Annotated in this window: 55 protein-coding genes (1 of these 55 running past the window's edge); 46 read left to right on the forward strand and 9 right to left on the reverse strand. The window is 43.3% G+C overall.

The window, feature by feature from the left end; genetic code table 11:
• The first annotated feature begins 156 nt into the window (after nt 1-156).
• Together B3N34_RS00605 and B3N34_RS00610 are read left to right on the forward strand one after the other, a co-directional pair.
• Nucleotides 157-1,530 (forward strand): uracil-xanthine permease family protein, encoded by a 1,374-nt coding sequence (locus tag B3N34_RS00605; protein ID WP_286973894.1) that lies wholly within the window; start codon nt 157-159, stop codon nt 1,528-1,530.
• A gap of 58 nt (nt 1,531-1,588) precedes the next feature.
• Nucleotides 1,589-2,209 (forward strand): nucleotidyltransferase family protein, encoded by a 621-nt coding sequence (locus tag B3N34_RS00610; RefSeq protein ID WP_286973896.1) that lies wholly within the window; start codon nt 1,589-1,591, stop codon nt 2,207-2,209.
• On the opposite strand, the gene B3N34_RS00615 is transcribed toward B3N34_RS00610, so the two are convergent.
• Complete coding sequence (locus B3N34_RS00615; RefSeq protein WP_286973898.1) at nt 2,178-2,990, reverse strand: XdhC family protein; 813 nt, start codon at nt 2,988-2,990, stop codon at nt 2,178-2,180. The genes B3N34_RS00610 and B3N34_RS00615 overlap by 32 nt on opposite strands.
• A 113-nt stretch (nt 2,991-3,103) precedes the next feature.
• On the opposite strand from B3N34_RS00615, the gene B3N34_RS00620 reads away from it, so the two are divergent.
• On the forward strand, nt 3,104-4,126 hold the full coding sequence (locus B3N34_RS00620) for a molybdopterin-binding protein (protein ID WP_273002152.1): 1,023 nt from the start codon (nt 3,104-3,106) through the stop codon (nt 4,124-4,126).
• A gap of 1 nt (nt 4,127) precedes the next feature.
• Entirely contained in the window at nt 4,128-4,568 is a 441-nt protein-coding gene (locus B3N34_RS00625) for a Fur family transcriptional regulator (protein WP_286973901.1), read from the forward strand.
• Between the two features lie 234 nt (nt 4,569-4,802).
• On the opposite strand, the gene B3N34_RS00630 is transcribed toward B3N34_RS00625, so the two are convergent.
• Nucleotides 4,803-5,558, reverse strand: coding sequence for an SIR2 family NAD-dependent protein deacylase (locus tag B3N34_RS00630; RefSeq protein ID WP_286973902.1), 756 nt, complete (start codon nt 5,556-5,558; stop codon nt 4,803-4,805).
• A gap of 136 nt (nt 5,559-5,694) precedes the next feature.
• Here B3N34_RS00630 and B3N34_RS00635 point away from each other — a divergent pair, with 136 nt between their 5' ends.
• From B3N34_RS00635 to B3N34_RS00735, 21 genes are all read left to right on the forward strand, one after another.
• The gene (locus B3N34_RS00635) at nt 5,695-7,110 is read left to right on the forward strand and encodes an NAD(P)/FAD-dependent oxidoreductase (protein ID WP_286973904.1); all 1,416 of its coding nucleotides are present in this window, start codon (nt 5,695-5,697) and stop codon (nt 7,108-7,110) included.
• A gap of 52 nt (nt 7,111-7,162) precedes the next feature.
• Nucleotides 7,163-7,654 carry a ferritin gene (locus B3N34_RS00640; protein ID WP_286973905.1) on the forward strand — a complete coding sequence of 164 codons (492 nt, stop codon included), beginning with the start codon at nt 7,163-7,165 and terminating at the stop codon, nt 7,652-7,654.
• A 26-nt stretch (nt 7,655-7,680) separates the two neighbouring features.
• Entirely contained in the window at nt 7,681-8,208 is a 528-nt protein-coding gene (locus B3N34_RS00645; RefSeq protein ID WP_286973907.1) for a flavin reductase family protein, read from the forward strand.
• A 56-nt stretch (nt 8,209-8,264) separates the two neighbouring features.
• On the forward strand, nt 8,265-9,083 hold the full coding sequence (locus B3N34_RS00650; RefSeq protein WP_286973908.1) for a TIGR02757 family protein: 819 nt from the start codon (nt 8,265-8,267) through the stop codon (nt 9,081-9,083).
• 25 nt (nt 9,084-9,108) lie between these two features.
• Nucleotides 9,109-10,941 (forward strand): ASKHA domain-containing protein, encoded by a 1,833-nt coding sequence (locus B3N34_RS00655; RefSeq protein WP_286973910.1) that lies wholly within the window; start codon nt 9,109-9,111, stop codon nt 10,939-10,941.
• Nucleotides 10,942-11,035: 94 nt separating this feature from the next.
• Nucleotides 11,036-11,488 (forward strand): RrF2 family transcriptional regulator, encoded by a 453-nt coding sequence (locus tag B3N34_RS00660; protein WP_286973912.1) that lies wholly within the window; start codon nt 11,036-11,038, stop codon nt 11,486-11,488.
• The gene (locus B3N34_RS00665; protein ID WP_286973914.1) at nt 11,451-12,209 is read left to right on the forward strand and encodes an ATP-binding protein; all 759 of its coding nucleotides are present in this window, start codon (nt 11,451-11,453) and stop codon (nt 12,207-12,209) included. Before B3N34_RS00660 ends, B3N34_RS00665 begins: the two co-directional genes overlap by 38 nt.
• Nucleotides 12,210-12,224: 15 nt before the next feature.
• The gene (gene hcp / locus B3N34_RS00670; protein ID WP_286973917.1) at nt 12,225-13,871 is read left to right on the forward strand and encodes a hydroxylamine reductase; all 1,647 of its coding nucleotides are present in this window, start codon (nt 12,225-12,227) and stop codon (nt 13,869-13,871) included.
• Nucleotides 13,872-14,154: 283 nt separating this feature from the next.
• The gene (locus B3N34_RS00675) at nt 14,155-14,859 is read left to right on the forward strand and encodes a GntR family transcriptional regulator (RefSeq protein ID WP_286973919.1); all 705 of its coding nucleotides are present in this window, start codon (nt 14,155-14,157) and stop codon (nt 14,857-14,859) included.
• Nucleotides 14,860-14,876: 17 nt separating this feature from the next.
• Nucleotides 14,877-15,761, forward strand: coding sequence for an isocitrate lyase/PEP mutase family protein (locus tag B3N34_RS00680; protein ID WP_286973921.1), 885 nt, complete (start codon nt 14,877-14,879; stop codon nt 15,759-15,761).
• 312 nt (nt 15,762-16,073) lie between these two features.
• Entirely contained in the window at nt 16,074-16,640 is a 567-nt protein-coding gene (locus tag B3N34_RS00685; RefSeq protein WP_286973922.1) for an HD domain-containing protein, read from the forward strand.
• Nucleotides 16,641-16,663: 23 nt separating this feature from the next.
• Nucleotides 16,664-17,710, forward strand: a complete 1,047-nt coding sequence (locus B3N34_RS00690) for a DctP family TRAP transporter solute-binding subunit (RefSeq protein ID WP_286973923.1) — start codon at nt 16,664-16,666, stop codon at nt 17,708-17,710.
• A 39-nt stretch (nt 17,711-17,749) separates the two neighbouring features.
• Entirely contained in the window at nt 17,750-18,229 is a 480-nt protein-coding gene (locus B3N34_RS00695) for a TRAP transporter small permease (protein ID WP_286973925.1), read from the forward strand.
• A 31-nt stretch (nt 18,230-18,260) separates the two neighbouring features.
• Nucleotides 18,261-19,535, forward strand: coding sequence for a TRAP transporter large permease (locus tag B3N34_RS00700; RefSeq protein ID WP_286973927.1), 1,275 nt, complete (start codon nt 18,261-18,263; stop codon nt 19,533-19,535).
• A gap of 189 nt (nt 19,536-19,724) precedes the next feature.
• Nucleotides 19,725-20,147, forward strand: coding sequence for a methylaspartate mutase subunit S (gene glmS, locus B3N34_RS00705; RefSeq protein ID WP_286973929.1), 423 nt, complete (start codon nt 19,725-19,727; stop codon nt 20,145-20,147).
• 21 nt (nt 20,148-20,168) lie between these two features.
• Nucleotides 20,169-21,599: a methylaspartate mutase accessory protein GlmL gene (gene glmL, locus B3N34_RS00710; RefSeq protein ID WP_286973931.1), complete on the forward strand. Its 1,431-nt coding sequence runs from the start codon at nt 20,169-20,171 to the stop codon at nt 21,597-21,599.
• Between the two features lie 5 nt (nt 21,600-21,604).
• Complete coding sequence (locus B3N34_RS00715) at nt 21,605-23,056, forward strand: methylaspartate mutase subunit E (RefSeq protein ID WP_286973935.1); 1,452 nt, start codon at nt 21,605-21,607, stop codon at nt 23,054-23,056.
• 44 nt (nt 23,057-23,100) lie between these two features.
• Nucleotides 23,101-24,114 (forward strand): TRAP transporter substrate-binding protein, encoded by a 1,014-nt coding sequence (locus tag B3N34_RS00720; RefSeq protein ID WP_286973938.1) that lies wholly within the window; start codon nt 23,101-23,103, stop codon nt 24,112-24,114.
• A 102-nt stretch (nt 24,115-24,216) separates the two neighbouring features.
• On the forward strand, nt 24,217-24,717 hold the full coding sequence (locus B3N34_RS00725; protein WP_286973940.1) for a TRAP transporter small permease: 501 nt from the start codon (nt 24,217-24,219) through the stop codon (nt 24,715-24,717).
• Nucleotides 24,714-26,015, forward strand: a complete 1,302-nt coding sequence (locus B3N34_RS00730) for a TRAP transporter large permease (protein WP_286973943.1) — start codon at nt 24,714-24,716, stop codon at nt 26,013-26,015. Before B3N34_RS00725 ends, B3N34_RS00730 begins: the two co-directional genes overlap by 4 nt.
• 181 nt (nt 26,016-26,196) lie before the next feature.
• Nucleotides 26,197-27,135 carry a transposase gene (locus tag B3N34_RS00735; protein WP_286973945.1) on the forward strand — a complete coding sequence of 313 codons (939 nt, stop codon included), beginning with the start codon at nt 26,197-26,199 and terminating at the stop codon, nt 27,133-27,135.
• 19 nt (nt 27,136-27,154) lie between these two features.
• On the opposite strand, the gene istB is transcribed toward B3N34_RS00735, so the two are convergent.
• Both istB and istA read right to left on the reverse strand, forming a co-directional pair.
• Nucleotides 27,155-27,922, reverse strand: a complete 768-nt coding sequence (istB, locus tag B3N34_RS00740) for an IS21-like element helper ATPase IstB (RefSeq protein WP_286973947.1) — start codon at nt 27,920-27,922, stop codon at nt 27,155-27,157.
• Nucleotides 27,919-29,391: an IS21 family transposase gene (gene istA, locus B3N34_RS00745; RefSeq protein WP_286973949.1), complete on the reverse strand. Its 1,473-nt coding sequence runs from the start codon at nt 29,389-29,391 to the stop codon at nt 27,919-27,921. The genes istB and istA overlap by 4 nt, the downstream gene beginning before the upstream one ends.
• Before the next feature lie 463 nt (nt 29,392-29,854).
• Here istA and B3N34_RS00750 point away from each other — a divergent pair, with 463 nt between their 5' ends.
• From B3N34_RS00750 to B3N34_RS00760, 3 genes are read left to right on the forward strand one after another with little or no spacing between them, the layout of a single operon-like run.
• A complete protein-coding gene (locus B3N34_RS00750; RefSeq protein WP_286973951.1) occupies nt 29,855-31,114 on the forward strand; it encodes a 3-isopropylmalate dehydratase large subunit in 1,260 nt (419 codons plus the stop codon).
• Complete coding sequence (locus B3N34_RS00755) at nt 31,115-31,612, forward strand: 3-isopropylmalate dehydratase small subunit (RefSeq protein ID WP_286973953.1); 498 nt, start codon at nt 31,115-31,117, stop codon at nt 31,610-31,612.
• 5 nt (nt 31,613-31,617) lie between these two features.
• Nucleotides 31,618-32,499: an isocitrate lyase/PEP mutase family protein gene (locus B3N34_RS00760; RefSeq protein ID WP_286973954.1), complete on the forward strand. Its 882-nt coding sequence runs from the start codon at nt 31,618-31,620 to the stop codon at nt 32,497-32,499.
• Between the two features lie 57 nt (nt 32,500-32,556).
• Here B3N34_RS00760 and B3N34_RS00765 read toward each other — a convergent pair whose 3' ends face one another.
• The 3 genes from B3N34_RS00765 to nifJ form a co-directional block, all read right to left on the reverse strand.
• A complete protein-coding gene (locus B3N34_RS00765; protein ID WP_286973955.1) occupies nt 32,557-32,907 on the reverse strand; it encodes a cupin domain-containing protein in 351 nt (116 codons plus the stop codon).
• 12 nt (nt 32,908-32,919) lie between these two features.
• Nucleotides 32,920-35,304 carry a phosphoenolpyruvate synthase gene (ppsA, locus tag B3N34_RS00770; protein ID WP_040348955.1) on the reverse strand — a complete coding sequence of 795 codons (2,385 nt, stop codon included), beginning with the start codon at nt 35,302-35,304 and terminating at the stop codon, nt 32,920-32,922.
• A gap of 152 nt (nt 35,305-35,456) precedes the next feature.
• Entirely contained in the window at nt 35,457-39,011 is a 3,555-nt protein-coding gene (gene nifJ / locus B3N34_RS00775; protein WP_286973957.1) for a pyruvate:ferredoxin (flavodoxin) oxidoreductase, read from the reverse strand.
• A gap of 179 nt (nt 39,012-39,190) precedes the next feature.
• Here nifJ and malQ point away from each other — a divergent pair, with 179 nt between their 5' ends.
• The 6 genes from malQ to B3N34_RS00805 all read left to right on the forward strand — a co-directional run bounded on the left by malQ (nt 39,191) and on the right by B3N34_RS00805 (nt 46,167).
• Nucleotides 39,191-40,675 (forward strand): 4-alpha-glucanotransferase, encoded by a 1,485-nt coding sequence (gene malQ / locus B3N34_RS00780; protein WP_286973958.1) that lies wholly within the window; start codon nt 39,191-39,193, stop codon nt 40,673-40,675.
• Between the two features lie 20 nt (nt 40,676-40,695).
• Nucleotides 40,696-41,097, forward strand: coding sequence for a response regulator (locus B3N34_RS00785; RefSeq protein WP_286973959.1), 402 nt, complete (start codon nt 40,696-40,698; stop codon nt 41,095-41,097).
• A complete protein-coding gene (locus B3N34_RS00790; RefSeq protein WP_286973960.1) occupies nt 41,094-41,744 on the forward strand; it encodes a hypothetical protein in 651 nt (216 codons plus the stop codon). Before B3N34_RS00785 ends, B3N34_RS00790 begins: the two co-directional genes overlap by 4 nt.
• Nucleotides 41,745-41,808: 64 nt before the next feature.
• Nucleotides 41,809-42,369, forward strand: coding sequence for a hydrolase (locus B3N34_RS00795; protein ID WP_286973961.1), 561 nt, complete (start codon nt 41,809-41,811; stop codon nt 42,367-42,369).
• Nucleotide 42,370: 1 nt separating this feature from the next.
• Nucleotides 42,371-43,486, forward strand: coding sequence for a metallophosphoesterase family protein (locus B3N34_RS00800; protein ID WP_286973962.1), 1,116 nt, complete (start codon nt 42,371-42,373; stop codon nt 43,484-43,486).
• Nucleotides 43,483-46,167 (forward strand): AAA family ATPase, encoded by a 2,685-nt coding sequence (locus B3N34_RS00805; RefSeq protein ID WP_286973963.1) that lies wholly within the window; start codon nt 43,483-43,485, stop codon nt 46,165-46,167. The genes B3N34_RS00800 and B3N34_RS00805 overlap by 4 nt, the downstream gene beginning before the upstream one ends.
• Nucleotides 46,168-46,218: 51 nt before the next feature.
• Here B3N34_RS00805 and B3N34_RS00810 read toward each other — a convergent pair whose 3' ends face one another.
• Entirely contained in the window at nt 46,219-46,626 is a 408-nt protein-coding gene (locus B3N34_RS00810) for a hypothetical protein (protein ID WP_414632094.1), read from the reverse strand.
• 133 nt (nt 46,627-46,759) lie between these two features.
• Between B3N34_RS00810 and B3N34_RS00815 the strand changes: the two genes are divergently transcribed.
• Nucleotides 46,760-47,395: a response regulator transcription factor gene (locus B3N34_RS00815; protein WP_273002702.1), complete on the forward strand. Its 636-nt coding sequence runs from the start codon at nt 46,760-46,762 to the stop codon at nt 47,393-47,395.
• A complete protein-coding gene (locus tag B3N34_RS00820) occupies nt 47,395-48,777 on the forward strand; it encodes a sensor histidine kinase (RefSeq protein WP_286973965.1) in 1,383 nt (460 codons plus the stop codon). Before B3N34_RS00815 ends, B3N34_RS00820 begins: the two co-directional genes overlap by 1 nt.
• Here the strand turns inward: B3N34_RS00820 and B3N34_RS00825 are convergent.
• Complete coding sequence (locus B3N34_RS00825; protein WP_286973966.1) at nt 48,727-49,245, reverse strand: DUF2179 domain-containing protein; 519 nt, start codon at nt 49,243-49,245, stop codon at nt 48,727-48,729. The genes B3N34_RS00820 and B3N34_RS00825 overlap by 51 nt on opposite strands.
• Nucleotides 49,246-49,465: 220 nt before the next feature.
• On the opposite strand from B3N34_RS00825, the gene B3N34_RS00830 reads away from it, so the two are divergent.
• The 10 genes from B3N34_RS00830 to glpK form a co-directional block, all read left to right on the forward strand.
• A complete protein-coding gene (locus B3N34_RS00830) occupies nt 49,466-50,968 on the forward strand; it encodes a hypothetical protein (RefSeq protein ID WP_286973967.1) in 1,503 nt (500 codons plus the stop codon).
• A 57-nt stretch (nt 50,969-51,025) separates the two neighbouring features.
• A complete protein-coding gene (tyrS, locus tag B3N34_RS00835) occupies nt 51,026-52,303 on the forward strand; it encodes a tyrosine--tRNA ligase (protein ID WP_286973970.1) in 1,278 nt (425 codons plus the stop codon).
• A gap of 24 nt (nt 52,304-52,327) precedes the next feature.
• Nucleotides 52,328-52,537: a TOBE domain-containing protein gene (locus B3N34_RS00840; RefSeq protein WP_286973972.1), complete on the forward strand. Its 210-nt coding sequence runs from the start codon at nt 52,328-52,330 to the stop codon at nt 52,535-52,537.
• Between the two features lie 118 nt (nt 52,538-52,655).
• Nucleotides 52,656-53,507 (forward strand): lysophospholipid acyltransferase family protein, encoded by an 852-nt coding sequence (locus B3N34_RS00845; RefSeq protein WP_273002707.1) that lies wholly within the window; start codon nt 52,656-52,658, stop codon nt 53,505-53,507.
• A gap of 101 nt (nt 53,508-53,608) precedes the next feature.
• Nucleotides 53,609-54,556: a hypothetical protein gene (locus tag B3N34_RS00850; protein WP_286973974.1), complete on the forward strand. Its 948-nt coding sequence runs from the start codon at nt 53,609-53,611 to the stop codon at nt 54,554-54,556.
• Between the two features lie 114 nt (nt 54,557-54,670).
• Nucleotides 54,671-55,243 (forward strand): glycerol-3-phosphate responsive antiterminator, encoded by a 573-nt coding sequence (locus B3N34_RS00855; protein ID WP_273002709.1) that lies wholly within the window; start codon nt 54,671-54,673, stop codon nt 55,241-55,243.
• 158 nt (nt 55,244-55,401) lie between these two features.
• On the forward strand, nt 55,402-56,400 hold the full coding sequence (gene dhaK / locus B3N34_RS00860; RefSeq protein ID WP_286973977.1) for a dihydroxyacetone kinase subunit DhaK: 999 nt from the start codon (nt 55,402-55,404) through the stop codon (nt 56,398-56,400).
• Between the two features lie 4 nt (nt 56,401-56,404).
• Entirely contained in the window at nt 56,405-57,046 is a 642-nt protein-coding gene (gene dhaL, locus B3N34_RS00865) for a dihydroxyacetone kinase subunit DhaL (protein WP_286973979.1), read from the forward strand.
• Between the two features lie 3 nt (nt 57,047-57,049).
• Entirely contained in the window at nt 57,050-57,451 is a 402-nt protein-coding gene (dhaM, locus tag B3N34_RS00870) for a dihydroxyacetone kinase phosphoryl donor subunit DhaM (RefSeq protein ID WP_273002712.1), read from the forward strand.
• 32 nt (nt 57,452-57,483) lie between these two features.
• A protein-coding gene (glpK, locus tag B3N34_RS00875; protein WP_286973980.1) for a glycerol kinase GlpK crosses the window boundary here: on the forward strand, nt 57,484-57,671 show its 5' end (the start). It continues 1,324 nt past the right edge of the window; 188 of the gene's 1,512 nt are visible here — the first part of the coding sequence; its start codon is at nt 57,484-57,486; the stop codon falls past the right edge of the window.

The following is a 57,671-nucleotide window of genomic DNA, read 5'->3' on the forward strand; positions in this document are numbered from 1 at the left end:
GTAGGTCGCTGCCATGTGCCTGTTTTATTTTTGCCTCCATGGAGAGGCGAAAGAGGTGAAAAAAGAAGACGAGAAGGACTCGTCTTCTTTTTTTTCGGGGGTGGATGTGATATAAAGTTTTGGATGAAATATATAATATAGGGGTGTTCCGTTATTATGATCAGAAGAAAAGCAATTTATGGCGTCAACGACGTCCCGCCCCCAACTATATTGGTACTGGCGGGTGCTCAGCATGTACTGACTCTTTTTGGAGCAACTACTCTTGTGCCGTTAATATTCGGTCCTGAGATGGGAATGACAAGAGCGGAGATAGGATTTTTTATTTCGTGCGTATATCTGGCCATGGGGATAGCTACGCTGATCCAAACGCATCCAAAGCTTGGTTCCGGCCTTCCGATCGTTCAGGGGTCAAGTTTCAGCTTTATCCCTCCCATAATGACCATAATTGGCATTTATAAGGCAATGGGGCCTAACGTGATCATGCAATATATTGGCGGTGCCCTGATAAGCGGCGGTTTGCTCCTGTCTTTTTTGGGATACAGCAAAATAGTTGGATATATTAGGAAAGTTATAACCCCCGTAGTTATCGGACCCACAATTATGGCTATAGGCTTTTCCCTTGCTCCCACTGCTGTACAGTTCAATGCTGCCAACTATTGGCCGGTGTCGTTATTGGTTGTGTTTTTGATCTTTTTTTTCAGCCTCGTGACGAAAAAACAATACCTCAGTATATTTTCTGTGTTGACTTCAATAGTAATTACTTATCTTATTTGTTTACTCCTGTCAGTGACCGGTTTATTCGCTGCGGGGCATCCGGCATATATAGATCTCACTGAAGTTATCAGGGCTCCGTGGTTTAGGTTTACTGGAATTATGCCCTGGGGTGCGCCAAAGTTTAGCGTTGTAACCTTTGGTACAGCATTGGCCGGTTTCTTCGCGGTTATGATCGAGTCAATCGGAGATTATCACTCCTGTTCCTATGCTGCAGGGCTGGACGATCCCTCCTCTGAGACCATTAGCAGAGGTATCGGTGCCGAAGGGCTAAACTGTGCAATTTCGGGAATGCTTGGCGGTGTTGCGACGACCTCCTATACCGAAAATATCGGACTAATCGGTTTGACGGGCGTTGCCTCTCGCTGGGTTGTAAGGACAGGAGCCGTTATATTGATATTGATGAGCACAATAGGAAAGCTCGGTGCTCTTGTTGCCACCATTCCCAGTCCGATAATTGGTGGAGCTTATATATCGCTTTTTGGCGTAATAGGTGCTCTTGGAATCCAGGTTTTGATGAGGGCTGATATGGGAAGCCAGAGGAATGTTTTAATAGTTGGTTTTGCCTTCTTAATGGCCCTTGGACTTCCTGGATGGATAGAGCAGAACCACGCTATTTTTTCGACATTAGGAGTTCTTGGAGAAGTAATATGGGCTATATTGAAGACACCGATGGCTGTAGCGGGCATTTGTGCAGCCGTATGCGATAGCTTGATTCCCGGTACCGACGAGGAGCGGGGCATAGGCGTAAAAATATGATAAATGACAAAAGAGGCGGGTTATAACCCGCCTCTTTTGTATGTGAGGTGTAATTTATTTGATCAAGGCAATCCTTTTAGCTGCCGGCGAAGGACGGCGTTTGGGTTACGAGAAGATGTCAAGGCCTATTTTGGGCAAACCAATCATATTTTGGACGTTAGATTTAATCCGCGCCTCTGGTTTTGATCCAAAAGATATAGTGGTTGTAATAGGTTATGATGGAGATAAGTTGAAGAAGGAATTATCGAAGTATGGCGTTCGATTGAATATTGTCGAAAATCCCGATTACAGAAAAGAGATGTTCTCTTCGATAAAAACCGGCATATTGTCTTTGTCAAAAGATATAGAAAATGTCCTAATAGCCTTAGGCGATCAACCTTTAGTCAAGCCCGCTACGATAAAGGCCATTTTATCCGAAAGGCACCCCATAAAGGTGGTTCAGCCTGTTTTTAACGGAAAAAGGAGTCATCCGATTCTGATCCCAAAGCCCATAGTTGAAACAATACACTCAGCCTCTTTTGATCACACATTAAAGGATCTCATGCCGCCGCCGGAAGAAAGAATCTTGGTGCCCGTGGATGACGAGGGAGTATGCATTGACATAGACACCTTCGAGGACCTTAAGCTGGCGGAGAGCATCTTAAAGATCAGACATCAAGAGGCTGACGCAGGCCCTTAACGTTTGCTCCGTTATCGACAGCAATGATTTCAGCCATAACAGATATAGCGATTTCTTCAGGCGTTTCTGCCTTGATGGGAAGTCCAATGGGTGCATATAATCTGTCGACCAGCTCTTTGGAAACCCCCATTTTTAGCAGGTTTTCTTTCATCACGGCTATTTTGCGCTTGGAGCCTATCACTCCTATGTAGCAAGCTGTCTTTCCGTCGAGTTTGCGGACGACCTCTGTGTCAAGAGAGTGCCCTCTGGTTACAACGACGACATGTGTTAGTTTGTGAAATGACAGATATCTTTCGAAGGCCTCATCGAGCGGGCAGGCAATTGTTTGTGCCCAAGGGACGTTATCTGGATTTGCGAATTCCTCTCTTTCGTCCCACAAGGTTACTGAATAATTTAGAAAACTAGCGACCCGGGCTATGGCTTTTCCTACATGTCCGGCTCCAAAAATAATGAGTTCTTTTTTTCTCCCGATAAGTTCAAGAAATACTGTCGTTTTACCGCCACAGGCGGCTTTTGGGTCATCTGCCTCTGTGGCCGTAAATTCTTCGCTGTAAAGAGCAGTTGTTTTGTCCTCACGGAACAACTTCAATGCTTCCTGTATAACGTGATATTCCAATACGCCTCCGCCTATTGTCCCAACTATCGACCCGTTTTCCCATACCAGCATCTTTGATCCGACGCTTCTTGGCGTCGAACCTTCTTCGTCTATTATTGTGCATAATACACATTTTTCCCCCGTCTCAAGGGATTTCTTAAGAGATTCGATGATTGTCAGATCCATTTTGATTACCTCCTCCAGTTGTGTTTCGTTTTATTATAAAATATACACATAGTCTGACTATAGGCAAAACGGGATTGCAAAGCGAAAAACGGTCGATAGGGAGGATTTTGAAAGTGCGCAAAAAAATTGTAAATTTGAACCAGGCAATAAATCATATTTTATCTCATGACTTGACGAAAATAGATGTGGATATGGGTTATAAGGGGCCTCGTTTCAAGAAAGGACATGTCATCAAAGAAGAGGACATAGAGATTTTAAGGTCTATGGGCAAAGAACATTTAACTATTCTGGAATTAGAAGAAGATGAAGTGCATGAAGACGATGCTGCTTTAGCTTTAGGGTCGGCAATATGCGGAAAGGGATTGAAATTAACAGCCCCAAGCGAGGGAAGGTGTAATTTAATAGCCGACTTCAGAGGGCTTCTTTACTTCGATCCCGATAAAGTAAATATGATAAATAGCGATCCCGACTGGGTGGTAGTTACTTTATATCCCTACACGATGGTGGAACCGGGAGACATGGTGGCGGGTTTTAGGATTTTGCCACTTGCCGTTAAGAGAGCGCAGCTTGAAAGGGCTCTGCGTGTAGGGGCTACATTTGAGGTTAGGGCCTACAACCCTCTCAAGGTCGGATTGATAACAACTGGAGGGGAAATAAAAAGCGGAATAATAAAGGATGCCTTCAGGCCTAAGCTTGAAAGAAAAGTAGCTTATTTCGGAGGGAGTTTACTGGGACAAAGCATCGCAGGAGATGACCTATACGAGATTGTAGAAGCAATACGCAACTTTTTAAATAGTGGAGCAGATTTGATCATCTGTACAGGGGGCATGAGCGTCGATGCCGATGATAATACTCCGCGAGCCATTGCACAGACCTGCGACGAGGTAAAATTCAAGGGTATACCTGTATTGCCAGGCTCAATGCTTATGGTGGGAATGAAGGGAGAAAAAGTCATCATTGGAGCGCCTGCGTGTGTCGTCCACGATGAATGGACCAGTCTAGACCTGGTTTTGCCTAGGATATTTGCCGGACTGATTCCAACCTTCGAGGAGATCTCGAGGTTTGGCATAGGTGGCCTGTGCAGGCGTTGCTCGACATGTTCTTTTCCTAACTGTTCTTTTGGGGTCAAATGTTGAAATGTTGTATCGAGAATATGTAAAGAAAACGTTAAAAACTTTTGGCATAAGGCCCACAAAAGCGAGAATTCTCATTTGCGAAGCGCTAATGATGGCAGGGCAACCCGTATCGCACGGTGATCTACAGACAAACGTTCTTTTAAGTGAGATTAACAGGGTTACATTGTACAGATCTTTAAACATCTTGGTTGAAGCGGGCATAGTGCATAAGGTGCTTGGCATAGATGGTCGATGGTACTTTTGCATTCACGAACTTGACGAACCGGGGTGCCCCGGAGGCCACCCCCATTTTTATTGCCTAAAGTGCGGGAACATGAAATGTTTGCAAGGAGACAAGCTTCCCTTTGTGGAAGTTCCTCCGGGGTGTCATGTCGAAGGAAAGCAACTTTTAGTTTACGGGATATGTGAGAAATGTTTTAAGGAAACTAAAGAGTTTAATTGATAGAAAGCAGCACAGCGTCTCCCGACAAGATGGGGTCTTTGGGGTTTTCCTCGATCGCTTCGACGAGTGATAAATTTTCATATGCAGTGACGACCTTTAATTTTCCTTTTATTTCGTAATAGTCGTATCCCGAATTTAATCTGCAACGTTTGCTTCGATATGGCTAGGGGAAAGAAAGAGAAGGAGAGCCGTAAACAGTGACATAATTTGCACTTTCGTCATGTTAGGCACTTCCTAATCGTGTTTTAGATGTTCGTCAATAGATTTGAAGAATGCATCAATGTCCTCGTCGGCTACCAGGTCTACCCTGTCCATTGGAAGATAGGCAGTGGAAAAATCACCCTTGTTTACTATTACTATAGTCCCCTTACATTCGGCTGGAATCAGAGCCGCGGGAGTAACCACAAGGGACGAGCCGACAACGAAGAATAGGTCGCTTTCCCTCGCGAGCTCAATGCATTTGTCAAGGTATTTAACGGGCTCGCCGAAAAAGACAATGTCCGGTTTTATTACTCCTCCACAACTATCACAGTGGGGGATTTCTTCTTTCATGGTTTTCTTAAAACTTTCTTCGTAATTAAATTTTTTGCCGCATTTGAGACAATAACTTTCCCATACGCCTCCGTGTATTTCGTAAACTTTTTTTGACCCGGCCCTTTGATGGAGGGAATCGATGTTTTGGGTAATTATGCCTATTAATTTCCCTTTTTCCTCCAGCGTTGCGAAGAAATAATGCGCGAAGGTTGGTTTTATCTGTTGAAGGGCCTTCAAGAATTCCTTGTGAAATTTATAAAAAAGCGAGGGGTCACGATGAAAATAGGATATGTCAAATATCCTCTCCGGGTTATCTATACCGGCCGTGCGATACAACCCCTTTGGCCCACGGAAATCGGGGATTCCGGCATTTGTGGATATGCCTGCTCCGCTAAGCAGGCATATTTTTTGTGCCTTTTTTATCATATCTGCGCACTTTGCTGCCAGGTCATGCATCAGCTTCACCTCCTGCAACTTTTTGTCTCGCATAAATCCCTTATATACTTTATCATTATCAGAGGATATTTTCATCCTCCACTTCTGGTAAGTATTTTAAAATATCAAATGGCCGTCTTAAAGTTATGATGGAGGGATGAGTGTGGGAAATTATTACGATGTTATTGTGGTGGGAGCAGGTCCGGCCGGACTTTTTGCTGCCTTGGAGTTGGCGAACAGAGGAATAAGTGTGGCTTTAATAGACAAAGGAAAGACGCTTGACGAGAGAAAGTGTCCGTTGAAAATGGGCATAGTTCGAACCTGTGCTCATTGCAATTCCTGTAGCCTGATGTGCGGGTGGGGAGGCGCAGGAGCCTTTAGCGATGGTAAATTAACGTTGACCCCTCACTTTGGAGGAAATTTAGAGAAATACATCGGTAAGGAAAGGCTTCTTGCCTTGCTCGACGAAGTAGATTCCATTTGGAGGGAAAATGGAGCAGATTCCGCACCTTTGTTCGAACCGGATCCGGAATTTGCCTCTAAGGTTATCAAAAAAGCCCGTGTGGCTGGTTTACATGTCATTCCTGCGAAGATACGGCACATAGGCACAGATCGCACGAAGGAAGTGTTGCGCAATATATATTGCAAATTGCGCGATAAAGTTCACATATTGATGAACACCGAAGTAAAGAGGGTACTGATTGCTGATGGAGGAGTGGCTGGCGTTGAACTTTCAAGCGGCGAAAAGCTAAACGCAAAATTCGTCTTGCTGGCCCCCGGAAGGGAAGGAGCTCCCTGGATGGAACGGACGAGCAAAGAGCTTGGCCTTCAAGTAGACTCCCTTCCCGTCGACGTAGGCGTGAGGGTAGAAATTCCTGCCGAGTTGGCCGAGGAGTTGACGGAACAGTTCTACGAAGTTAAGGCAATCTACAATTCCCCGACTTTTGACGATCAGGTTAGGACCTTTTGTATGTGTCCCCACGGAGAAGTCGTTACGGAGTTTCAGTCCGATGGTGGCGTCGTTACCGTGAATGGCCACAGCTTCAGAGACAAAAGCACGGACAACACTAACTTTGCCATACTTGTGAGCACTAATTTCACAGAACCCTTCCACGATCCCAACGGCTATGGTGTTCATATTGCAAGACTGGCGAACATGCTTGGCGGTTCGGTGTTAGTGCAGCGATTGGGCGATCTTAAACTGGGCAGACGATCGACTCGTTCGAGAATTGAACGGGGCTTGGTGAAACCGACATTAGCGGAAGCCGAGCCGGGGGATTTATCCTTTGCCCTTCCATACAGACATCTAAAGGACATTTTAGAAATGCTTGAGGCTTTGGAGTCGATCATACCCCATGTGAACGATAAATATACCTTGTTATACGGTATTGAGGTCAAATTCTATAGTTTGAAGCTTTCCTTAAACGAGAAACTGCAAACCTCGATAAAAGGCTTGTATGCTGCTGGAGACGGAGCGGGTGTTACCAGGGGGGTCATACAGGCTGCGGCCAGCGGTTTGGTCTCCGCCAGGAGTATGCTTGAAGAGATTCATGAAACGATTTCAAAAAACTAGCGAAATTGCTGTATAATAATATACGTTAAATATGAATACAGGGGTGATAATTATGTTGGATCGCAAGTTGCTCAAAATGCTTAACGAACAACTAAACAGAGAGATATATTCAGGTTATTTGTACTGGTCAATGGCTTCCTGGTTTGATGCCAACAATTTAAAGGGTTTTGCCCACTGGATGAAAAAACAGGCCGAGGAAGAGATAGACCATGCAAAGAAATTCTATGAATATATAAACGACAGGAGCGAAAAGGTCGAGATGTTGCCTATTGAAGCTCCAAAGTCCTCGTGGAGTTTGCCTTTGGAGGTCTTTGAAGACACCTTCGCCCACGAACAAAAAGTAACTGAAATGATCAACAGTTTGGTAGATGCAGCGAGGGAAGCTAACGACCATGCAACATTCGAATTCCTTCAATGGTTTGTCAAAGAACAGGTCGAAGAAGAGGCCAATGCCGAAGAGATAGTCCAAAAGCTGCGCTTCGCAGGAGATTCTCCAAGCGTTATATTAATGTTGGATCAGGCGCTGGGATCTCGGGAGGATTAGTTGAGTCTTGTAAAGGAGGCAGGCCTATGGGTGTCGATAAGGTAGATTTGAAGGCTCTCTTTACCCTAAGTTACGGGCTATATATAGTGACGGGGACCAGCGAAGGAAGGTTGAACGGTCAGATAGCAAATGCGTTGATGCAGGTTACTGCAGATCCCATATGTATGGTTGTAGCTTTGCACAAAGATAACTTGACTACAGAGCTGGTAGAAAAGGGCAAGGCCTTCGGAGTGTCGGTTCTGGAAGAGGATACGCCAATGCCATTCATAGGGACTTTTGGGTTTAAATGCGGGAGAAATATAAATAAAATGACTCAGTGTCAATACAAGATTGGCGATACGGGCGTGCCCTTGGTATTGGACCACGCCCTTGCCGTTATTGAGGCAAAGGTCATAGATATAATTCCGGTATATACTCATAAGCTGTTCGTTGCAGAGGTTGTTTCAGCTGAGACCATAAAAAGCGGTACGCCCCTAACGTATGCCAATTATCGTTTGATAAAGGGCGGAAAGTCGCCCAAGAATGCGCCGACCTTTGTCTTCAACAAAGCGTAATTATGAAATAAATGGGGCGCTCGTAGGGCGCTCTTTTGCTTAAGGGTGAAATGAGTTTGTCTTTGGTCGAGTTTTTGGAAATGTTTTACGCCAAATATAACGATAAAGAGAAGGCAAGAGAGGACCCGGTCTATTTTTTGCATCGTTTCGATGATATTCGTGCAAGGGAGATAATTGGGATTGTTGCTGCCTCCCTGGCCTTCGGGCGAGTTTCTCAGATCATAAAATCTATAGAGAAAGTCGTCGCCATAATGGAAGATAATCCAAGAGATTTCCTTTTGAAAGTATCTGTGGATTATTTAATGGCGAAGCTCAAGGGATTTAAACATAGGTGGGTCAAGGGAAGCGATATTGTTAGCCTTTTGTATGCCTGCAAAATTTTGATCGCACGATATGACTCGCTGGAGTCTCTCTATGAGCATTGCAAAGCTGGGGATTCGGACCCTGCGGTTGGTTTTGCTGTTGCCCTTAGAAATGCATCGCCTGAGGATATAAGCGTTCTAATCCCCGATCCAGGGAAAAATAGCCCATGTAAGAGGCTCAGGCTTTTTTTGAAGTGGATGGTAAGAAAAGATAATGTAGATCCAGGGGGTTGGGCAGTCGAGATGCCTGCCAACCTGGTAGTTCCTTTAGATGTGCACATGTGGAAATTCGGAAAGGAATTGGGGTGGATTAAGAGGGCTTCTCCCGATGCAAAAGCAGCAATAGAGCTTACACAAGCCTTCAGGCTTTTTCGTCCCGATGATCCTTTAAGGTATGATTTTGCCCTATCCCATTTGGGCATGGAGGCCAAGGATTATCCTGAGGTCATTTCTGTCGCTAAGAAATTGTGTACGACCTGCGATTGCGAAGGCAAGAGTCAGCCGTTAAATTAAAAGCTGCAAAGGGGTCTTTAACGGAATGGACAAAAAGTTTCCCGAGTTATGCGATGTCATATATGCATATCAAGGAATCACTAGAAAGGTTACTGTAAAGCCGGATACGTCATTACTCGATGCTTTGATCTCTGCCGGCATCGTTTTAGACGCAGCTTGCGGAGGGCAGGGAAAATGCGGACAATGTCGCGTCTTGGCCAGAGGGGCTTTGACAGAACCATCTGATGAAGAGGTTGATAAATTAGGGCCCGAGATCTTGGGTCTGGGATGGCGTCTTGCCTGCCAGGCTTTTGTTAAAGGCAATGTTGAGGTTATTGTAGACGATTTTAAAACTGACTCGCGTAGCAAGCTCATCGATTCCGCCTTTTTCGAGAAAAATTTCATTTTACACCATCCTTCCGTAATGGAAGAAAAAGTGAACCTTCGCTGGGATGATCTAACGGCAGGGAGTGTGAGTGAAGCCCTTGCTAAAGCATTGGGAAAGGACGAATTGAAGATAAGGCCGGAAGCATTGCAGGAGCTGTCAATATATTGGGAAGAAGGGGAGGGCTGGAGGGGCAGTATGGTTAAAATTGACGAAGAGTATGTGGCGATTTTTTCTGGGCATGAGGAAAAACCTCTTTGCGCCTTCGTCTGTGATGTCGGCACTACGGCTATTTCTATCGTTCTGTTAGATTTGAAGATCGGTAAGATGCTTTCGCGTCGTACTATTGCGAATCCTCAGAGGAGTTTTGGAGCGGATATTATTTCTCGCATCTCTAAAGCGATAAACCCAAAAGATTTATTAAAGATGCAAACAATGTTGATCGACTCCATCGCCATGTCGATGCGACAGTGTTTAGAAGAGACAAATATATCTAAGGAAAGGGTATTTGAGATTTTGATTTTGGGCAACACTGTTATGGAACATCTCTTTTGGGGGATATCCCCTAAACCTCTTGCCAGGGCTCCCTATGTGCCGGTCTTTAAGAACATTTTAAGCTCCGAAGGTTTCAGGTTTTCGGCACTGCCAATGCACCCTTCTGGTCGGATTTGGTCGATGCCTATAGTCGATAAATTCGTGGGCGGAGATATGGTCTCCTTGCTTTTTGAGTTGATTTCTCTAGGTCCAAAAATTCCATGCCTCGTGATAGACCTTGGAACGAATGGGGAAATAGGGCTGATTTTGGATGATAAAATATTTATCACTTCCGCAGCGGCCGGGCCTGCCTTTGAGGGTGGTGCGATATCCTGTGGAAGGGTTGCAACCGATGGAGCGATTTATGCTCTCGAGAAAGATGGCGAACATGGCATAAAGGCACTGACAATAGGAGAAGAAATTGCCAAAGGACTATGCGGTAGCGGAGTTATAAGCGCAATTGCCCTATTTAAAAAAATGGGATTGATAGATGATACAGGAAGGATCAAAGATCCCGACGAGATAGGGGAAAAAGCGATAGCCTCGCTGATAGTGAGAGAAGAAGGCAGGCGAAAAATAATGATCGCGGATGATATAACCCTGACCCAATCTGATATTAGACAGGTTCAGCTGGCGAAGGGGGCGATCTCTGCCGCCATAGATTTGATATTGGAAAAGGCCTGCTTGAGCGGCGAATCATTAAGCGCTGTTTACCTGGCGGGGTCTTTTGGAAACTACCTAAACCCCGAAGATGTCATTGATATAGGCTTGTTGCCAAAGGATCTTACGGGTGAGATCAAGTGTCTCGGAAACGCTGCATTGAGCGGGGGAGTCAGGTTTGTATTGGGCGGCAGAGAGTCTTTTAAGGCCTTGGATCGTATCTTATCTAAAATTGAATTCATCGATATAGAAAAAGAAAATTTTAACGAAAAATTTTTATCGAAGCTGGCGTATCTCTGATGATCTCAGATGGGGTTTTGAAAAACCAAAATTTTTTTGTTGACAAATAGGAATTGAAGTACCATAATTCTTAAATAGGAAGGGAGGTCGAAGGATGAAGGGTGGAGTGGTACAAATCTCACAAGCTGCATCGATTGCACTGCACGGAATGGGAATACTTGCACTACATGAAAGAAGAATAAGCGTAAGAAAGCTTTCGGAGATGATATCCGTATCCGAACAACATGCAGCGAAGGTCTTTCAAAGGTTGACCAAGGCTGGACTGGTAAATTCCCTACGTGGTCCAAGCGGGGGTGTCGAACTCGCTGTTCCCGCTTCAAAAATAACCCTCTACGAGGTTTATGAAGCCATAGAGGGGAAGTCTTCGTCAGACTACTGCTTGATAAACAAACAGCATTGTCCCTTTGGGAGCTGTATTTTTGGAGGAATGCTCAAAAGAATTAACGAAGAGTTTTTAAAATATCTATCCAGCAGGACTTTAGCTGACTTAGTAAGGAGTGATCTTTTCGATGAAACAAAGGGTATTGCGACGAGTAATAAAAATTGACGAGGATAAGTGTGACGGATGTGGCCTCTGTGCCGAAGCCTGTCATGAGGGCGCAATAGTCATAGAAGAGGGGAAGGCCAAGTTCAGAAACGAGTCTTACTGCGATGGCTTGGGAGACTGTATCGGTGAATGCCCGAAGGGGGCCATATCCTTTGAGTTGACGGAAGCTGAAGAATACACAAGAGCTGCAGAAGAACCGAGCCATGGAGAAAACCTCCTTCCCTGCGGGTGCCCAGGAAGCAATGTTATGGATATTCGTCATAATGGCAATAAAGGAATGTCAGAAAGCTTGGAACAGGGCGTCGCCGATGATAATTCTAGGCTTTTGAATTGGCCAATTCAGCTCAAATTGTTGCCGATAAATGCACCGTATTTGAAAGGATCTTCTATCGTGATGGCTGCGGATTGCACGGGATTTTCGTTATACAGTTTTCAAAAGACGATATTGAATGACGATGAAAGAGTTTTGCTCATAGGTTGTCCCAAACTTGATGATGCCGAGCTTTATAGGCAGAAATTAGCTCAAATTTTTGAGGTAAATCAGACGCCCGAAATAACTGTAGTAATTATGGAAGTGCCTTGCTGTGGGGGATTATGGAGAATAGCGGAATCCGTTGCAAGCGAAGTTAATCGGGATATAGTTTTAAATAAAATAGTGATTGGAATCGATGGTAACATTAAAGATAAAGAAACAATTAAATATAGATACAAAGCAAATTAAAAAGGGGGAGTAGGCATGTTTTGTTATCAATGTGAACAGACAGCTCAAGGGAGTGGTTGTACTAATTTTGGTGTATGCGGCAAAAGCCCCGAGGTAGCGGATCTTCAGGACCTGCTCATACACGTCGCTAAAGGTATTTCCATGTACGCTCACAGGGCGCGGGCTTTAGGTGCGTCCGATAAAGAAATCGATTCATTCGTAATAGAATCTTTATTTACTACGGTGACTAATGTTAACTTCGACGAGGATCGCATGGAACAAATGATCCGTAAGGCGGAAAAAATCAGGGAAAAGGCTAGAAATCTTTACCTCAATGCAGCAAAGGAAAAGGGAATAACGCCGGATGAGTTAAACGGGCCGGCGACATTTGAGCTGGCAAAAGATCGATCGGGACTATTAACTCAAGGAGAAAAGGTCAATCCCGAATCGCGAACCCAGCGATGGGGAGATGTTGTAGGGGGACTACACGACCTTATCTTGTTTGGCCTAAAGGGGAGCGCAGCCTACGCAGATCATGCCCAGATTTTGGACAAAAAAAGCAATGAGATTTATGGGGGATTTCATGCTTTCATGGACTACCTCTCCAAAGATAGCTTTACGGAAGAGGAATTATTGCAAAAGGTTATCGAATTTGGGAACTTTAATTTAAAGATAATGGAGCTTCTGGATGAGGCCAATACCGAAGCCTATGGTCATCCCGAACCTACCAAAGTAAGGGTAACCCCTGTAAAGGGAAAGGCAATACTTGTTTCCGGTCATGACTTGAGGGATTTGGATCTTCTCTTAAAACAAACGGAGGGCAAGGGCATAAGCGTCTATACTCACGGAGAGATGCTTCCTTGCTTAGCCTACCCAAAACTTAAAAAATATTCCCATCTTGTAGGAAACTATGGAAGTGCCTGGCAGAATCAGCGAAGTGAATTCGATGAATTTCCGGGTGCAATTTTGATGACGACCAACTGCATTCAAAAACCAAAGGATTCTTACAAGGATCGAATTTTTACCACAGGTCTGGTGGCCTGGCCGGGAGTACGCCACATTGGTCCCGATAAGGACTTTTCTCCCCTTATTGAGGCGGCGCTTGCCCAGCCCGGTTTCTCCGAAGATGGACCAGAACATTACATTACCATAGGTTTTGCTAGAAATACCGTGCTCTCCGTAGCTGATAAGGTCATTGATTTGGTCAAGCAGAGGAAGATCCGACACTTCTTCCTCATAGGTGGTTGCGATGGAGCAAAGCCGGGGCGTAATTATTACACTGAATTTGCAACTAGCGTACCAAAAGACTGTCTTATCTTGACCTTAGCATGCGGCAAATATCGCTTCAATAAGCTGGAGTTTGGTGATATTGAGGGTATCCCAAGGTTGCTCGACATGGGGCAGTGTAACGATGCTTACTCTGCGATCGTCGTTGCAAAAGCCCTAGCCGATGCCTTTGAGACGGATGTCAATAGCCTTCCCTTATCGCTCATCTTGTCGTGGTACGAACAAAAGGCTGTTTGTATTTTGTTGTCCCTTATCGCCCTTGGAATCAAAAATATACGCCTTGGCCCAACCCTTCCTGCCTTTTTAAAGCCCAAAGTGATTTCCTACTTGAGCGAAAATTTGGGTCTCAAACCTATCACTACTCCGGCAGAGGATTTAAAAGCCATACTGGGCTAAACGCAAGTCACCTGTTGTTTCTATACAAAAAGAGGCAAGTTACTAACTTGCCTCTTTTTGTATTCTTAAAATAGGTATCAATTAGCGTGCCCGGATTCTTACCGTCGCAAATTACGAGAAGAATTATATCAATACTAGTGACTAAAGTGACATATATGTATTTTGTATTATTTTATTAATGCCTATTGCAAAAATAATGCAGCAATGATAAATTGAGTACATTCGAATTCGACCTTCGATTATAAAAAGTATGCTCTTATAAAAAAGGGGTTAAGTGAAAACATTGGACAATGCAAGGAGTGTGCAAGAGCGGTTCTCATTACCAAGTAGATTGCCATATAAAAACATTACTATGGCAGTACGAGAACGCTTGATGATGGAGCTTTTGTTTTCTAACAAATATGAGCCGGGTGAATGGATTAATGAATCGGTTATAGCCAATGAACTAAACATAAGCAAAGCGCCTATTAGGGAAGCCTTAAGGGAGTTAGCAGCAATTGGATTAGTGCAGATAGTACCTAACAAGGGAGCTCGTGTAACAGAATTTACAAGACGAGACATGGAAGAGATTTATACTATTAGATATACACTAGAAGAATGTATTTTTAAGGATATTATCGCCCGTGATGCAATTACGAAAGATGATATCAATCACCTTGATGGTATAGTTGTAGAAATGATGAACATTGCTACCAGCGACAGCCCTAAAGAGATCTTATTGGGCAATTTCCTTGAGAAAGATCTGGAATTTCATAGATATCTATGGCTTCACTCAGAGCTTAAATGGACTACAAAAATGCTTTTGGATATTTATCTTTTGCTTATTTTGGGTATTTATAGTTTTTTGCTCGAGGCAGATTTATTAAAAACTGCAGAATATCACTTTAGAATTATAGATTATATAAAAGCGAAGGATGTTGATAAATTCAAGCAAGACAGGTCAGAAAGTTATTATTCTTTAAGGAGACAAGAAGACAGTATAAATTAGGTTAAGGAGGATTTTTTATGGAGAAGATGACTACGAGACTTCGTAAACTTCTTTCTAGGGACCAAATACTTGTTGCGCCAGGAGCTCACGATCCTCTTGTGGCGAGGATAATCGAAAAGGAAGGTTTTGAGGCAGTGTATATGACTGGTTATGGAACTTCGGCAAGCGTGCTAGGGCAACCTGATGTTGGACTCTTGACGTTAACAGAAATGGCAATTAGAGCTGCGAACTTAGTTGAGGCCGTAAGCATCCCTGTAATTGCCGATGCAGATACTGGATATGGAAATGCCATTAATGTTCAACGGACCGTGCGTTTGTACGAAAAAGCTGGGGTTGCCTGTATTCAACTTGAAGATCAAGTAGCTCCAAAAAAGTGTGGTCACATGCTGGGCAGGGAAGTCATTTCGCAGGAAGAGATGGTGGGAAAAATTAAAGCGGCCTGTGATGCCAGAGTTGATGACGACCTTATGATAATGGCAAGAACAGATGCAAGGACTAATTACGGTATCGATGCAGCTATAGAAAGAGGCAAGGCATATGAAAAGGCGGGTGCGGATGTAATTTTTATTGAATCAGTGGAATCAATTCAAGAAATGAGAATGGTTACGAGTAGTTATAATGTTCCTGTTATTGCAAACATGGTTGAAGGTGGGAGAACTCCTTATCTTTCGGCGAAAGAGCTTGAAGAAATTGGCTATGACATTGTAATTTTCCCAACAGTATCTACTTATGTAATTGCTAAGGCGGTTAAAGAAGTGTTAGAAGTATTAAAGCATACAGGAACTACTAAGGATTACTTTAATAAGATGATCTCTTTTGTGGAGTTTAATGAAATGATAGGTTTACCCAAAATACGAGAGATAGAGAATAGATATGTGGCGGAAAATTTCTTAAGAGCATAAAACTATGTTATGCAGTGAGGATAAAAAGTCGTAATATAGTAATACTGCTATTTTACGGTATATAGTTGTTAAAATATCTTTAATTTCGTCTTTTTTTATAAGATGAAGATATGGGGTTGCTTAATAAGATGTTATAAAGTAAATTGAGTGTATGTAGTACTTTATGTATATTTTATTATTTATGTGAGTGTAGAGTAGCATAGTAATTTGTCAATTTGTTGTGTGAGTTAATAATTTGGATAAGAGCGTTAAATCACAAAGTTTTTCTGTTTATATTATATAGACATTAAATTAATGAAAGAGGGTAATTGGATGATAAGCCCCGAGGATGTATTTAGTTTATTCCCCGAAATAGAGTGGTTAAATAGCAATACCCTTAAAGAAAGTGTTGTCAAAACTTGGGTTGAAGCAACGAAACTAGGGGGATGGAATAAAGATGAGCTAGAAAAATTGCCTTTTGTATTGATTGAACTGAAAGATTGTTCGGTTACTCTTGTTGAGCACGTTAGGAATGTGACAAAGTTGGCTGCAAAGATAGAAGCTATGCTTGCATCGTTCTACAACAAACACCTCAAAGTTAATAGAGAAGTAGTCCTAGCGGGTGCATTATTGCATGATGTCGGAAAATTAGTTGAATATTCTCAAATTAATAATGGGTATACGTTTAGTCAGCTTGGTAAACTATTAAGACATCCTATTATTGGGGCTATACTTGCTTTTCAATGTGGTGTTCCGCCAGAGGTCTGTCATATTATTTCGGTTCATTCCTTTGAAGGTGATAAATCATATATATCTCCTGAGGGTTTTATTGTAAAAAATGCAGATTGGCTTAATTTTGATTTTTTGGCTTATAAGTATCAATCTAATTTAAAGCATTAAATTTACAATAGGAGGGTATGAGTATGTTTAAAAAGAATGTTTTCAATATGTTGGTTATTTTGATTGCGATAATTGGGTTTTTGACTAGTGGTGAGTCTTCTGCATCAAACAGTGTTGTTGTGGCTCAACTTAGTAACAATCAAGCTACCGGTGAAATCAAGACGTTCTTGCTAGGCCACATCTTGAGTGCCAACGATGATGATCCATATCAAGTATTTGCGACAAACTTTGCGAAGAATGTAGAAGAAATGAGTGCTGGGAAAATGAAGATTCAAGTTATTCCTAATGCTCAGCTTGGCGGAGAAAGAGATATGATGGAAGGGATGCAGTTCGGGACAATACAAATGTGTGTACAAACTAATGTAAATACGGGGATCTTTGCGTCAAAATTTTTAGCTTTTGATTTACCCTTTATATTTAACAATGCTGCACAAGCCTATAAAATATTAGATGGTCCACTAGGAAGAGAAGTTCTTGATAGTCTAGAACCATTAGGAATTAAAGGTTTGGCGTGGGGCGAAGGTGGTTTTAGACACATGATTAATAAAGTAAGACCAATAAGAGTGCCAAGTGATGTCAAAGGACTTAAATTCAGAAGTCTAGAGAATCCTTTATATGTTGATACATATAAAGCCCTTGGGACAAATCCAACACCCATGGCCTGGACCGAAACCTTCACTGCTTTGCAACAGGGTACAATAGATGGGATGGATATTCCTATAAATGTAATTAAGGCCAATCGTTTTTATGAAGTTGCTAAATATTTGTCTTTAACAAGCCATTTTTATTCCCCCCTATATATAGCGATGTCAAAAAATATATGGGATAGCTTATCAGCTGAGGAACAGAGCATTATGATGAAGGCTGCAAAAAAAGCAGGAGATGACGAAAGGAAGTTTGTACAGCAAAATGAGGAACTAGCAATTAATATGATGAAAGCTCAAGGTTTACAAGTTAACAGTGATGTAGATTTTGCAGCATTTGGTAAAGCCTTATCTCCAGTATATGAAAAATACAAAGATAAAATTGGCACCGAGTTTTTTAATAGGCTTATCCAAGCTTTAAAGTAATGAGAGCTAATTTAGGTGGATGAGTGGAGGAAAATTTCAATGTCTCTAAAGAAATTAAGTGATTTTTTTGATAGAGTGGCAAAAATGGTTTGTGTGATTATGTTTGTAATTATGGTGATAGCTGCTATAACTCAAGTGTTTGCAAGGTATGTAATTAACTATCCTATTTCTTGGACTGAAGAAGCGGCACGTTATTCTTTTATATGGTTAAATATACTAGGGGCAAGCATTGCTGTAAAACATGGGACGCACGCAGTTATTACAGTGATAGTTGATCATATTCCTACGAGGTTGAAAACTATTATAGTATTGTGTGTAGATGTTTTGGTAATGTTCGGTGGTTATTTAATGTTAACTCAGGGGGTAATGTTGGTAACGATGACAATGAACCAATTAACCCCAGCTATACATATCCCAATGGGATATATCTATTTATCGGTTCCTGTTAGTGGTTTGTTGATAATATTTCATAAGTTATTGGATTTTTACACTCATATTCCCAGGACTAGCATCGATTAAGTTTAAACATTACGTGGAAAGGGTGAATCTAGTGGGTGTATTGCTTTTTTGTTTGCTTTTTATTTTTATGGCAATAGGAGTACCAATTGCGTTTTCTATAGAGTTATCTAGTGCGTTTACACTAATGGCTACTCATTTTCGCCCTCTCATTTTAGTTGCACAGCGTATGGTTGTAGGTACAGATTCATTCCCTTTGTTAGCGGTGCCACTTTTTGTGTTGGTGGGCTCGTTAATGGAATACGGAGGAATTTCGCAAAGACTTATTAATTGGGCTGATAGTATAGTGGGCAATTTGACAGGTGGTTTGGGAATGGTTATGATCCTAGCATGTGTGGTATTTGCGGCTTTAACTGGATCAGGCCCTGCAACGGTTGCAGCTATTGGCTCTATATTAATTCCTGCAATGGTTAAAAAAGGATATGATAAAGCGAGTGCAGCTGGGTTGGCAGCAGCAGCCGGAGCACTAGGCCCTATCATTCCACCTAGCATACCAATGATAATTTATGGAGTTACAGCTAATGTATCAATTCCTCAAATGTTTATAGCAGGTATTATCCCAGGTCTGTTTATTGCTTTCTTGCTGATGTTAACTAATTATTTTGTCTGTAAAAATAAAGGGATTGCCGGTTCTAAAGAAGCTCTTTCAATAAAAAAAATAATAAAAGCTACATGGCGCGCAATGGGTGCTCTATTGTTGCCAATAGTTATTTTAGGTGGTATATATGGAGGTATATTTACACCTACTGAAGCTGCAGCAGTCGGAGTAGTATATAGTCTTATTGTTGGTTTAATTTTCGAATTGAAGTTTAAAGATCTAGGCCATATTTTAATAGAAACGACAGAAGTTTCAACTATGGTTATATTTATAATTGCAAATGCAAATCTTTTAGGTTGGATAATGTCTGCGATACAGCTTCCACAAATCATTGCTAATATTGTAGTTTCTTTAATACATAGTAAAATTGTTTATATTTTAGCATTAAATGCTTTTTTGTTCTTTGTTGGAGCTATTATGGACACTATTGCTGCAATCATTATTTTAGCACCTATATTGGTTCCAATAGGTTTAAGTTTTGGTATGAATCCATTACATTTAGGGGTAATGTTTGTAATCAATTTAGTAATAGGTTATGTTACACCACCTTTTGGCTATAATTTGTTTACGGCATGTTCTATTACAAACTTAAAACTTGAAGAAGTGGTTAGTGGTGTTATACCTTTTCTAATTGTTGAGATGGTTTCTGTTATAGTGTTATTTTTTATCCCACAATTCGTTTTGTGGCTTCCAAATATTCTTTTTGGATAGAGTTAGTTGTTTGTAAACTATATAAAATAATTATGATGGATTTGTTGAGAATAGCTTACTAATATTATCTTATTTGATCAATGTAGTTGCTTTTAGATAGTAAATATTAATTAAACACAATAGTAGTAAGTGTTTTTAATAGTTTCTTGTGTATGTTGACGATAATTTAATTTAAATGGAGGTATTCCAATGAATCAAAAAACAATAGTAATGGGAGTTATAGGGGCAGATATACATGTTGTTGGAAATAAGATCATTGAGTATGCATTAAGAGAGGCTGGTTTCAACGTGGTCAATTTAGGGATATTCTGTTCACAAGAAGACTTTGTCAATGCTGCAAAGGAAACAAATGCTGACGTAATCTTAGTTTCGTCTTTGTATGGGCATGGAGAACTTGATTGTAAAGGATTAAAAGAAAAATGTTTAGAAGCTGGCTTAAACAAGGTGAAACTTTACGTTGGCGGTAACTTGGTTGTAGGAAAACAAAATTGGGAAGATGTAAAGGCGAAATTTGAGGCAATGGGGTTTGATAGAGTAGGCTCAGAGACAACTATGCCAGATGATATTATTAAATGGTTGCAAGAGGATTTATCTTGTATAATAGCTAAGTAGAACTTTAGGGAGTGCAATATTATGGATCTTACATTGTTGATAGATTTTGGGAGTACGTATACAAAGGTCACAGCAATTAGTGAACAAAAAGGATGTTTTGTAGCAACTGCAAAAGCCCCTTCGACAGTTAATAGTGATGTTATGATTGGATTAAGTAATGCAATAAACAACTTAAAAGATATTCTAGGGGAGGAAAATTTAAGTTTTCGCAGACGAGTTGCCTGCAGTAGTGCTGCAGGAGGTTTACGTATGATCGCCATTGGGCTAGTGCCTACACTAACAGTTGAAGCTGCGCGTAAAGCTGCTTTAAATGCGGGAGCAAAGCTAATTGGATCTTATGCTTTTAAGTTAACCGAGGAAGATTTAAAAGAATTATGTATGCAAAAGCCTGATATTATACTTTTAGCTGGTGGTACAGATGGCGGAGACGAGGAGGTTATCCTACATAATGCAAAAGTATTAGCAAGCCTAGAGTTAAATGTACCAATAGTTGTAGCTGGCAACAGAGCGTGCAAAGAACGAATAAGGCAGATTTTTATAACTGCGGGTAAGGATGTCAGAATAACAGAAAATGTTTTACCTGAAATAAATAGGCTCAACATTCAGCCTGCAAGAGAATGCATTCGCGAAGTCTTTATTGAAAGAATTGTTCATGCTAAAGGTATAGATAAAGCAAAAGAATTTGTGGAAGGAATTTTAATGCCAACCCCTGAAGCTGTTCTACGAGCAACTGAACTATTAGCAGAGGGGGCTGGAGAAGAAACTGGGATGGGTGAAATTCTTGTTGTAGATGTAGGTGGAGCTACGACTGATGTGTATACAGTTTGTAGTGGAAACCCCACACGAGGAGATGTTATATTAAAAGGGCTTCCAGAGCCTTATTCAAAGCGTACTGTGGAAGGAGATTTGGGGGTAAGATTCAATTGTCTTCATATAATGGAGACAGTGGGAGTTAGTCTTCTTTCAGAAATGTCTGGAATGAAAGTAGATGTAATTGAATCAACGTTGAGCTTATGGGCAAGGAAGACTTATATGGTTCCAAAATCAGAATTGGAAATTAACCTCGATCAGGCGTTAGCAAGATGTGCAGTAGATATAGCGGTCAAAAGACATAGTGGAACACTTGAAAAATACTATACCCCCATGGGGGAAGTCTTTGTCCAGTATGGAAAAGATTTAACATCAATTAAAGCTGTAGTTGGTACGGGTGGTCCTTTAGTAAATGCGCAAAATCCGACTTATATTTTAAGCGGTGCCCTATTCGATGAGCATGATCCTTCATACCTTAAACCTAAAAATCCAAAGTTGTATATTGATAAAAATTATATATTTTATGCAATAGGATTATTGGCTGAGATTAATCCTGAATTGGCGATTCATATATTAAAGCAAGATTTAAAACAGGTTTCGTGTGAAAAGATGGTAGATAGAAGTTTAATGTGTAGGAGGTAGTATCAATGAAAGATTTACAACTTGTTTTAAAGAACGAAAAATGGGATGAAGAAGAATTTTTAAGAAGTCGTCCAGAAGTATTGAAAATGTGGGCTACTGGTGCCGAAGTGGACTTAGATGAAGCTGTAGCATACCATTTGTCGATGCCCAAAATGAAAAATACTGGTCGATTATTAAAAAAGGCCAAAGACGAAGGCAGGACATTGGTGGCATTTCGTGGGGGTGTTGCGACCGTTGAAGGACAGATAGAGTTGCTACAATATTTGCAAAATGCTGGAGCTGATTTGTTACCTGCTACGGTTGACAGTTACACGCGTAATCTTCGTTTCCATGAGGCTCAACAGGCCTTGGAACAAAGTTATGCCGAGGGGAGATCTTTATTAAATGGGTTTCCAGCAGTGAATCACGGTGTTAAGGGTTGCAGAAAATTATGTGAAGCTGTTGACCTTCCTATAACATGTAAACATGGTTCGGTTGATGGCAGAATATTAGCTGAAATAGTTTTTGCAGGTGGGATGACAGATTACAATGGGGGCGGTATCTGCTTTAATGTGGTATACAGTAAAGACGTTCCGCTAGAAGTTTCGATAAAAAATTGGCAGTACGTTGATAGATTAATTGGATATTACGCAGATCGAGGTGTTGTGCTTCACAGGGAAGAGTCTGGGGCATTAACAGGAACGTTGGTACCTCCATCTGTATCTCTTTCAGTTGGAATTATAGAAGCCTTGCTTGCTGCAGAGCAAGGTGTACCTAATATGTGTATTAGTTATGGTCAGGGTGGTAATTTAATTCAAGACATTGCTGCTATTCGGATGTTAAATGAACTTGGTCAAGAGTATCTAAACAAATTTGAGTATAGTATGGTATTAACATCAAAGTTTGATCAATGGATGGGTGCCTTCCCACATGATGAACAGGCAGCTTATGGTGTAATAGTTCTTGGTGCTGCTACAGCTGCTTTAGGTGGAGCGCAGCAGACTATCGTTAAATCGCCTCAGGAAGCAATGGGAATTCCAACGAAAGAAGCAAATGCTGGGGGAATTAAAGCAACAAAACAAACTATAGGCATGCTTATTAACCAAAGGATGCCTATAGATAGCCAGAAGCTAAAAGACGAGATTTATATGATAAAAAGGGAAACTCATGCGATTATAGACAAAGTAATAGAACTCGGGTCAGGGGATTTGGCTATAGGTGTCGTAAGAGCCTTTGAAAGTGGTGTTCTTGATGTGCCTTTTGCTCCTAGTGTTAGAAATGCAGGTAAAGTTATGCCTGTAAGGGATGCTGAAGGTGCTCTAAGGTATCTAGATGCTGGCAACCTGCCATTTGATAAGGAAATACTTGAATTTCATAGGGAGAAGATTGCTGAAAGAGAAAAACGAGAAAACCATAAGGTGGATTATAATACTGTAATACGGGACGTGTATTCAGTAAGCCGAGGGAAATTGGTATAGTTTTAATATAATTAAGTAAAATAATCTTGAGGAGGTAGGAAGATATGAAAATGAATCGTTGTGTTTTGCTAATGATATGTGTAGTGTGCGTTTCTTTGTTTTTTATTGACGATCATGTATTGGCGGCCGAGATAATTCTGAATATGGGTGCATCTTCAACCCCAGAGCATTCTCGATACAAAGCAGCAGAGATCTTTGTTAAGGAAGTGAAAGAAGCTTCCAACGGTGCTATCGAACCACGAATGCATTTTGGCGGGGTCTTAGGGAACGAAACACAGATGGCAAGGTCTGTACAAGCGGGTACGCTTGAAGTGGGCTGGATTAGTGATATTGGTTTATCGACTGTTGTGCCGGCAATTGGGTTTGTCAATTTACCCTACTTGTTCCCAAATTATGAATCTGTAGATAAGTATTATTTTAACGGATGGCTTGGCGAAATTGTTAAAGAAAAGCTAGAACAGAATGGATTTAAATTTTTAGCTTTTCTTGAAAATGATTTTAGGTGGTTAACAAACAATAAACGGCCAATATTGAAACCTGAAGACATCGTTGGTTTAAAGATAAGAACAGTTGAAACACCGATGTTCATAAAGTTCTTCAAAGAATTAGGAGCTTTGCCAACGCCTATGGGTATAACTGAAGTTGGTACTGCTCTGCAGCAGGGAACTATAGATGGGCAAGACAACGGAGCAATATTGACATATGCTTATGGTTTTTATTCCTTTCAAAAGTATTTAACTAAAACCAACCATTCATATAGTGGTGGAGCTATTGTTATAAGCAAAAAGACGTGGGAATCACTAACATCTAATCAACAAAGAATTATTGAAGATGCTGCGATTAAAGCTGGGAAATGGCAAATAAAAAGGAACCGAGAGGATGTTAGCAGATATGTTGATCTAATGAAACAGGAAGGCATGGAAATCCATGATATTACCCCAGAATTAGATGTAAAATTTAGGGAAGTAGCAGATAAAGTTTGGGATGATCCTTATAGTGAAAAGCTTTATGGCAAAGATATAATGCAGAGAATTAAAAGCGAATTTAGCGTTAAATAAGCTTATCAACGGCAGGATCACATGACACTGTTGCTTATGTGGTTCTGCCGTTCTAGTTTAAGGTGATATGGCAAATTATAGTCTGTGAAAGCAGGTGTTTGTATGAAATCATTAACGCGTATGGAAGAGATTGTATCAGTTACTGTATTTCTTGTAATGTTGTCTATAATGGTTATTCAAGTGCTATATCGCTATGTTTTGCGTCTTCCTCTTCCTTGGTCAGAAGAACTTGCGAGATTTCTTTTTGTGATAACAACTTTTTTTGGTGCAGCAATTGCGAGTAATGAAAAAAGTCATATTGAAATAAATTTAATAGATCCTATTTCACAATTCATTAAGAGCGAAAGACATAGAGAAGCCTTTATAAAAGTTGTTCAGGTGATTGGAAATATGATAAGTTTAGCAGTAGTTTGCACTCTTGCATACTATAGTGTTAAATATGCATATTTTCTTACTATCACAAACCAAGTTTCTCCTGCTATGGGTCTTCAACTTTCTTGGATTGTATGTGCAATGGTTGTGGGGTTAATTCTAATGTGCATTCATTATCTTGATGCAATATTACAGTCATATTCCAAGTCGCATTGGGGGATGAAAAAATGATTTATCTAATAGTTTTTTTAGCTGTCTTTCTTTTTATTGCCTTTTTGCGGGTTCCTATAGCTTTTGCCATGTGTTGTGGGGTAATGATTGCGATGGCAATGGCAAATATAGATTATGCAATAATACCTCCAGCAATTTTTGGTGGGATAGATTCATTTGCTTTTTTGGCTGTTCCTGCGTTTATTTTTGCAGGAGATTTAATGGCATCTGGAGGTATATCAAATGCACTTTTAAAATTTATAGGTGCAATAATTGGTAGAATACGGGGTAGTTTAGGTGCAGTTGCAATTGTTGCGTCAGCTTTGTTTGGAACCATAACGGGATCATCCCTAGCTACAATAAGTGCCATTGGAGGAATTATGATGCCAGAAATGATAAAGGCAGGATATTCTAAAGAGTATACAACCACATTAATGGCAGCGTCAGGTTTTTTAGGTATTTTGATTCCACCAAGTGTGCCAGGTGTGATTTATGCGATAACAGCAGGTTTGCCGGTACTTGATGTATGGCTTTGTACTGTAGGTCCAGGTATTCTTCTTACAATAATGTACATTATTGTAAATTACATACATGTTGGAAGAAGACAACAATTACAAGTAAAGAAGTTTAGTATAGTCACTTATTTTCATGACATTACAAATGCATTACCTCCTGCATTATTAGCGTTGTTAGTACCTATAATAATTTTTGGTGGCGTTTACGGTGGCGTTTTCACTGCAACTGAAGCAGGAGCTGTGGCAGTTGCAGTTGCAATTTTAATTGGATGGATTTTGTACCCTAAAATCTTTAAGATTCTCCCAGATCAGCGCTTGTGGAAAACAGCAAGATCATCAACTGTTTCAAGCGCGTCAATTATGATGGTGATTGGGGTTGCACATGCTGTTAGTCAAATGATTGCATATACTGGTATCCCAATAAAGTTAACCGAATTCATGACGGGCTTAACACAATCTCAGGGTGTTTTTTTAATAATTGTTAATATCTTGCTTTTAATTGTAGGAATGTTCTTAGAGACTAATACAAGTATTTTGCTATTTACACCTATCTTAGGGCCCCTAGCGAGTGCATATGGGGTAAACCCGTTGCATTTTGCAGCGATTATGTTATTAAACTTGGAAATTGGAATGATCACACCTCCATTTGCCATTAATTTATTTACTGCTTGCAGGATGACTAATGTAACAATGAATAAGATTGTAAAAGATTTATTACCGTTTTTGGCGGTATGCTTTATTGTTTTGTTAATTACGACTTACTTCCCACCATTTTCTTTAACAATCATAAAGCTAATTCACTAATATATCTTATGGTTTAGATTCATTATAAGGTGAATGAGTCTGCTGAAAAAGCCAGTACGTATTTATATTATTAACTTAAGAGCCTGTTGCATAAATATTGCTGAATGAAGTTATCCACAGACAAAATGCATTATAATAGTCCATGAATCAAATCACTACAAAATAGCTGAGGTGGACCTTTATGGCATATAACTTTATAAGTAGCGACAGAGATCAAATGTACCTTTTACCGCCTGATATGAGAGACTGGCTGCCGGAAAATTATCTCCTCTGGTTCATAATGGAGATAGTTTCACATCTTGACCTCACCCCTTTCTATCAACGCTACAATCCGAAAAAAGAGGGAAGAGTCGCCTATAATCCGTCCATAATGACAGCTTTGTATTTTTACTCATACTGCACCGGCGTTAGATCAAGCAGAAAGATAGAACAGCTTTGTATTGAAAGCGTGCCTTTTAGAATCATATCCGGTGACCATCATTCGGACCATACTACCATAAACCGTTTTCGTAAGAACTTTGCCACAGAACTTGCAGGCCTGTTTATTCAGGTTTTAACTATATGCTACGAATCAGGACTTTGCAATGTCAGTACAGTTTCCGTAGATGGAACAAAAATAAAGGCCGATGCATCCATGGCATCCAACCGAACCGAGTCAGGCCTCAAGAAAGATATAAAGATATATTTCAAAGAAGCAGACCAAGAGGATGCCCGTGAAGGCAGACTACGCAGGCTTAAAGAGGTCCAGGAGGAATCCACCGGCAAGAAAAAGCGTGGCCGTAAACCCAGAAGTGCTGAACAAGTCGAGAAAGAAGAACCCGAAAAGCTCAAGGCCAATATCACCGACCCTGACAGCAGGATCATGAAGACCCGCAAGGCCCGGAGAGATGGCAAGATAATACCCTTGCCCCTTACTCCAGTTTCCACCATGGAGTATAAGCTTTTGACTCCTGAAGGTAGAAAACTGTACAAGAAACGCAGTGCCACAATAGAACCTGTCTTCGGACATATCAAGGAAGTGCTTGGTTTTAACAGGTTCATGCGTCGGGGGTTAGATGCGAATGTCCATATAAAACTGAGCCACGTGCTCATCAAAAGTGAGCCACCCATGCTCATGTAAAACTGAGCCATGTGCTCATTTAAACTGAGCCACCTCCCTTCGACTGTTGTCTTTTCGTCTCAGCCAAGCGATAGGAAGCCCCGTTCATGTCGAGGATATGTGAGCGGTGCGTGATCCTGTCGATCATAGCCGCCGCCAGCATGGGATCGGGGAAAAGCTCCGTCCATTTGGAAAACTCGAGATTCGTCGTTATCATCACGCTCCCTTTCTCGTTCCTTGCCGACAAGGCATGGAACAGGAGTTCCGACTGGCTTTTCGTAAAGGACACGTAGGAGAGCTCGTCCAGAATCAGGAGATCGACTCTTTCAAGTGTCTTGAGAAGCCGTCCCAGCACCTTGTCCTCTGCGGCTTCGGAAAGTTCCGTCGCCAGTGACGCAGCCTGTGTGAAACGAACCGAGAATCCCTTCTCGCAGAGCCTCCTTCCCAAACCAATGGCCAGATGAGTCTTTCCGGTACCGGGGTTCCCCACGAGGATAACGTTCTGCCTGCGGTCCACGAAGTCCCCGGAAGCCAGGTCCCAGAGTGAGGCTTCGGAAACGTTCACCAGCCGGGACATGTCGAATTCGTCGAGGCTTTTCGCCAGGGGGAACCGGGCCGCCCGCAGCCGCTTCTGCCGTGCCTTGTCGTCCCGTTGCCGAACCTCCTGCTCGAGGAGCAGAAGCAGGAAGGCCTCGTAATCCAGGCCCTGTTCCCGGGCCTCCCGCAGGAGCGGGCCGCATTCGCGAAACGAAGGGGTACGCAGCCGCTTCGCGAGGATCGATATGCGTGCCGCCACGTCGGGTTTCATGATTTCGCCTTCTCCAGGAGCTGGTCGTAGGAACTCAGGTCCACCGTTTCGACTCTGACGTCTTGCGTGGTCAGGTCTTTTCCCACCTTTCCGCCGTCTTCTTCCCACAACGCCAGACGAAGGGCGTCGAGTGAAAGCGCCGGCCCGCGTCTTGCGGCCTCGGCGACGCGTTGGAGGCCGTGCTCCGCGCAGAGCTTGAGAATGCGGACCATGACCCGGTCGGGGTCTTCCGACCTCGCGGCCAACTCACGCAGCTGTGGCGGGACCTCGAGTTCTGCCACCGGGGCGGCGTTGTTGACGGAGCGAGGCTTCTTCTCGAGAAGCGGGATGTAGTGTCCCAGCTCGTAGATGGTACGCTTCTTGTCGAAGCACCTGCTGTGGCAGGCTATCTTCTTGCCCCGGTAGAAGGCCTCGAGACGGAAGGCGGACAGCTTTGCCGTCACGTGGCGTCCCGCGTGTTCAACCGGGAGGGAGTATCGGTTCCCGTCTATGCCTATGGTGCTGAAGTGGTCCACCTTGAGAGTCTTCACCAGGGCCGCCTCGTAGGGCACTGCGGGAAGGGGAAGCAGTTGCTTCCGCTCGGCTTCGAAGAGCTCGGCGACGCTCAGGTTCATGCCGCGGATATGGCGCTTTTTGTACCTGTCGCACCGCTCGGCCAAGGGGATGTTGAGCTCCGCCCAACAGTCCACCCACGGCAGAGGGACAAAGACGTTACGGCGGGCGTATCCCACCAACCCCTCGACCAGACCCTTCTCGTTTCCCTTGCCGATGTTGCAGAACCGGGGCGTAAAGGCATAATGGGCCGAGAACCGCTCGAACTTTTCCTGGCAGACGGCTCGCTTGCCCCAGTCCTTGAGCACCGCCGTGCGGAGGTTGTCGTATATCATGGTGCGAGGGACACCTCCTATGCGCTCGAAGAACCCTATGTGCCCTTCGAGAAAGCTTTCAAGGTCCTTCCGGGGGTATGCCCGAACGTCTATGTGCCGACTTCCGCACAGCCTGAAGCAGAGCAGGTTCGCCCTGGTCCTTTCTCCACGCAGGTAGAATGTGGCTTCTCCCCAGTCCGCCTGGGCGGCTTCACCCAAAGCAAATTGCAGCGGCATATATGCTTCGCACGGTTCGTCACGTATCCGTTTCACCCATCTCCTGACAGTGGACTCGCCCCCGGTGAATCCCTTTTCCTCCACGAGCCGTTCGTATATGCGTCTCGCCGTGTGGCGCTGCTTCTTTGGTACTTCCGGGTCCTTGTCCCGATCGAGGCAGGACCGGATGAAATCTTCCACTTCACCGGTGACTACCGAAGGCTTACGCCCCCTGTCTTTAGCCTCCCAGGGCATGTGTTCGCCCTTGCAGTACCTGGCGACGGTGTTTCTGGATATGCCAAGCCGCCTCGCTATCTCCCTTTGGGAGAGTCCCTCTTCTGCCGCCATTTTCCTGATATACTTGTACTGATCCACCCCAACCACCATCCTTTTTCCTCCTCCTTCATGCTTCAGTCTTGTTTGCATGATAGGAGGAATTTTGGTTGGGGTGGCTCACTTTTACGTGAGCACTACTGCCGTTTTTGGCTCAGTTTTATATTAGCGTTTATAGTTAGAAGCATGCAACTGCGAGTGGAAGATGATATGCAGTGCATATAATCTCCTGAAACTATGGCGGTATGGAATTGACAAGGTTCATAAAAAGATCCGTGAAAACTTGGCAATTGCTCCATCTGAAAAACAGGTGACATATGCTTTGGCTGTATAGTAACTGCTTTTTGAATAAATCGTACGCTTAACGAAGGAAGATTCAAAATGCCTGCATGAAAAACCATGTCCTTAATGGGGATGGCTTTTGAAGATTACAGGTTAAGCAACAGACTCTATAATATTTTATATAAAATTAAGATTGAATAAGACTATATAATGTTTAATATGGAGGTAATAACTAATGGATCGTAGCATAACCGAAAAAATACTTGCCGCTCATAGCGAGCAAGGAGACTTTAAACCGGGGGATATCATTGATGTAACTGTAGATATGTTACTGATGAACGATATTACCGGACCGGTGGCGGTTGAGGTCTTTGATAAGATGGGCGATGGAGAGGTTTTCGATAAGAACAAGATAGCTATAGTTTTAGATCATTTTACTCCCAATAAAGACGTGACATCTGCTAAACTGTGCAAAACAATGCGCGATTTTGCTGTTGCAAAAGGAATCAAGCACTTTTACGATGCAGGTTATGGAATTGAGCATGTCGTCTTGCCGGAAGATGGAATAGTAAAGCCCGGAGATTTGATCATAGGAGGGGACTCTCATACGGTTACCTACGGTGCTCTGGGTGCCTTTTCTACGGGAATGGGAAGTACTGATGTCGCGGGAATTATGGCTCTAGGCAAAACTTGGCTTAAGGTGCCAGAGCAAATTAAGGTCTTGTTGGTGGGCTTACCCAATAAATGGGTTTCGGGTAAAGATGTAATATTGTACGTAATATCCCTGCTGGGTACCGACGGAGCATTGGGGAAATCTCTGGAATTTGATGGTCCCGGCGCTAAACATTTAAATATGGATTCGCGTTTTTCGATTTGCAATATGGCCGTAGAGTGCGGTGCGATCAATGGGATATTTAACTATGACGATGTAACAAAAGAATATACAGAAAGTTTGGGCCTGAAGGATTTCTGTGAGTATAGAAGCGATTCCGATGCGATCTACAAAAAAGTTATAGACGTAGATTTGGGTGAACTTGAACCGATTGTAGCTATGCCGCATTTGCCTTCCAAGGGTGTACCCGTATCGGAAGTAAATGATATTGAAATCGACCAGTCCTTCATCGGCTCCTGCACCAATGGGCGCATTACCGACTTGCGCATTGCATCAGAAATTGTCAAGGGAAAGAAAATACATTCTCGCGTCAGAGGTTTAATCGCGCCAGGCAGCAGAAAGGTCTTTGCTCAAGCCCTAAAGGAGGGGTTAATAGAAATTTTCACTGAAAGCGGGTTTACGATTCTGCCGCCCGGCTGTGGGCCTTGTTTTGGCGGACATATGGGCATACTCGCCAAGGGAGAGCGGTGCGTCTCGACAACCAACAGGAATTTTATCGGTCGTATGGGCGATAAAGGTAGTGAAGTCTATCTGGCAAACCCGGCTGTGGCAGCAGCATCGGCGATAACGGGGAAGCTGACCCATCCTTCGGAGGTGATTTAAGTGATTATAAGAGGTAAAGCATTGAAATACGGAGATCACGTGGATACAGATGTAATTATCCCTGGAGTTTATTTGAGTATAACCGATCCCAGGGAATTGGCTAAACACTGCATGGAGGGTGTAGACCCCGATTTTCCGAAAAAGGTCAAAAAGGGCGATATATTAGTTGCGGGGATTAACTTTGGATGCGGATCGTCTCGAGAGCACGCTCCTATGGCGCTAAAGGAGTGCGGCGTTGGAGCAGTAGTGGCAAAGAGCTTCGCTGCCATATTTTATCGCAATGCTATAAACATTGGATTGCCCCTTGTCGAGTGTGCGGATGCCGTTGACGAAATAGACGAAAATGACGAAATAGAGATCGACATGGAGCTTGGAGAGCTGAAAAACATAACCAAGGGTAAAAGATATAAAATTACCCCCCTTCCGGAGTCAATTAAAAACATACTGGGTTTAGGCGGTTTAATAGAATATGTTAAAAACGCTAAAGGAAGTGTATAAGGACAATGGATAGAATATCACACGTTAGAAGACAATTTGTAGAGATGTTGGAAAAGGAAGATATAATCATAGCCCCTGGTTGTTATGACGCGTTATCTGCGCGCATAGTTGAGGCAACGGGACATAATTGTGTGTATATGACGGGTTTTGGGACTTCTGCGAGTCTATTGGGTCTTCCTGATATGGGTTTTATCACCATGCCCGAAATCATTGACAACGCAAGACGTATAGCCGGAGCGGTTAATATTCCCGTTATAGCAGATGCAGATACAGGGTATGGCAATCCTTTGAACGTATATAGAACGGTAAAGGAGTACGAACGAAGTGGGGTAGCAGCCATACATATCGAAGACCAAACTTTTCCCAAGCGTTGTGGCCACTTAGAGGGAAAAGAAGTGGTTGATCCAGAGGAAATGGTTCAAAAAATAAAAGCTGCTTGTGATGCCAGGACGGATGATGATTTTAAAATAATAGCGAGAACTGATGCTAGGGCTGTCATGGGATTAGATGATGCGATTGCAAGAGCTAGAAAATATTATAAGGCTGGTGCTGACATCATATTTGTAGAATCCCCCTATACAGTAGATGAATTCAAATACATCGCAAAAGAACTTCATGGTATTCCGTTATTAGCCAACATGGCGGAGGGTGGGAAATCTCCAATGCTATCCGCCAACGAGCTACGACAAATGGGGTATAAGATCGTAATATTTCCTGTAGGTCTTCTGTTTGCTGCCTCTCAAGCAATGTACGGGCTATCTCAAGAGATTAAAGAAAAAGGGACTAATAGAGATGCTTTTGATCACATGTGGACATTTAAGCAATTTACTGATTTCATAGGGGTTCCGAAATGTAACGCTTTGTCTGAGAAATATCGCTCCAATTGATAAAAAGGCAAATCAAAAAGGGACCAAACTTGGAGCTTTTGGTCCCTTTTTGATTTATTATTGTTGTTTCTTTGCTATCACAGCGAAAAAAATCAAAGGTACGTCGCTGTTATTTTTAATGCTGTGGGATTCTCCTTTGCGCGTGAGGAAAACATCGCCCGGATTGGCTTCGACTTCAGTTGTGCCGTCTGTAAATATGCCTCTACCCGATAATATCGCGTAGACTTCCTCATCGTCGACATGCTGATGAAACCCTATTGAAGCTCCTGGTTCTAATTCTATCCGCGATGCCATTTTTACAGCTCCTTCATCGTCCCGAATCGGAACGTAATAGAAAGACACCTTGCCCGATCCGCCCTTCATGTTCTCGCGCACTACAACTTCATTAGACTGTTTTAATATCGCCATTATTTTCACTCCCTATTGTTTGCCAAAAGCTCTTTCAAGCAGCAGCCTTTGCTCTACGGAGGCCACGAGCCTTTTGGTGTAGGCTACGGTATCGGGATTTACGGACATGCTGTCGATGCCCTTCCGAACAAGGAATTCCGCAAATCCAGGATAAAGCGATGGCGCCTGTCCGCAAATGGAACAGGTCTTGCCGTATTTGTGAGCTGCGTCAATAAGTATTTCGATCGCTTTTAGTACTGCCGGATCTTGCTCGTCGAAGTAGCCCATGCGATTAAGTATTCCCGAGTCCCTGTCGACGCCAAGGGTCAACTGCGTTAAGTCATTGCTGCCGATGCTTATGCCGTCCACTTTTTTAGCAAATTCTTCGGCAAGCATCACCACGGAAGGAACTTCAGCCATTATCCAAACTTTGAGCGATCCGCCTTGTTCTAATCCTTCAGAGGCCATGATGGCTTTCACCTTATCCAGCTCCCAAAGGTTTCTGACGAAGGGGAGCATTACCCATGCGTTTGTAAGTCCGTATTCTTCCCTAACCTTACGAATGGCCCTGCATTCCAACCTAAACCCTTCTTCGTATTCGGGCGAAATATATCTGGAAACCCCTCTCCAACCTATCATTGGGTTGTTTTCGATCGGTTCGACCTCATCTCCGCCCTCTAAGCCCCTGAATTCGTTGGTCCTAAAATCGCTAAATCGGACAACTACTGGTCTTGGGTATATGGCTTGGGCTACTGCAGCTATTCCCTCTGCCATTCTGCTGATCAATATATCTCCTTTATTTTGCTTCACCAAGTACATGGGGTGTATGCCAACCATATCTGTGAAGATAAACTCCGTTCTCATCAAGCCAATTCCGTCAAAAGGTAATTCTTTGTATTTGTCAATTAAACCAGGCTCGCCAAGGTTCATGTATATCTTTGTGCCTGTTATCGTAGCCCATTGTTCGACGATTTCTTTAACCTTTTGTTCCGATATTCCTACGGTTGGGGTTGAAGACTTTGGTTTTTCCCCTTGCAGCTGGAGCAGCCTATCGCCTTTATATACTACACCTCTTGTTGCATCTACCGTGACTGTCATTCCGTCATCCAGGACTTCGGTTGCATTTTGTGTGCCGACGATGCAGGGAATTCCAAATTCCCTTGAAACGATTGCTGCATGGCAAGTCCTTCCTCCTTCATCGGTCACGACTGCAACTGCTTTTTTCATTGCAGGAACCATGTCGGGATTTGTCATGGCAGTGACCAATATGTCGCCTTCTTGGATTTTGCCTATCTCATCGATACTTTGTATCTTTTTCACCTTGCCGACGGCGATGCCTGGAGAAGCGGCAAGACCTTTTACCAGAACTTCTGGCTCTGTTTTTATGTCAAATTGGATCGGCTCTTCCGATTTTTGGGGTTTAAAGGTGGTTACAGGTCTTGACTGAAGGATGTAAAGCTCTCCTGTATCTCTATCGATAGCCCACTCTATATCCTGGGGGAATCCATAAACGTTTTCAATTCGCTTTCCCATGGATGCTATTTTTTTTACCTCGTCTTCGCTTAGGCAGGGTTGGGAAATAGCGCCCGGGCCGAGAATGTCTTTCACATTTACGGTAGTGGTGCCTCCTCCCGATGCTTCTCTTATAACCATGACGGTCTTTTGGGAAATCCTTTCTTCTTTGATGTCAAGTGTTTTCTTGTCTATGATATATTCATCGGGAGTGACCGATCCTGACACAATGGCTTCACCCAGGCCCCAACTTGCGTTTATCATGATTTCGTCGGGATTGTTGCTAATGGGGTTTATTGTGAACATTACCCCAGATTTAGAAGCGTTTACCATCTTTTGCACAACTACGCTCAAAAGCACGCTCATATGATCGAAACTCTTTATGTGACGATAATAAGTGGCTCTGGAGGTCCATAAAGATGCCCAGCATTTTTTGACGTGTTTAAGAAGTTCATCTTTGCCTTTAATGTGAAGGTATGTATCTTGTTGACCCGCAAAGGATGCATCTGGCAGGTCCTCTGCAGTGGCTGAGCTTCGTACTGCTACCTCCGGTTCGTTTAGGTTGATTTGCTCTGCTAAGACAGCATATGCTCGCAGTATATCTCTTTCAACTTGTATTGGAATATCAGTTTCGATCATTAAATTCCTTATTTTTGCGGTCTTTTCTTCTAAATCTCCTGCATCGTCGAAATTAATTTTTGATAGTATGTCTTTAATTACTTTATTGATGTTTGATAATGTTACAAAGTCCTTATATGCTTTTGACACTATGCAAAAACCGGGCGGTACAGGGATGCTGTGATTTGTCATTTCCCCCAGGTTTGCTCCTTTGCCGCCCACCAGGGGTATGTCTTCCTTTGTAAGTTCGTCAAACCATTTTATGTAGCTAAAGGTGCCCTTTGCCATATCTTCGTCACTCCCCTTTGCAGATCTCTTTTTGTCTCGAGTATTAATATACCATATTGTGGAATGAATTATAAGGGCGTGTCTATAGAATAAAAACATCAAAGAGAGGGGATAATCCCCTCTCTTTGATGTGCGTCAGCGCAAAGGAGCGGCTACTTTCTGTTTAAGACCTCGGCCAAGCCCTTGTAAAGAGCCCAACGTTCCTTATTGAACGCCTCGGCCTCTTTCAGAAGTTCTTCTGCTCTCTCGGGGAAGTCCCTGTGGAGCATGGCGAATCTGGTTTCTGACAACATGTAGTCTTTTAACGGTAGAGAAGGTTCCTTGCAATCCAGTTGAAAAGCCTTTCCTTCGTCTTTTAACCTTGGATCATATCTAAATAGTATCCATTGTCCGGAATCGACAGCCATTTTTTGGTGCTCTGCTCCTCGCTTGAGATCGAATCCATGGGATATGCAATGGGAGTAAGCGATGATCAGAGAAGCTCCTTCATAGGATTCTGCTTCATGGAAAGCCTTTATTGCTTGAGTCGGATTGGCGCCCATTGCGATTCTGGCTACATAGATGTTCCCATATGTAACGGCCATCAGGGCAAGATCCTTCTTACCTGTCGGTTTGCCGGCAGCTGCAAATCTGGCGGCAGCTCCCAAAGGCGTAGCCTTGGAAGCCTGGCCTCCTGTATTTGAGTAGACCTCGGTGTCCAGCACGAGGACATTGACATTTTCGCCTGTTGCGAGCACATGATCCAACCCGCCGTAACCTATGTCATATGCCCATCCGTCTCCGCCAACTATCCAAATGCTCTTTTTGACGAGATCGTCGGCAATTTGGAGAAGCTCTTTCGCTTTCATGTCGGATATATTTCGCAAAGTCTTCTTGAGTTCATCGATTCTGGCGCGTTGCTTTTTGATTCCTTCTTCGGTGCTTTGATCAGCGTTTAAAATCTCGCTTACGAGCCTGTCTCCAATTTCTCCCGCTAATTCGGTTAGAAGTTGTTTTGCCCTCGCATTTCGTGCATTTAGAGCCAGCCTCATGCCGAGTCCAAACTCAGCGTTATCTTCGAACAACGAATTGGACCAAGCCGGGCCTCTGTTTTCCCTGTTAGTTGTCCACGGAGTGGTAGGCAAATTACCACAATAAATTGATGAGCAACCAGTTGCGTTTGCTATCGTAATTCTGTCTCCGTAAAGTTGGCTGAGCAACTTAAGGTAAGGAGCTTCTCCGCAACCGGCGCAGGCTCCACAAAATTCGAAGAGAGGCTGAACCAACATCAAATCCTTTAGAGATTGAGTGTTTAATTTGTCTTTCTCGATCTCCGGCAAGGAGAGGAAATAATCCCATTTTGGAATTTCTCCCTCGCGAACGTCGATCTGACTGACCATGGAAAGGGCGTTTTTAGTGGGATCATCGTTTTTACTTACAGGGCAATTTGCGACGCAACTGCCGCACCCGGTGCAATCTTCCGGAGCTATTTGGATGGTAAAGGCCTGATCCTTATATTGAGGCCATTTCGCTTCGGCATATTGCCATCCTTCCGGTGCGTCCTTCAGATAGGACTTGTCGTATACTTTTGCCCTTATCGTGGCATGGGGGCAAATGAAGGTGCATCGACCGCACTGGATACATGCACTCGGATTCCACTTGGGTATTTCGACGGCTATATTGCGTTTTTCCCACTTAGAGGTACCGGAGGGGAAGGTTCCATCGTTCGGAAGCTTGCTTACGGGTAGTTTGTCCCCTTGCAGGACCATCATGGGACCGAGTACTTCCTTTACGAATTCTGGAGCTTTGTCGGATACAGCCGGTTTCACATCGAAATCGCTTGTTACCTCTCCGGGAACCTTTACTTCCTGCAGATGCTCCAAAGCGGCATCGACGGCAGCAATATTTTTGTTTACAACTGCTTCGCCGCGCTTGCCATATGTTTGTACGATAGCATTCTTTATCTTTTCCACTGCAAGATCGAAGGGGATGACCTTGCTCAAATAGAAGAAACAGGTTTGCATTATCGTGTTTATGCGCGGGCCAAGTCCTTTTTCCTTTGCGACGCTGTAGGCATCTATTACATAGAAGCGCAATTTTTTATCAAGTATTTGTCGCTGCACTGTCCGCGGCAAATGGTTCCAAACTTCCCCAGCAGGGTGGGGGCTGTTCAGAAGGAAGATGGCACCTTCCTCGGCTATGTCAAGAACGTTTAATTTTTCCGTGAAAGCAAATTGATGACATGCTACAAAGTTTGCCTTGTCAATTTGATAAGTGGACCGAATTGGATTGGGTCCAAAACGCAAGTGGGAGATGGTATATCCTCCTGCCTTTTTCGAATCGTAAACGAAGTAGCCTTGAGCGTAAAGTTCGGTTTCTTCGCCTATTATCTTTATCGAATTTTTGTTGGCCCCTACCGTGCCATCGGAACCGAGACCAAAAAAGACGGCACGAGTCGATTGCGGGTCTGCTATCGAAAAGCCTTCGTCTACTTTTAGGCTGGTATTGGCAACGTCATCTTCAATGCCAACAGTGAAATGGTTTTTGGGATCGGTTTTTTTCAGTTCGTCGAAGACCGCTTTGACCATGGCTGGAGTAAACTCCTTTGAGGATAGGCCGTATCGTCCTCCGATAAGGGTAGGATTGAAATCGGAGTCCAAAAGACCGCCACGCTTTGCTTCATATATGCCATTTACTATGTCAAGATATAGCGGCTCTCCTGCGCTACCGGATTCTTTAGTCCTGTCAAGTACCGCAATCGCTTTCACCGTTTCAGGCAATGATTTTATGAAGTGCTCAATCGAGAAAGGTCTGTAGAGGCGGACCTTTATGATACCTACTTTCTCTCCCTGTTTAATCAGGTACTCTACAGTTTCGTGGGCTGTTTCGGCACCTGAACCCATCAATACTATTACCCGTTCGGCATCAGGATCGCCAACGTAGTCGAAGAGGTGATACTGCCTTCCCGTCAGCTTAGCGAATTCATCCATCGTTTCTTGCACTATCTTCGGGCAGGCCGAGTAATAAGGATTACATCCCTCTCTTGACTGGAAGAAGGCGTCGGGATTTTGTGCAGTTCCGCGAATAAAGGGATTGTCTGGAGAGAGTGCCCGTTTTCTGTGCTCAAGAACCATATCGTAATCTACCATTTGTCGCAAAGTATCATCGCTTATGAACTCGATTTTATTTACCTCGTGTGAAGTTCTGAAGCCGTCAAAGAAATGGAGAAAGGGCACCCTGCTTTTGAGGGTGGATGCGGTAGCGATAGCAGCGAAATCGTGAGCCTCTTGTACCGAATTCGAAGCTAAAAGAGCCCATCCCGTTTGTCTGACTGCCATAACATCGCTATGATCCCCGAATATGGATAGAGCGTGAGTGGCTATAGTCCTTGCCGAGACGTGCATGGTTGCCGATGTCAGTTCTCCGGCAATTTTGTACATATTAGGGATCATGAGTAACAATCCCTGGGAAGCAGTGAAGGTCGTGGATAGAGCTCCCCCCTGAAGCGCTCCGTGGAGTGAACCTGAAGCGCCGCCCTCGCTTTGCAACTCGATAACCCTGGGAACGAAGCCCCATACGTTAGGCTCTCCCTTGGCCGCCCATTCATCGGCATGTTCGCCCATTGGAGAAGAGGGCGTAATGGGATATATGGCGGCAATTTCGGACAGCCTGTAAGCTGTTGATGCGGCTGCTTCGTTGCCATCGATAGTAACATACTTTACTGACATTGCATGAACCTCCTTGATTATGAAGTAAATTACCCTAGAGTATAGGTCAAATTGATATTTTTATCTCAAAAATATTATACACACAATTCAGTCATTTTGATATATCATTTTACCAAACGGCATGAAATGTCGCAAACCAAAAATGACCACAAATATATATTTTGGAAGAGGAGTGAAATGTGATTCTTTTTGATCGCAGGAAAAGCGGAATATTGCTTCATTTGACATCTCTGCCCTCCGGTTGGGGTACTGGCGATATGGGACCAATGGCATATCACTTCGTAGATTTGCTTGAAGAACTTGGCCAATCCCTGTGGCAGATTTTGCCATTGAATCCCACAGACGGCATTTACGGTTTCTCGCCCTACAGCTCCATTTCGGCCTTTGCGGGTAACCCTATGCTTGTAAGTCCAGAGATGTTGATTCAAGATAAATTTTTAGACGAGTGGGAGCTCTCCCCTAAATTTGCGGACTCAGAGGCAAAATTCGAGGAAGCTTCGGTTGTTCGAAATGATATGTTCAACAGAGCATTGGAAAGATTTCTTCCGGACGACGATTTCAAAAAATTTTGCGATGGCAATGCATGGTGGCTCGAAGATTTTAGTTTATACAAGGCCATTAAATCCAACTTTAAACTACCATGGTATTTCTGGCCAGAGCAATTAAGGAGACGGGAACCTGAGGAGATTGAAAAAGCAAAAAAAGAATTAGCCGAAAAAATATACAGAGAAAAGTTCGTCCAGTATATATTTTTCAACCAGTGGAAGAGGCTTCATAAATATGCGAACTCCAAAGGCATTGAGATATTTGGCGACATGCCTTTGTACGTAGCTCACGACAGCACAGACGTGTGGGCCAATCAGGATATATTTTGTCTGGGAGAGGACGGGATGCCCATTGAAGTAGCAGGCGTTCCTCCCGATTATTTCAGTTCGACAGGCCAGTATTGGGGAAACCCTCTTTATAGGTGGGACGTCATCGAAAGCAATGGATTTGACTGGTGGATAAAGAGAGTCAAGCATGCTTTGGATTTATACGATATAGTAAGAATCGATCATTTTAGAGGATTGTTAGGCTATTGGGCAATTCCCTTTGGTCAGCCCAATGCAGTCAACGGAAAGTGGCTTAAAGGGCCGGCGGAGAAGCTTATACCTGCCTTGAGAAATAGTCTGGGGGAGCTCCCAATAATTGCAGAGGATCTTGGAGACATAACCGATGACGTTCGAGATTTCATGGCAGCCCACGACATACCCGGCATGAGGGTTTTGCTCTTTGGATTAGACAATCCGCAAGGGAACATTCATACTCCCTATCATTATGTAAAACGTTGTGTTGCCTATACGGGAACTCAGGATAACAATACATCTTTGGGGTGGTATTTAGAAGAGGCGTCTAGCAGGGAAATTAGGAATTTGATCCTGCTTTTGGGTCGCAAGACAGGCCCCGGTTCGGTTGCCAGGGACCTGATCAGGTTGATTGAACTCTCAGTAGCAGAGTTGGTTATAATTCCCTATCAAGATATACTAGGGTTAGGTTCTTTTGCTCGAATAAATAAGCCTGCAAGCAGCGATGGGAATTGGCAATGGCGAATGAATGAAAAAATGATGAGTCTTCCGGTGTTAAAATGGTTTAAAGAGATCACGGAGTTCGCGGGTAGGCATTAGCCAATTGACAAATGGGGGATTTGGATAAATACAAAATTTTGGTAGTAGAGGATTCGCCTCTAATTAGAAGAATGATCCAGGATGTATTGGCTAAAGGCGGTTTTCATAACGTTGAGGCCGTATCTCACGGCAAAGCTGCCTGGGACAGACTGTCCGATGAAGGGGAGATCTTCGATCTTGTCATAACAGATATAGAGATGCCGAAGATGGATGGTTTGACGTTGACGAAAAAAATTAAAGAAGACGAGCGTTTGCGACATATACCTGTAATTGTTTTCTCTTCTATCATGGCCGAAGACATCAAAAGAAAAGCTCAAAGCGTCGGAGCTGACGGTCAAATCACGAAACCAGAGATCGACCAATTAATAGTCAGTGTCGGTAAGTTATTAAAAAGAGGGGAGGTTAAAACGGAGAGAGTATGAAGTTGTTGCCACAGTGGGATAAAATTGTAAGCTTTGAAGTGCCTATGTGGACACCTTACGGGCTCGATTACAGGCCGGTGTCCTTTATAGGTGGTGCAGACCGTTTTTTGAAGGACATAGCATTTTTCGCCATGGAACTAGAGAGCGAATTCATATATTTGAAAGGAATTAAGTTTGGAGAAGCTGGGGTTGTTACATACGATAAAACCATAGATCCAGGTAGAGATATGGCCTTTCCTCCCCTCGGTTTTATTATGATTTTTTCTTATTCCAAGGCGATGGAAAAATTAATTTTCTCTTTCCTGAAGGACGACGAAGATGTCAAAGCGGGCATATGTTTTTGCGATCTGTTGGATCGGCAGATGCGTTTGGGAGGATATAAGGCGATTGCCATAATGAGCAATAATCCCTTTTTTGACGACGAGGAATTTTTGGAGAATTTTGTCCGGGAGATGTCTAAAGGTGTCGAGAACAATACTCCTTCATCCATGACGTTCTTTGCAGAAAAATTCGGTTATAGAAGGTTTTTCATTCCCTACGAGACGGATAATATCACTGATCTTACCATATCCGGCATATTTAACAATTTCGAAATAGCAGAGACTGAGTCCATGTTAGGTTCTGTTGACCACCGGCAATTCCGCTAAAAGTGCGCTAAAAGGGCGAAGTTTATTGCATGCTAATACCTTAATTTGGAAAGGAGAGTTTGCTATGGTTGAATTGACGAGAGAAGCGGCATACGATCTTCTCGCAATGCACAATCGGGACGAAAGTCATATTAAGCATGCCATAGCGGTTGAGGCAGCTATGAAATATTTTGCAAGGCTTTTCGGAGAAGACGAAAATTTATGGGGTATTGTTGGACTGCTTCACGATTTGGATTGGGAGGAATGTCCCGAAGAACATCCAAGAAGGGGAGCGGAATGGCTCATGGAAGCCGGATATCCCGATTATGTCGTGCGAGGCGTGTTGGCCCATGCATGGGAGATAACGGGAGTTGAACCTAACAATTTGATGGAAAAGGTCATCTATGCCGTCGACGAGCTTACTGGGTTCGTTATTGCCGTTGCATTGGTCAGGCCGAGCCGTTCGCTTTCGGATTTGACGACCAAGTCGGTTATGAAAAAATGGAAAGATAAGGCTTTTGCTAAGGGGGTAAACAGAGAAGTTATTCAAAAAGGGGCCGATCTCCTTGATATGCCATTGAACGAGTTAATAGATCATGTCATAAAGGCATTGCGCCCGATCGAAAGGGAACTGGGGTTGGGCTAGTTTGAGAATTTTGGTTTGTGCCGACTGGCATGCCGGCGCTCGCACTTGGGGCGTAGACAGGCTGGAAGAAATTATATCTGCCCTATCTCAGATGTATGAAGCAGCCCTGGATTTCAAAGTAGACGCCTTGTTTGTGCTTGGCGATATCTTTCACAGCTTCAGATATCCGGGAGAAGAAGTGATAATGCCTGTTGCCAATTTTTTCTCCAGCGTTTTGTCGCTTCCGTGGAAACCCACGGTTTATTTATTGAAGGGAAATCACGATTGGAGCGGAATCAAAATATGGGAGCTCTTTCAGAGCGATGGGCGGTTTGTTTTTGTCGATGAGGTGACTTATGCGAATATTGGTGATTTCCTTATATTTTTATTGCCTTATTTACGAAAACATGATTGTCCCAAAGAGGAAGAACTGGATGAGTTCTTAAAGTCCCGTTGGAAAGGTGCTCCAAATGCAGATATGCGTTTATGTTTTGCCCATATGGCCGTAGAAGACACTGTTCCAAACCCCTCCGAGTTAACCCTTCCAAAAGATGTGTTAAAAGACCTGGAAATAGATTTGACAATATGCGGACATATACATCGTCACGGAAGGATTTCGGAAGAATCCCCTCCGATCTATTATGCGGGCTCTCCCTTGCGGTTGGACTTTTCTGAGGAAGGGCATTGTACGGGCTTTTACATCATTGACGAGAAAGGAAATATTGAAGATATTCCGATAAACAGCAAAGAACTAATCACTTTGCGCTACGACGACGAAGAAGAAGCCTTTAAATCCCTATCGACTTCATCGCAATTGATCCCGCGTGATGCCTATGTCAGGGTTATTGTTAATAGATCCTCTTTGCCTATATCGCAACTTCTGGATAAATGTAGAAACCTGGGAGGAGAACAGATAGTCGTGGTCGCCGTAAATGAAGGCATGATTTCTGAAATCAGCTCGCCTCAAGACCCCTTCGATATAATTCGGTTATGGAAACATTACATCGAGAGCCAAGAAGAAAATGAATCGACTTTGTTGATTTTAAAAAAAATTGGAGAAAAACTTCTTTCGGGCAAAGATCCTTCGATGATGTGGAATGAGATCAAGTCCTATTTTGAAGCGGGTGAAAGGTATTGAAACTTTTGGAGTTGAAAGTAAGAAACATCCTGGGGTTGAGGGAAGCCGGCATCAAGTTCGACCCTGGAGCTGTTGCAATAGTAGGGCCAAATGGAGCGGGCAAAAGTTCAATATTGGATTCCCTTGTTTTGGCTTTATTTGGTTCTCCTACTCCGGTTAGAGTGGTAAACAACCTTAATGTCATCAGGATGGGCTCATCTGAAGGTCGTGTTATCTGTACTTTCGTTAAAAATGGGGAAGTTTACAGGATAACGAGGAAGTTTAAAGGCCCAAAGGGACAACAAGAGGCGCTGCTGGAAAAAGGTGGCGATGACGGTGGAAAGTGGGATGTTATTGCATCTAACGTTAAAGAAGTTAATGGATGTATTGCAAAAGTCCTATCGCCCTTTGCTGACAGCATGGGTGATGCCAACTTAAGTAAATTGCGCGATGCCTTTATATCCACCGTATTTGTGCCTCAGGGGATGGTTACAAAATTCGTGGATATATCACCAAGCGAGAGGTGGCAGATTTTAACTGCCTCTTTGGGGTTGGAGAGCGAAAGCAAGCTACAAGAAAAGGTTAGAAGAATAGTTCAGGTTGCTACGGCCGAAATTGAAAATGTAAAAGGGTCCCTTCAAAAGGTCGAAGATTTTTTAAACAAGTTACCGCCCGAGGAAGAGATACATCGCGATTTAAAGAACGTGGGTCAAAATCTGAAAGATGTACAGGACAGGTTGGATGCCATTAAAAAGTCTATCGATATAAAAAATAAATTAGTTGAGCTTGAAGCGCAAATAAAACGCCTTTCATCCGAACATGAAGAGGCATCTGTTCTGTATAAAAATATTTACGATGAATACAGGCTTTATGAGGCAAACCAAGCTTTGAAAGGCTTAATTTCAGTGTCTAAGCATTATAGAGAGTTGAATGAAAAAATTAATTCTCTGGAGTCTAATATTCGATACATCAATGAAAAAATTGAGCCTAAAATAACTGAAGTAAACAAATTAAGAGTTGCCTATAAAAATATTTATTCGAAGATACAAAATATCAATAAGTGTGCACAATATAAAGATGAAGCGTTAAAATTATTGGATTTGGCCGAAGGTATAAAATTTTGCAAGGCAGAAATTGAACTTATCGAAGCGGATATCGAAAGGAACAATAAAAGCCTGGACGAACTTTCGAAAAGAAGGCGAACATTATATAGACAAAAGCTTGAGAGAAGCCTGTGCGACGTTATTCAAGAACATAAAAATTTAGCCCATACTATGGTGCGTACTCTCGATGAGATTAGAAGCCGGATAATTGATTGGGTAAAGCAGCTAGCGCCGGATGGAGCTGTAGATTTCGAGCGCTTTAAGGGTGTTGGAGCTATTGAGGTTGCCAGGTCGCTTGTTTTTTCCGACTTGGGAGGGGCTTTGTCTGAGTGGGGAAAGGCCAAGAATCGAACTTTGACTCTTTTGCAAGAGGGCAGGAGGTTGAGGGAAGAGATCAGGTCGCTCGGTTTCGAGGCGCCTCAATCTGGATTGTCCGTTAGAGAAATAGATGCCCTTCTTGGTGAACTGGAAGACAATATTAGAAAGCAAGAGTTTAAAAAGCATCAGCTCATAGGATCCCTGGAGAAAAATTTGAAGGACATGAAGAAAATGCTCCAAGCTGAAAAAAACCTTGAGGAAGCTCTTGGCGGACTTTTGCCGGAAGATGTAGTAAAAGCTGCAAAAGAGAGGGAAGAGTTTTTAAAGGAGTTGGAAGAAATCCGCAACAAAGGCGATTCCCTCAACTCGGAGATCGAGGAATTAAAAGAGAAAAAGAGAAAATTAGAAGGAGAATTGGCACAAGCCGAATGGCAACGGGAAAATACGAAAAATGCACTGCGGGATGCTGCCGAGAACTTCAGAGGATTATGCCGTAAACACGGATTGACTCAAAAAGACAAAACGAAGTTAATGCACCGCGACGACATGACTCATTGTAGTAAAGAAGAAGTGGAAGACGCCAGACGCCGCCTAGATTTATCGCGCGATCTCCTGTCCCGTGCTAAAGTTGAATTTCGAGACTTTAAGCTTAAATTCGAAACGACCCTTCCGGCGTTAGAAACGTTAACAAATCGTAAGCAGGAGCTGGAAGAAGAGGAAGAAAGGTTGAAGAGCGTTTTGAACGAACTGCAATACAATCTCAGACAGAAAGAAGGACTCGAAAAAGAACAAGGGCAGATGAAGGAAAAATACAATGTAATAAGCCAAGCTTTCGATGTTGCAATCAAACTGCAGAAATATACAGATGGCAGAAATTTTGTGCGTTTTTTGAGCGACACCATACTTGAGGGATTACTCAGCGCTGTGAACGAAAACCTTTCTTTTAAAGGGTTTTCGTTAGTCGCAGAAAGGGGGAACCTTTATGTGGCAAGCGGAGGCTACAGGCGCGATGCCGCCAGTTTGTCCGGCGGGGAAAGGGCCATGGTCTCGTTGATGATGTTGAGACATCTTGCGAACAGGGTAGGTTTCAAACAAATTTTATTCATAGACGAAGGCCTTGCTATGTTAGATGATGAGAATTTAGAGATGATGATGGAACTCTTCGACAATTTGGGCAAAGAAGCCTTTGTCGGTGTAATAACTCACGATATGGATTTTGCCTCCCTCTTTCCAAGGCGCATTGAGGTGGAAAAAGGTGTTGTTTCTATGATAAAGTACTAACGCCTAACTGAAGACATCTCCCAAAGGATTAGAAGTTAAAGAATTCGAAAATTAAATATCTTCGCTATCCAGCAATTGCCACTCAATGCCCTTTGGAGTGATATGATAGCGCAGCAATATATAACCGCCGATATGCCCGTCTTCGACGTAGGCTAAACACCACTTTGGTCCGACAAACCAAACCTGACTCTTGTCATAAAGTCCAAATGTTCCTCCCAGCACGCCCTGCCATGGAAAAAGATCTTTTCTTTTAGCCAGTTCGTCTATTACTGTCTCCTTGATGATGCCCTCAGGCCATGATGGTGCAGGGGGAACTGTGGCAATCATTGTATTGTAGCTGTTCTCTAAAGTTACAAGGTCTTGTTTTGTTTGACAAAGTTCCACTCCCAAATAGACAGTTAAAACCACCATTACCATTAAGAGACATGTCAACAGTTTCTTTGAATTCAACGAATTCACCCCCCTTCGTATGATACACCAAAAAATTACATGGCGACAACGATAAGCATCTTTACGTAATCCAAAGTGGTAATAGTTGTATAAAATAAACATGTAGGAAATATTTCGAAAGTCTAAATGGAGGTGAAACAGAGTGGTCATAAAAGTTGTATTGGCAGACGATCACCCGTTAACGAGAGAAGGTTTTAAATCTTATTTGGAGAACAGGGAAAACATAAAACTTGTAGGAGAAGCTTCCGATGGTGAAAGCGCCTTGAAAGTAATAAGAGACCAACTTCCGGATGTTGCTCTCATAGACATACGAATGCCTGGGATCGACGGAGTTACCCTGGTCAGACAAATAAGACAGGAGGAGCTGAAGGTTGCCTGCTTAATGCTCACTTCCTACGATGCCCAGCAATACGTGCTGGCTTCCTTAAGGGCTGGTGCAAAGGGATACATTTTGAAAACGGCGTCGCCCGAAGAGCTTCTGAGAGCGATAGAAATAGTGGCGTCCCAAGGGGTTTATCTGGATAAAGAAGTGGCTACTGCCGTCGAAGAACCAGGCTTTACTCCGGAATCGCTTTCTCCCAGGGAGAGGGAAGTTTTGTTGCTGGCCGGCAGAGGTGAATCCAGCAAAGAAATAGCCTCAAAACTATATATAAGTGAACGGACAGTTCAGACCCATTTGGCATCAATATACGACAAGCTTGGTGCTCGCAATAAAACCGAAGCTTTGTTGTTGGCTTTAAAATATGGCGTTGTTACCTTGGAGGAACTGTTGGAATAATGAAAAAGCACCTGCTTTTGATTCTCACTTTGTTGATATTAATTCCCTCCGTCGCCATCTTAGTAGTAACCGGTTGGGGTGTTGTAGAGCATGAAAAGGCAATGAAAAACATTGCTGAATCATATGTTTTGGATTTAGCTCAATCGGTCGCCATGCAGGTGGACAGACCTCGCTTCATGCGCCGCAATTTAATGATGTCTCGATCTCTTGAATCCTTTGCATTGGATATATCTTTGCCCGGTTGGGTAGCCTTAGTGGATGAAAGCGGCAATTTATTGGCGGCATCTTCCCGGGCGCAGGATGTGCTACCCCAGCTGTGGCAGGGAGGGATACCGGTTGGCAGGGCAATACTTGTCAGGGGACCTTTTGGAGATAATTATACTATAGCAGCCATTCCTACTTCTCAAGGGTGGTATGTGATTGCAGCAGTGGCATGGTCTCAGCTTTTAGGACCGATGGTTCGCTTTTCTCACCTGTGGCCGGTAGCCGTGGGATTGTTGGCTATTGCTGGGGTGTGTGCGGCATGGGCTTTCTGGAGGTGGTTGATAATGCCTTTGCTTTCCCTCGAATCTGAGGTCAGTTCGTTAAAATGGGGGAAGGACCTCCCCAAAAAAGACGATCCGTTCGCAGTTAAGGAGATTCGAAGGCTCAGGAAAGTGTTGTATCAGCTGGCCCAGACGGCTAGGGAAAGGGAGGAGCTTACACAAAGATATGTTTCCGACTTGGTGAGGGTTCAGGAAGAGGAAAGGACCAAGCTTGCGAGGGAAATACACGACGGTCCACTCCAGGATGTCACAGCCTTATTGCAAAGGATATTGCTTTTGAAGCGTGAAAATTGGAGTGATAAGGCTAAAAAATACATAGAAATAGCCGAGGAGAGTGCAACAGAAGCAGTTAAGGAGTTGAGGGGGTTATGCGATAGCCTCTCGCCTCCCTGGTTGGACTTAGGGCTGTCGCAGGCATTGACAGAGCTTACCGATCGACTAGCGCGAGTTTACGGAGTTAAGATACATTTAGAGACTTCTGAGCTTCCGGAGGTGGATAAAGATACAATTCTTGCTTTCTTCAGGATAACTCAAGAGGCAATCAACAATGCAGTCAAACATGGTCATGCAGGTAACGTCTGGATAAAGCTGTCTTATGAGGGCAAATCCTTAATGCTTAGCATTGAAGACGACGGATGCGGTTTTGATTTTGAAGGGGATACAGAAGCCTTAAGGGTGAAAGGGCACAGAGGGATTGCGAATATGATAGAGAGAATGCGCCTGGTTGGAGGTAGTATAGATATCACTACCTCGCGCGGCAAGGGCACGACGGTGGTTTGTACGGTCTCACTTCCCTTTGTTGGCGAAGAAGCCTCCAGTGACGCTTTTGACGTCTGATATGTATATGAAACCCAACCCTTTGACCATATCCAAGACGATGTTGATTTTTTTCCTCTCACAGACTATTTTAAGAATCATTCTTTTGCCGTATTTCCCTTCCCCCTGAAGCACTGTTGTTCCATATCCGGCTTCCCTTAGGCTTTCTACCCTTTCTGCAATCAGGGGACTGCTTTCAGCTATAACTTCGACCAGTGCATATCCGGAAAGCAGCTTCTCTTCCAACATAGATCCTATATAGTTGCCAGCGGCAAACCCCCCGGCATAGAAGACGAGCTCGAGCATGCTCAATTGTCCGCCTCCCAGAACTATCGATAGGGCAATCATATATATGCATACTTCGCAGAAACCAATCATAGCCGCTTTTAATCTCATGCCGCGGACTAACAACAGAATGCGGAGAGTTCCTATCGAGACATCGGCTATCCGCGCGAAAAAAATGAAAAATAGACCCAAGATGGTAGTCACAATTTATCGCTCCCCATGTTTTAAAGATATGGTAGTTATAATGCAGGCGAGATGATATATTATATAAGTTATTGTAAGGGATTTTGCGTCTCACTGTATTTATTATTGTAAATTTCATTAATTCTAGCAAGCATAATTTTTTCTAATTTATTGTATTCCTTATTGTTTCTGCTTAAACAGGTTGTATCATAATAAACTTAGTCAATCTGGAGGGATTTCCTTGGGTGGTTCTAGGGTTAAACGCGCGATCGTTTTTTGGCTCTCTTGTTTTGTCGCTTTAGGAATATTGGTATCAGGTTTGGTTTTTTTGGGCAAACCTGTAGCAAAAGTGGTCCTCACCTCCGCCCTTCCTAGCCCGGACGAAAATTTGTTGTATATCGTATACACAGATCAAAATTCTACTCTGTCGTATCTTGCAAATTACGTTGCTTTTAGTAAAAGCTTTCTTTCAAACCTAAATCTTAGGGAAGCGGATGTTGAGTTGGCAACACTGGTTTTAGTCCTCTTGAAAGATTCGAAAAAAGCCGCATTAATGATGTACCCTGTAGACGGGAAGCTGTACCTGGCCATAGAACCCGACGAAGAAGTTATGCCTTCTATTGAACTGAACAGATTGCCTTTGAAATGGAAAGAGGATTATCCCGATTTAAAGTTTGAGTTAAATGGCGATCGTATGGTCATATATCCCAGCGATAAAAGGAGTATGTGGATGTCTCTGCGGGGAAAGGTCTTGCTTGTTTCCTCATCGGAAGAAGATTTGATCCTCATGGAACAAAACTTCGATAAAAGGGATAAAGGTAAAGACGATTCCTTTAGCATTAAATGGTCTATGTATAAAGAATGGCCCGGACACCTGTTGTGTCATGTACCGGCAAACCTTATACCCTTTGACAGCTTTGACGATATGCCTTTTGACGTAGAGCTGGCTTGGTTTTTAGATGGTGGCAAATTGCAGGCCAAATGTAGATTGGAAGGAATAGAAAGGATCTTTTCGGATGAGGAATTGGCCTTACTGACTCCTCAAAAGTGGAGCGGTAACTATCTTTTGCCAGAACAACGTTCTATCACGTTGGGTATGACGATTCTAGATACCCCGGAATTGGCCAGGGGAGTTTCGATGTTGGCAGATGTGCTTGGTCAAAGTTCGGAGAGTATATTGGAATTTTTAAAGGGGCAGATGGTTTTAACTGTTGGCGGCAGGGCAAATATATTTTCCATCCCCATGCCTGGAGTGCTCTTCCAATTTCCGGATAGAGGGGATATAGGAAAAACTATAATTAGCGGAATTTGGCAAGATAAATTAGCAAGTTTGAGGATTAACAGCAATTCTGTCGCAGGCTACGAGAGCGGAGGAGCGATAAATATTCCGGCGACAATTATCGCGGTAGCCAATGATCAAATGGCCATTATGGGATTCATTTCCTCCGAAAGCCTTCTTAGCGGGATTTCTTTAAAAGATGCCTTTCCAAATGTTGTGGATCGCGAGTATCTTATGTGGACCGATATAAATTTTGCTTCTACTTTTAATGATCTTAAACAAGTTTTGTCGATGGAACGTTTGTTCAACGTAGCTGATCCTGCCGACGAGGCTTTTAAGCAAAAATACGACCAATTATACGAATTTGTAAATAATTTGAAAAATGCCGGGCGATTATTCGTGGGACTTAATGATATATACCATGGAGAACTAATTTGGGAGCTTGAGAATTATATTTCACAATAACACTATTACATTGTGCTACTATGATAAAATATCAAATACATTTCGGGAGGAAGATCGATGCCGGAGAATGTTTTAAAGATACTTCAAGAACGAGGATTTGTAGAGTGGTGTAGTGACCCTGATGAGTTGTCCCAAGTTTTTCAGTCCAGAGTTACCTCAGGATATATAGGTTTCGATCCAACAGCCGACAGCCTTCACGTCGGACATCTTGTCCCCATCATGGGGTTGGCTTGGTTACAACGTGCCGGACATCAGCCAATTGCTGTAGCTGGAGGAGGCACAGGGCTAATTGGAGACCCTTCAGGCAAAACTAAGGAAAGACAGCTTCTAACATTGGAGCAGGTAGAACGCAATTTGTCTGAAATAAAGAAACAGATAGAGCATTTTTTGGATTTCGATTGTGGTGCTTCCTCAGCTAAAATAGTAAATAATTATTCTTGGCTCTCTAAATTGGGGCTTATTGAGTTTTTAAGGGATGTTGGAAAATATTTTACTGTAAATTTCATGATAGCTCGCGATTATGTAAGGAGTCGAATAGAAGATCCTGAAAAGTCCATTACATATACGGAGTTTTCTTACATACTTCTTCAGGCCTATGATTTTTATCACCTGTATCAGCACGAGAACTGCGCCCTGCAAATGGGAGGAAATGACCAACAAATTAACATAATAGCAGGCATAGATCTAATCCGTAAGAAATTGGGAGCAAAGGCGTATGGCCTGACCTACCCATTGCTTTTGACGGCATCGGGACAAAAGTTTGGCAAGACCGAAGAGGGAACGGTTTGGTTGTCGCCTGTGCGCACAACGCCATATAAATTTTACCAATTTTGGATAAACGCCGATGACAGAGATGTGGAGAAGTTTCTGAAGCTCTTTACCTTCCTTCCCATCGATGATATCAAGGAAGTCATGTCACATCACGCCAGGCATCCGGAGCGTCGGGAGGCGCAGAAGATCTTGGCTGGCGAAATTACAAGGGTAGTGCATGGCGATAATGCTGTGGAGAGAGTAAAAAAAGTTAGCGAGATTCTATTTGGAGAGGCTTATACACTTGAAGACCTTACCTGTGAGTTACTTGAAGAAATACGTCAGGAAGTGCCAAGCGGCAATGTAAAAGAGATACCTTCGAGCTTGGTGGATGTCTTAGTCCACGTCGGAGCCTGTGCCAGTAAAAGCGAGGCTCGTCGACTGATTCGCAGTGGCGGCGTGTCGCTGAATGGCGAGAGAGTGGATGAGGAAAATTACGAAATTGACAGCGACAACTTCTTGTATGGAAAATACATGTTGTTAAAACTTGGGAAGAAGAGGTATCATTTGGTTGAGCGGGGATAAATTTAAATAAAGGGGGGATGGGCGATGAAGATAAGCGCAAGAAATGTATTAAAGGGTAAGGTAGTCAAAGTAATCCATGGAGCCGTCAATTCGGAAATTACTCTGGAGTTGCCGGGGGGTCAGCAAGTAGTATCGATCATCACCAAAGCTTCGGCCGAGAGGTTGGGTCTCAAGGAAGGTGTGGATGCCTACGCTGTGATCAAGGCATCGGAAGTAATGGTAGCTACGGACTGAAAAATACACAATTGATGTTTCGCGAGATCTCAAATATAAAAATAAGGCGGTATTAATACCGCCTTATTTTTATAGTAATATTAAACTATAGGGAACCTTAGGCAGGGAGAAATAATAGATGAGTTTAACGGCTAATGTAATAAAAGGTGTCCATTTTGTGGTAAATCCGGGCATAGTGGCAAATGCCCTAAGTTGTATGCTGTATATTACAGCACGAGCTATTAGGGTACGGAAAAATGTTGCCTTAATGAATTTGAAAATTGCCTATCCGGACAAGGATGATCGTTGGAGAAAGGAGATTTTAAAAAAACTGTATTTTCATCTTTCCTTATCGATCATAGAATTTCTCTCTTTGACTAAGAATCCTTCTTTAGTAGCAAAGTGGGTAACGAGGGTGGAGGGGGAAGAATATTTAACAGATATAGCAAAAAAGGGGAGGGGCCTCGTACTTCTTACGGGCCACATTGGCAATTGGGAGCTTTTGGCAGCTTGGTTGGCCCATAGGGGGTATCCGCTGGTAGCGGGCGTTAGGGATCCAAATGATGTCCATGTTTCCGAGTTGTTGTCAAGTTACCGAAAAAAATTGGGCGTCGATACCATACCTAAAAAAAAGATCTTATTAAAGGGCGTTAAATTATTGAGGCAAGGCAAATTTATAGGCGTGTTAGCCGATCAGGACGGAGGAAGGGAGGGGTTAAAACTATCCTTTATGGGAAAAGAGGCGAGCACTGTTGGCGGTCCTGCTGCTTTGAGCTTGATTGCCGGAGTGCCTGTAGTGCCCATAACCTCCTACAGGGTGGCCCCCTTCAAGCATGAGGTATTGGTTTTGCCTCCTATAGAGCCATATGCAACAATGCCACGAGATGATGCTATCATGAAAATGACACAAAGATTTAACGAGATACTAGAGGGCTTTATAAAATTACATCCTGAACAATGGTTATGGTTTCACAGGCGTTGGAGGGCGTGAAATTTTTCATAACGTAAATTGTTTTATTTTGCCCCAAGACTTGTTCTAAAGCTAATATAAATGTAAACTTATATTGGGCATATAGAGGGGGTGATTCGCCCATGCGCCTATTTGAGCTTATGTCTTCTGGAGAGATAGTTAGGTTGCCGGACAGCGATGTGTTGCCGGGCATTCCTTTGGAGTTTTCCCCCCTCGTTGCACTTTTGATGCCTTTCAACAGAGTTCTAATCGGTAGTTCTTTTCGAGAAAGCTATGAAGTGTGGCGTTGGGGTAAGATTGGTAGTGCTCAATGGAGCGAAGTAGCGTTTTGTCGTAATAAACCAAAGGCCTTTGATTTAGGGTTGCTTGGAAAAGTGTTTCTGACCAAGGAATCCGTAAATGCATTGCGTAAAGGCCTGCTCGAGCTTCTCGAGCCCATTGGTGATCACGAGACTACCATTTCTGTATTACAGAGCATCATGCGGAAACGAACGGCTGGGAGCGAAAAAAAGAGCGTCCTTTTGAGGCCCTACGGCAATAATCTGGAAGGAAACATTAAAGATGTGACGTTAGAGACGGCATATTGGGGATTAAGATGGTCTTTGCACTGGAACTTATCGGAATCGTTGACGCGCATGAAGATCTGGCTGTCCCGAGCTATAGATGTTTTAGACCCTTCTTTTTTGTCTCCTCCCCCAATGTGGTTTTCTCTTTCCAAACTTCCCGACGACCAGGTCTTGCGTGAGTGGGAGGAGAGCGGCTTTGTGGCAGACCAACTCAGGCACTTCGAGCTTAGCGACAGCAATCCCACAGTCATCAAAGGTTCAGATATGTACCTGCTGCGATATATTTATCGTTTTAAGGACGTCTTTGAAGCTCAACCTCTGTATACATGGCTTATTCTGAACATGCCTCTTTGGGAAGATCTTCGAACTAAATGCCTGCTTTCGCTATCCGAAGTCCTCCTGGCTTGCTGGGGATTTCGAGAAGCAGTGGAAGCAACGGATGAAATAATGCTTTATGGCAAAAGTGCCCGAGAAATGGGAAACTTAATTGTAATCACTCAATGACAATTCAATTCTGAAATTGACCTGCTTTTTGCTTGCACACCATTGTTTTGCTTGGTAGAATAGATTGTACATGATAGGTTTACCATAAAAGATAAAAAGGGGTTATATATGTTGATGTCAAGGCTTGGCGACTTGAGGAGTTTGATGCAAAAACATCCCATAATACCGGCGTTGAGGTCGTATCAGGATATCGATGTCATTTTAAACATATCGCCTAGATGTGTGTTTATCCTCGAATCTTCTATAGATTCGTTAAAGGATGTAGTTGATAGATTGAGGACAAAGGGACATTTCGTATTTGTTCATGCCGATTTAGTGGAGGGATTGAAGACCGATCCGTCTGGTATTAAATTTTTAGTGCGTCATATAAGCCCCGATGGCATCATAAGCACACACAAAAATGTTCTGGAAGTTGCTAGGGATTTAAACATTTTAACCATATTGCGCATATTTTTGCTCGATTCCCAGGCCTTTAAAAAGGGCAAGCATTTGACTTACAGTATGAATCCCGACTTCGTCGAAGTTCTTCCGGGTATTTCGGTTATTTCGGTGGACGAGACTATTTTAAAGGAAATACCCTTTCCTTTAATTGCCGGCGGATTGGTAAAGACGAAGGAGCAGGCCAATAAAATATTATCGAGGGGAGTTTTGGCGGTTTCGACAAGCGAAAAAAGTTTGTGGGAATGAGGTTAGCAGACAAATCATTTCTTCGGTATTTCCTGGGTCAGAGGATAAAAGAGAAAGCCCCAGTAAAATGTATTTTTTATTGTGCGCTTTCTCTTTTATTATGTCCTTGTGTTGGTATATTTTATGTTATTACAAATATAAAGGAGGTGTAGTGGCTTATGAAAAAATTAATTAATGAAGTTGAAAAAGTTGTAGAGGAATCTCTTCAAGGCCTGGTGAAAGCTCATGCAGATTTGGTCAAGCTGCATCCTTCCGTCAGGGCGGTTTTGAGGGTTGACTCTCCCAAAGAAAAAGTGGCTGTTATATCTGGCGGCGGCAGCGGACACGAGCCAATGCACACTGGATTTGTAGGATTTGGCATGCTCGACGCGGCCTGTCCGGGAGAGATCTTTACTTCTCCGACCCCAGATCAGATGTATGAGGCTGCCAAAACAGTAAATGGAGGAAAGGGTGTGCTGTATATCGTCAAAAATTACAGCGGAGATATAATGAATTTTCAAATGGCTGCCGACATGCTTGCCGGTGAAGGAATACCGGTAGAGCAGGTAATCATTAACGATGATGTGGCCGTAGAGGATTCTTTGTATACTGCCGGCAGACGTGGCGTGGGGGGGACGGTTTTGGCCGAGAAGATTGTTGGCGCAAAAGCAGAGGAAGGTGCTTCTCTGGAAGAAGTGAAAAAGTTGTGCGAAAGAGTCAATGCCAATGTGCGTTCCATGGGAATGGCTTTGACATCGTGTACAGTTCCTGCTGCGGGCAAGCCAACATTTGAACTTGGTCCGGACGAGATGGAAATAGGTATTGGCATTCATGGCGAGCCCGGCAGGCAGCGCATGAAAGTAAAGACTGCCAGAGATATAGTAGAAATGCTTGCTACTGCAGTAGTTGAGGATTTGCCCTTCAAAGCCGGAGACGAAGTTTTAGCCTTTGTAAATGGCATGGGCGGGACTCCTCTTTCTGAGCTTTATATAGTCTATAACGATTTAAGTGATTTTCTTGAAAAGAAGGGCATCAAAATAGTGAGAAATTTAGTGGGAAATTATATAACAAGCCTTGAAATGCAAGGGTGCTCAATAACCCTATTACGTCTTGACGAGGAAATGAAAAGACTGTGGGACGCTCCCGTTTGTACGCCGGGGCTCAGATGGGGGATGTAAGAAGTTGGATAACGGGAAACTTGACGTAACAAAGGCTATAGAGGCGGTAAAAAGAATAAAAGATATTGTAGACGCCAATAAGGAATACCTGACAGAACTTGATTCGGCGATAGGTGATGCGGACCATGGCATAAACATGAGCCGGGGCTTTACTAAAGCTCTGGAGAAAGTAAAAAGCAACGAATATAACGATATAGGCTCGGTGTTTAAGGACGTGGCTATGACGCTGATGAGTACCGTAGGAGGAGCTGCAGGGCCCCTCTATGGCACATTTTTTATGAAGGCGTCGATGAAACTTGCCGCCCAAAAGGAAGCGGATCTTTCGTTGTTGGCACAGGCCTTTCGAGAGGGTTTGCAGGGTGTAGTGGCCTTGGGCAAAGCTCAACTTTCCGACAAGACCATGGTGGATGCCCTTACTCCAGCCGTAGAAGCGTTGGAATCCGCTGCGAAAGACGGATTGACGTTAAAGCAGGGATTGGAAAAAGCCCTGGCAATGGCAGAAAAAGGCATGAAGGATACCATACCGATGGTCGCCAGAAAGGGGCGAGCAAGCTATTTGGGCGAAAGGTCAGCCGGACACCAGGACCCGGGAGCTACGTCGAGTTATTTGATATTAAAGGCCTTTTACGATGCTCTGGAGGGTTAGTGTATGATTGGCATTCTCGTCGTTTGTCATAGTTTTAAAGCCTCTAGCGGGATTGCGGAAATAGCTCTTCAAATGGCTGGAGAAAAGGCAAGAGTAGTTGGAGTTGGAGGCAATGAGGAAGGGGGTATCGGTACTTCCACAGGAAAGATATACGAAGCACTCCTTGACCTTTTGGACGAATGCGATGGCATTGTCATCCTGCCTGATTTGGGTAGCGCCGTTTTATCTGCTAAGGCTGCGCTAGATTTCTTAGAGGAGGAACAAAAAAGCAGGGTTTTAATTGCCGATGCCCCTGTTTTAGAGGGAGCAGTCATGGCTGTCGTGGAGGCGAGTACAGGTTCTTCTTTGGAGAAGGTCAAGCAGGTTGCCGAAGAGGCTCACTCATTAAAAAAGTTAAGAGTTTAAAATAGCAATAAAAACAAAAGGAGGAGATCGGGATGATTAAGAAGTACGTGGCCGCTATCGATCAGGGGACTACCAGCACGAGGTGCATGATATTCGATCAGGAGGGCAATCCGGTATCGAGTAGCCAGATGGAGCACGAGCAGATATATCCGCAACCCGGCTGGGTTGAACATGATCCTATGGAAATCTGGTCTCGTACTCAGGACGTTATTCGAGGGGC

The sequence above is a fragment of the Acetomicrobium sp. UBA5826 genome, assembly GCF_002433005.1.
In the GTDB taxonomy this organism is placed as follows: Bacteria; Synergistota; Synergistia; order Synergistales; family Acetomicrobiaceae; genus Acetomicrobium.

Coding starts and splice junctions, on each gene's coding strand:
- B3N34_RS00605 (WP_286973894.1), top strand. CDS start 157: ATGATCAGAAGAAAAGCAATTTATGGCGTCAACGACGTCCCGCCCCCA.
- B3N34_RS00615 (WP_286973898.1), bottom strand. CDS start 2,990: ATGGATCTGACAATCATCGAATCTCTTAAGAAATCCCTTGAGACGGGG.
- B3N34_RS00625 (WP_286973901.1), top strand. CDS start 4,128: ATGTTGTATCGAGAATATGTAAAGAAAACGTTAAAAACTTTTGGCATA.
- B3N34_RS00630 (WP_286973902.1), bottom strand. CDS start 5,558: ATGCATGACCTGGCAGCAAAGTGCGCAGATATGATAAAAAAGGCACAA.
- B3N34_RS00635 (WP_286973904.1), top strand. CDS start 5,695: ATGAGTGTGGGAAATTATTACGATGTTATTGTGGTGGGAGCAGGTCCG.
- B3N34_RS00640 (WP_286973905.1), top strand. CDS start 7,163: ATGTTGGATCGCAAGTTGCTCAAAATGCTTAACGAACAACTAAACAGA.
- B3N34_RS00645 (WP_286973907.1), top strand. CDS start 7,681: ATGGGTGTCGATAAGGTAGATTTGAAGGCTCTCTTTACCCTAAGTTAC.
- B3N34_RS00655 (WP_286973910.1), top strand. CDS start 9,109: ATGGACAAAAAGTTTCCCGAGTTATGCGATGTCATATATGCATATCAA.
- B3N34_RS00660 (WP_286973912.1), top strand. CDS start 11,036: ATGAAGGGTGGAGTGGTACAAATCTCACAAGCTGCATCGATTGCACTG.
- B3N34_RS00665 (WP_286973914.1), top strand. CDS start 11,451: ATGAAACAAAGGGTATTGCGACGAGTAATAAAAATTGACGAGGATAAG.
- hcp (WP_286973917.1), top strand. CDS start 12,225: ATGTTTTGTTATCAATGTGAACAGACAGCTCAAGGGAGTGGTTGTACT.
- B3N34_RS00680 (WP_286973921.1), top strand. CDS start 14,877: ATGGAGAAGATGACTACGAGACTTCGTAAACTTCTTTCTAGGGACCAA.
- B3N34_RS00685 (WP_286973922.1), top strand. CDS start 16,074: ATGATAAGCCCCGAGGATGTATTTAGTTTATTCCCCGAAATAGAGTGG.
- B3N34_RS00690 (WP_286973923.1), top strand. CDS start 16,664: ATGTTTAAAAAGAATGTTTTCAATATGTTGGTTATTTTGATTGCGATA.
- B3N34_RS00695 (WP_286973925.1), top strand. CDS start 17,750: ATGTCTCTAAAGAAATTAAGTGATTTTTTTGATAGAGTGGCAAAAATG.
- glmS (WP_286973929.1), top strand. CDS start 19,725: ATGAATCAAAAAACAATAGTAATGGGAGTTATAGGGGCAGATATACAT.
- glmL (WP_286973931.1), top strand. CDS start 20,169: ATGGATCTTACATTGTTGATAGATTTTGGGAGTACGTATACAAAGGTC.
- B3N34_RS00715 (WP_286973935.1), top strand. CDS start 21,605: ATGAAAGATTTACAACTTGTTTTAAAGAACGAAAAATGGGATGAAGAA.
- B3N34_RS00720 (WP_286973938.1), top strand. CDS start 23,101: ATGAAAATGAATCGTTGTGTTTTGCTAATGATATGTGTAGTGTGCGTT.
- B3N34_RS00725 (WP_286973940.1), top strand. CDS start 24,217: ATGAAATCATTAACGCGTATGGAAGAGATTGTATCAGTTACTGTATTT.
- B3N34_RS00730 (WP_286973943.1), top strand. CDS start 24,714: ATGATTTATCTAATAGTTTTTTTAGCTGTCTTTCTTTTTATTGCCTTT.
- B3N34_RS00735 (WP_286973945.1), top strand. CDS start 26,197: ATGGCATATAACTTTATAAGTAGCGACAGAGATCAAATGTACCTTTTA.
- istB (WP_286973947.1), bottom strand. CDS start 27,922: ATGAAACCCGACGTGGCGGCACGCATATCGATCCTCGCGAAGCGGCTG.
- istA (WP_286973949.1), bottom strand. CDS start 29,391: ATGGTGGTTGGGGTGGATCAGTACAAGTATATCAGGAAAATGGCGGCA.
- B3N34_RS00750 (WP_286973951.1), top strand. CDS start 29,855: ATGGATCGTAGCATAACCGAAAAAATACTTGCCGCTCATAGCGAGCAA.
- B3N34_RS00760 (WP_286973954.1), top strand. CDS start 31,618: ATGGATAGAATATCACACGTTAGAAGACAATTTGTAGAGATGTTGGAA.
- B3N34_RS00765 (WP_286973955.1), bottom strand. CDS start 32,907: ATGGCGATATTAAAACAGTCTAATGAAGTTGTAGTGCGCGAGAACATG.
- ppsA (WP_040348955.1), bottom strand. CDS start 35,304: ATGGCAAAGGGCACCTTTAGCTACATAAAATGGTTTGACGAACTTACA.
- nifJ (WP_286973957.1), bottom strand. CDS start 39,011: ATGTCAGTAAAGTATGTTACTATCGATGGCAACGAAGCAGCCGCATCA.
- B3N34_RS00790 (WP_286973960.1), top strand. CDS start 41,094: ATGAAGTTGTTGCCACAGTGGGATAAAATTGTAAGCTTTGAAGTGCCT.
- B3N34_RS00795 (WP_286973961.1), top strand. CDS start 41,809: ATGGTTGAATTGACGAGAGAAGCGGCATACGATCTTCTCGCAATGCAC.
- B3N34_RS00820 (WP_286973965.1), top strand. CDS start 47,395: ATGAAAAAGCACCTGCTTTTGATTCTCACTTTGTTGATATTAATTCCC.
- tyrS (WP_286973970.1), top strand. CDS start 51,026: ATGCCGGAGAATGTTTTAAAGATACTTCAAGAACGAGGATTTGTAGAG.
- B3N34_RS00840 (WP_286973972.1), top strand. CDS start 52,328: ATGAAGATAAGCGCAAGAAATGTATTAAAGGGTAAGGTAGTCAAAGTA.
- B3N34_RS00845 (WP_273002707.1), top strand. CDS start 52,656: ATGAGTTTAACGGCTAATGTAATAAAAGGTGTCCATTTTGTGGTAAAT.
- B3N34_RS00850 (WP_286973974.1), top strand. CDS start 53,609: ATGCGCCTATTTGAGCTTATGTCTTCTGGAGAGATAGTTAGGTTGCCG.
- B3N34_RS00855 (WP_273002709.1), top strand. CDS start 54,671: ATGTCAAGGCTTGGCGACTTGAGGAGTTTGATGCAAAAACATCCCATA.
- dhaK (WP_286973977.1), top strand. CDS start 55,402: ATGAAAAAATTAATTAATGAAGTTGAAAAAGTTGTAGAGGAATCTCTT.
- dhaM (WP_273002712.1), top strand. CDS start 57,050: ATGATTGGCATTCTCGTCGTTTGTCATAGTTTTAAAGCCTCTAGCGGG.